The 57,671-nt window shown below is 62.3% G+C and carries 47 protein-coding genes and 3 pseudogenes (1 of these 50 running past the window's edge); 22 read left to right on the top strand and 28 right to left on the bottom strand.

Features of this window, described 5'->3' with window-relative positions; all coding sequences use genetic code 11:
* Positions 1-755, top strand: partial view of a beta-ketoacyl-ACP synthase III gene (locus IAE34_RS16950; RefSeq protein ID WP_200140116.1) — the 3' portion only. The gene continues 367 nt to the left of window position 1, outside the view; the window shows 755 of its 1,122 coding nt (coding positions 368-1,122); its start codon lies beyond the left edge, outside the window; it ends in the stop codon at positions 753-755.
* 89 nt (positions 756-844) lie between these two features.
* Here the strand turns inward: IAE34_RS16950 and IAE34_RS16945 are convergent, their stop codons facing one another.
* Positions 845-2,089, bottom strand: a complete 1,245-nt coding sequence (locus IAE34_RS16945) for a putative porin (protein ID WP_200140115.1) — start codon at positions 2,087-2,089, stop codon at positions 845-847.
* A gap of 262 nt (positions 2,090-2,351) precedes the next feature.
* On the opposite strand from IAE34_RS16945, the gene IAE34_RS16940 reads away from it, so the two are divergent.
* Entirely contained in the window at positions 2,352-3,479 is a 1,128-nt protein-coding gene (locus tag IAE34_RS16940; RefSeq protein WP_200140114.1) for a GNAT family N-acetyltransferase, read from the top strand.
* A 95-nt stretch (positions 3,480-3,574) separates the two neighbouring features.
* Here IAE34_RS16940 and IAE34_RS16935 read toward each other — a convergent pair whose 3' ends face one another.
* Genes IAE34_RS16935 through IAE34_RS16920 form a run of 4 tightly spaced genes read right to left on the bottom strand, consistent with a single transcriptional unit; the run spans position 3,575 to position 7,778 of the window.
* The gene (locus tag IAE34_RS16935) at positions 3,575-5,407 is read right to left on the bottom strand and encodes an ABC transporter ATP-binding protein (protein ID WP_200140113.1); all 1,833 of its coding nucleotides are present in this window, start codon (positions 5,405-5,407) and stop codon (positions 3,575-3,577) included.
* 55 nt (positions 5,408-5,462) lie between these two features.
* On the bottom strand, positions 5,463-6,020 hold the full coding sequence (locus IAE34_RS16930) for a peptidylprolyl isomerase (RefSeq protein WP_200140112.1): 558 nt from the start codon (positions 6,018-6,020) through the stop codon (positions 5,463-5,465).
* Entirely contained in the window at positions 6,014-6,841 is an 828-nt protein-coding gene (locus IAE34_RS16925; RefSeq protein ID WP_200140111.1) for an alpha/beta fold hydrolase, read from the bottom strand. Before IAE34_RS16925 ends, IAE34_RS16930 begins: the two co-directional genes overlap by 7 nt.
* A 13-nt stretch (positions 6,842-6,854) precedes the next feature.
* On the bottom strand, positions 6,855-7,778 hold the full coding sequence (locus IAE34_RS16920; protein ID WP_200140110.1) for a LysR family transcriptional regulator: 924 nt from the start codon (positions 7,776-7,778) through the stop codon (positions 6,855-6,857).
* A 48-nt stretch (positions 7,779-7,826) separates the two neighbouring features.
* On the opposite strand from IAE34_RS16920, the gene IAE34_RS16915 reads away from it, so the two are divergent.
* Complete coding sequence (locus tag IAE34_RS16915) at positions 7,827-8,141, top strand: 3-phosphoglycerate kinase (RefSeq protein ID WP_200140109.1); 315 nt, start codon at positions 7,827-7,829, stop codon at positions 8,139-8,141.
* 109 nt (positions 8,142-8,250) lie between these two features.
* Positions 8,251-8,850 carry an FMN-dependent NADH-azoreductase gene (locus IAE34_RS16910; RefSeq protein WP_200140108.1) on the top strand — a complete coding sequence of 200 codons (600 nt, stop codon included), beginning with the start codon at positions 8,251-8,253 and terminating at the stop codon, positions 8,848-8,850.
* Between the two features lie 110 nt (positions 8,851-8,960).
* On the opposite strand, the gene IAE34_RS16905 is transcribed toward IAE34_RS16910, so the two are convergent.
* The 12 genes from IAE34_RS16905 to IAE34_RS16850 form a co-directional block, all read right to left on the bottom strand.
* Positions 8,961-10,019: a glucuronyl hydrolase gene (locus IAE34_RS16905; RefSeq protein ID WP_200140107.1), complete on the bottom strand. Its 1,059-nt coding sequence runs from the start codon at positions 10,017-10,019 to the stop codon at positions 8,961-8,963.
* A complete protein-coding gene (locus IAE34_RS16900; protein ID WP_200140106.1) occupies positions 10,003-11,181 on the bottom strand; it encodes an MFS transporter in 1,179 nt (392 codons plus the stop codon). Before IAE34_RS16900 ends, IAE34_RS16905 begins: the two co-directional genes overlap by 17 nt.
* Entirely contained in the window at positions 11,178-12,386 is a 1,209-nt protein-coding gene (locus tag IAE34_RS16895) for an acyl-CoA dehydrogenase family protein (RefSeq protein ID WP_200140105.1), read from the bottom strand. Before IAE34_RS16895 ends, IAE34_RS16900 begins: the two co-directional genes overlap by 4 nt.
* A gap of 3 nt (positions 12,387-12,389) precedes the next feature.
* Complete coding sequence (locus tag IAE34_RS16890; RefSeq protein ID WP_200140104.1) at positions 12,390-14,039, bottom strand: class I adenylate-forming enzyme family protein; 1,650 nt, start codon at positions 14,037-14,039, stop codon at positions 12,390-12,392.
* Positions 14,036-15,841 (bottom strand): CoA transferase, encoded by a 1,806-nt coding sequence (locus IAE34_RS16885; RefSeq protein ID WP_200140103.1) that lies wholly within the window; start codon positions 15,839-15,841, stop codon positions 14,036-14,038. Before IAE34_RS16885 ends, IAE34_RS16890 begins: the two co-directional genes overlap by 4 nt.
* Before the next feature lie 70 nt (positions 15,842-15,911).
* Entirely contained in the window at positions 15,912-16,184 is a 273-nt protein-coding gene (locus IAE34_RS16880; RefSeq protein ID WP_200140102.1) for a MoaD/ThiS family protein, read from the bottom strand.
* Positions 16,185-16,228: 44 nt separating this feature from the next.
* Positions 16,229-16,639 carry a Mov34/MPN/PAD-1 family protein gene (locus IAE34_RS16875; RefSeq protein WP_200140101.1) on the bottom strand — a complete coding sequence of 137 codons (411 nt, stop codon included), beginning with the start codon at positions 16,637-16,639 and terminating at the stop codon, positions 16,229-16,231.
* Between the two features lie 10 nt (positions 16,640-16,649).
* Positions 16,650-17,822, bottom strand: a complete 1,173-nt coding sequence (gene moeB / locus IAE34_RS16870; protein ID WP_200140100.1) for a molybdopterin-synthase adenylyltransferase MoeB — start codon at positions 17,820-17,822, stop codon at positions 16,650-16,652.
* A 286-nt stretch (positions 17,823-18,108) separates the two neighbouring features.
* On the bottom strand, positions 18,109-20,628 hold the full coding sequence (locus IAE34_RS24520) for an aminotransferase class III-fold pyridoxal phosphate-dependent enzyme (RefSeq protein WP_200140099.1): 2,520 nt from the start codon (positions 20,626-20,628) through the stop codon (positions 18,109-18,111).
* Entirely contained in the window at positions 20,628-22,997 is a 2,370-nt protein-coding gene (locus IAE34_RS16860; protein WP_200140098.1) for a thiamine pyrophosphate-binding protein, read from the bottom strand. The genes IAE34_RS24520 and IAE34_RS16860 overlap by 1 nt, the downstream gene beginning before the upstream one ends.
* A complete protein-coding gene (locus tag IAE34_RS16855; protein WP_200140097.1) occupies positions 22,994-24,274 on the bottom strand; it encodes an MFS transporter in 1,281 nt (426 codons plus the stop codon). The genes IAE34_RS16860 and IAE34_RS16855 overlap by 4 nt, the downstream gene beginning before the upstream one ends.
* A 4-nt stretch (positions 24,275-24,278) precedes the next feature.
* Positions 24,279-25,343 carry a class I SAM-dependent methyltransferase gene (locus IAE34_RS16850; RefSeq protein WP_200140096.1) on the bottom strand — a complete coding sequence of 355 codons (1,065 nt, stop codon included), beginning with the start codon at positions 25,341-25,343 and terminating at the stop codon, positions 24,279-24,281.
* A gap of 182 nt (positions 25,344-25,525) precedes the next feature.
* Between IAE34_RS16850 and IAE34_RS16845 the strand changes: the two genes are divergently transcribed.
* Positions 25,526-26,488 (top strand): helix-turn-helix domain-containing protein, encoded by a 963-nt coding sequence (locus IAE34_RS16845; RefSeq protein ID WP_233631202.1) that lies wholly within the window; start codon positions 25,526-25,528, stop codon positions 26,486-26,488.
* A gap of 61 nt (positions 26,489-26,549) precedes the next feature.
* Here the strand turns inward: IAE34_RS16845 and IAE34_RS16840 are convergent, their stop codons facing one another.
* Positions 26,550-28,538, bottom strand: a complete 1,989-nt coding sequence (locus tag IAE34_RS16840; RefSeq protein WP_200140095.1) for a TonB-dependent receptor — start codon at positions 28,536-28,538, stop codon at positions 26,550-26,552.
* A 186-nt stretch (positions 28,539-28,724) separates the two neighbouring features.
* Here IAE34_RS16840 and IAE34_RS16835 point away from each other — a divergent pair, with 186 nt between their 5' ends.
* On the top strand, positions 28,725-29,600 hold the full coding sequence (locus IAE34_RS16835; protein ID WP_200140094.1) for a carboxylate/amino acid/amine transporter: 876 nt from the start codon (positions 28,725-28,727) through the stop codon (positions 29,598-29,600).
* Positions 29,601-29,609: 9 nt separating this feature from the next.
* Here IAE34_RS16835 and IAE34_RS16830 read toward each other — a convergent pair whose 3' ends face one another.
* Genes IAE34_RS16830 through IAE34_RS16820 form a run of 3 tightly spaced genes read right to left on the bottom strand, consistent with a single transcriptional unit; the run spans position 29,610 to position 34,267 of the window.
* Positions 29,610-32,666 (bottom strand): efflux RND transporter permease subunit, encoded by a 3,057-nt coding sequence (locus IAE34_RS16830; protein WP_200140093.1) that lies wholly within the window; start codon positions 32,664-32,666, stop codon positions 29,610-29,612.
* A complete protein-coding gene (locus IAE34_RS16825; RefSeq protein ID WP_200140092.1) occupies positions 32,653-33,774 on the bottom strand; it encodes an efflux RND transporter periplasmic adaptor subunit in 1,122 nt (373 codons plus the stop codon). Before IAE34_RS16825 ends, IAE34_RS16830 begins: the two co-directional genes overlap by 14 nt.
* A gap of 7 nt (positions 33,775-33,781) precedes the next feature.
* Positions 33,782-34,267 (bottom strand): DMT family transporter, encoded by a 486-nt coding sequence (locus IAE34_RS16820; protein ID WP_442793205.1) that lies wholly within the window; start codon positions 34,265-34,267, stop codon positions 33,782-33,784.
* A gap of 94 nt (positions 34,268-34,361) precedes the next feature.
* Here IAE34_RS16820 and IAE34_RS16815 point away from each other — a divergent pair, with 94 nt between their 5' ends.
* From IAE34_RS16815 to IAE34_RS16785, 7 genes are all read left to right on the top strand, one after another.
* Positions 34,362-35,270 (top strand): LysR family transcriptional regulator, encoded by a 909-nt coding sequence (locus IAE34_RS16815; protein ID WP_200140091.1) that lies wholly within the window; start codon positions 34,362-34,364, stop codon positions 35,268-35,270.
* Between the two features lie 332 nt (positions 35,271-35,602).
* On the top strand, positions 35,603-36,343 hold the full coding sequence (locus tag IAE34_RS16810; protein WP_200140090.1) for a class I SAM-dependent methyltransferase: 741 nt from the start codon (positions 35,603-35,605) through the stop codon (positions 36,341-36,343).
* 30 nt (positions 36,344-36,373) lie between these two features.
* A complete protein-coding gene (locus IAE34_RS16805; protein ID WP_200140089.1) occupies positions 36,374-37,381 on the top strand; it encodes a formylglycine-generating enzyme family protein in 1,008 nt (335 codons plus the stop codon).
* 42 nt (positions 37,382-37,423) lie between these two features.
* Positions 37,424-38,035 carry a GTP cyclohydrolase II gene (locus IAE34_RS16800; RefSeq protein ID WP_200140088.1) on the top strand — a complete coding sequence of 204 codons (612 nt, stop codon included), beginning with the start codon at positions 37,424-37,426 and terminating at the stop codon, positions 38,033-38,035.
* 12 nt (positions 38,036-38,047) lie between these two features.
* The gene (locus IAE34_RS16795; protein ID WP_200140087.1) at positions 38,048-39,733 is read left to right on the top strand and encodes a WD40 repeat domain-containing protein; all 1,686 of its coding nucleotides are present in this window, start codon (positions 38,048-38,050) and stop codon (positions 39,731-39,733) included.
* A gap of 57 nt (positions 39,734-39,790) precedes the next feature.
* The gene (gene ribD / locus IAE34_RS16790; protein WP_200140086.1) at positions 39,791-40,903 is read left to right on the top strand and encodes a bifunctional diaminohydroxyphosphoribosylaminopyrimidine deaminase/5-amino-6-(5-phosphoribosylamino)uracil reductase RibD; all 1,113 of its coding nucleotides are present in this window, start codon (positions 39,791-39,793) and stop codon (positions 40,901-40,903) included.
* A gap of 15 nt (positions 40,904-40,918) precedes the next feature.
* Positions 40,919-41,338: a VOC family protein gene (locus IAE34_RS16785; RefSeq protein ID WP_200140085.1), complete on the top strand. Its 420-nt coding sequence runs from the start codon at positions 40,919-40,921 to the stop codon at positions 41,336-41,338.
* Between the two features lie 20 nt (positions 41,339-41,358).
* Here IAE34_RS16785 and IAE34_RS16780 read toward each other — a convergent pair whose 3' ends face one another.
* The gene (locus IAE34_RS16780) at positions 41,359-42,204 is read right to left on the bottom strand and encodes a hypothetical protein (protein WP_200140084.1); all 846 of its coding nucleotides are present in this window, start codon (positions 42,202-42,204) and stop codon (positions 41,359-41,361) included.
* A 61-nt stretch (positions 42,205-42,265) separates the two neighbouring features.
* Positions 42,266-42,760, bottom strand: coding sequence for a hypothetical protein (locus IAE34_RS16775; RefSeq protein WP_200140083.1), 495 nt, complete (start codon positions 42,758-42,760; stop codon positions 42,266-42,268).
* A gap of 379 nt (positions 42,761-43,139) precedes the next feature.
* Here IAE34_RS16775 and IAE34_RS16770 point away from each other — a divergent pair, with 379 nt between their 5' ends.
* From IAE34_RS16770 to IAE34_RS16750, 5 genes and pseudogenes are all read left to right on the top strand, one after another.
* On the top strand, positions 43,140-43,622 hold the full coding sequence (locus tag IAE34_RS16770; protein ID WP_200140082.1) for a GNAT family N-acetyltransferase: 483 nt from the start codon (positions 43,140-43,142) through the stop codon (positions 43,620-43,622).
* Between the two features lie 337 nt (positions 43,623-43,959).
* Positions 43,960-44,328: a hypothetical protein gene (locus tag IAE34_RS16765; protein WP_200140081.1), complete on the top strand. Its 369-nt coding sequence runs from the start codon at positions 43,960-43,962 to the stop codon at positions 44,326-44,328.
* A 26-nt stretch (positions 44,329-44,354) separates the two neighbouring features.
* Positions 44,355-44,741, top strand: a complete 387-nt coding sequence (locus IAE34_RS16760) for a DUF3800 domain-containing protein (RefSeq protein ID WP_233631201.1) — start codon at positions 44,355-44,357, stop codon at positions 44,739-44,741.
* 56 nt (positions 44,742-44,797) lie between these two features.
* Positions 44,798-45,887 (top strand): annotated as a pseudogene (locus tag IAE34_RS16755) (IS3 family transposase).
* A 56-nt stretch (positions 45,888-45,943) separates the two neighbouring features.
* Positions 45,944-46,339 (top strand): hypothetical protein, encoded by a 396-nt coding sequence (locus tag IAE34_RS16750; protein WP_233631200.1) that lies wholly within the window; start codon positions 45,944-45,946, stop codon positions 46,337-46,339.
* A 332-nt stretch (positions 46,340-46,671) separates the two neighbouring features.
* Here the strand turns inward: IAE34_RS16750 and IAE34_RS16745 are convergent, their stop codons facing one another.
* Positions 46,672-46,989: a GrlR family regulatory protein gene (locus tag IAE34_RS16745; protein ID WP_442793204.1), complete on the bottom strand. Its 318-nt coding sequence runs from the start codon at positions 46,987-46,989 to the stop codon at positions 46,672-46,674.
* A gap of 489 nt (positions 46,990-47,478) precedes the next feature.
* On the opposite strand from IAE34_RS16745, the gene IAE34_RS16740 reads away from it, so the two are divergent.
* From IAE34_RS16740 to IAE34_RS16730, 3 genes and pseudogenes are all read left to right on the top strand, one after another.
* Positions 47,479-48,279 carry a hypothetical protein gene (locus IAE34_RS16740; protein ID WP_200140078.1) on the top strand — a complete coding sequence of 267 codons (801 nt, stop codon included), beginning with the start codon at positions 47,479-47,481 and terminating at the stop codon, positions 48,277-48,279.
* Between the two features lies 1 nt (position 48,280).
* Complete coding sequence (locus tag IAE34_RS16735) at positions 48,281-50,746, top strand: DEAD/DEAH box helicase (protein WP_200140077.1); 2,466 nt, start codon at positions 48,281-48,283, stop codon at positions 50,744-50,746.
* Between the two features lie 377 nt (positions 50,747-51,123).
* Positions 51,124-51,804 (top strand): annotated as a pseudogene (locus tag IAE34_RS16730) (DDE-type integrase/transposase/recombinase); the annotation flags it as partial.
* Positions 51,805-52,050: 246 nt separating this feature from the next.
* Here IAE34_RS16730 and IAE34_RS16720 read toward each other — a convergent pair.
* The 4 genes and pseudogenes from IAE34_RS16720 to IAE34_RS24380 form a co-directional block, all read right to left on the bottom strand.
* Entirely contained in the window at positions 52,051-53,235 is a 1,185-nt protein-coding gene (locus IAE34_RS16720) for an alpha/beta fold hydrolase (RefSeq protein WP_200140074.1), read from the bottom strand.
* Complete coding sequence (locus tag IAE34_RS16715) at positions 53,232-53,675, bottom strand: response regulator (protein WP_200140073.1); 444 nt, start codon at positions 53,673-53,675, stop codon at positions 53,232-53,234. Before IAE34_RS16715 ends, IAE34_RS16720 begins: the two co-directional genes overlap by 4 nt.
* Positions 53,650-56,952, bottom strand: coding sequence for a hypothetical protein (locus tag IAE34_RS16710; protein ID WP_200140072.1), 3,303 nt, complete (start codon positions 56,950-56,952; stop codon positions 53,650-53,652). Before IAE34_RS16710 ends, IAE34_RS16715 begins: the two co-directional genes overlap by 26 nt.
* A gap of 184 nt (positions 56,953-57,136) precedes the next feature.
* Positions 57,137-57,360, bottom strand: a pseudogene (locus tag IAE34_RS24380) (IS5/IS1182 family transposase); the annotation flags it as partial.
* A 75-nt stretch (positions 57,361-57,435) separates the two neighbouring features.
* Between IAE34_RS24380 and IAE34_RS16705 the strand changes: the two are divergent.
* Positions 57,436-57,671, top strand: a 236-nt coding sequence (locus IAE34_RS16705) for a helix-turn-helix domain-containing protein (protein ID WP_200140071.1), incomplete at its 3' end; no start/stop codon positions are given.

Raw genomic sequence — 57,671 nt, 5'->3', positions numbered from 1 at the left:
TCGCCTGCTCGAACCTGCAGCGCGCCTACCCGGCCATCGCCATCGAGGTGCAGCAGGCCTTGGGCATCCAGGGTTTCGGCTTCGACATGAACGTGGCCTGTTCCTCGGCCACCTTCGGCATCCAGAACGCTGCCAACGCCATCCAGCTGGGCCAGGCGCGGGCGATCCTGGTGGTCAGCCCGGAGATCTGCACCGGCCACCTGAACTTCCGTGACCGCGACAGCCACTTCATCTTCGGCGACGCGGCCACCGCCGTGCTGCTCGAACGCGCCGACCTGGCCACGTCGGTGCACGGCTTCGACGTGGTCAGCACCAAGCTGCTGACCACCTTCTCCAACAATATCCGCAACAACTTCGGCTTCCTCAACCGGGCGGCGGAGGAGGGCGAAGGCGCGGCCGACAAGCTGTTCGTGCAGGAAGGGCGCAAGGTGTTCAAGGAAGTGTGCCCGATGGTCGCCGAGCTGATCGGCCAGCACCTGGCCGAAAACGACCTGCAACCGACCGACGTCAAGCGTTTCTGGCTGCACCAGGCCAACCTCAGCATGAACCACCTGATCGTCAGGAAGCTGCTGGGGCGCGAGGTGAACGAGGACGAGGCGCCGGTGATCCTGGATCGCTACGCCAACACCAGTTCGGCTGGCTCGGTGATCGCGTTCCATTTGTATCAGGACGACCTGGCAGCCGGATCGGTGGGCGTGCTCAGCTCGTTCGGCGCGGGCTATTCGATCGGCAGCGTGATCTTACGCAAGCGCTGAGTGAGCGGGTGACCCGCCCATGAAAAAAACGGGAAGCGCCGGATGGGTAGCGGCGGTTCCCGTCAAGTGACGCAGAGGTGAATGAACGCTTAGAACTTGGCTTCCAGGTCCACCTGCAGGGTGTCCACGTCGGCGTCGGTGTTCGGCAACTGCGAACGGTCGGTCTTGGCCATCAGGTAGGCTGCACCGACGGCGAAGTTCTTGTCGATCTCGTAGCCGACCTTGAACTTGTGACCACGGGCACCGGTGAAGCCGTTGCCGAAGTCCGAATCGGTGAAGGCGCTGACCACCGCGTTGCGTTGCACGTCGCGGTAGTTGTAGTCCAGGCTCCAGGCGCCGATCTTGCTCTTCAGGCCTGCCAGCCAGCCCTTGTCTTCGCCGTCGGTGCTCTGGGTGTTCTTGACGAACTGGCCATAGGCCGCCAGCGGGATGGCGAAGCCGGTGAAGTCGATCTGGCCGAAGCCTTCGACCAGGTTGAACTCGTTGGTGGTGTTGCCGAACTGGCGAAGGGCTGCCGATTCCTTGTCGTTGTCGTAGCCGTAGACACTGCCGCCGACGGTCAGCTTGAGGGTGTCGGCCGGTGCGAAGCGCGCACCCAACTGGCCGTGGTACAGCTGGGCGTCATGCTTGAACTGCACGCCGTCGCCGTCGACGTTGTCCTTGAGCGTGTAGTGACCGGCGCTGCCGAACAGCTCGGTGCCACCCAGGTTGGTCTTGTAGGTGACTGCTACACCCTCGGGGTTCAGGTCGCTGTCCCAGATGATGTCGCCCATGCTCACCCACGGCTGCTGCATCTTGCCGCCGATCAGGTGCAGGTTGGGGATGGCGGTGGGGTGCCAGTCGAGGTAGGCCAGGTCGACCCACAGGGATTTCTTCTCGAAGTAGTTGTCCAGGCTCTGGTTGGTCGAGCGACCGTCGGCGCTGCTGCCGGTGGCGATGCGCACGCCAGCGTCGACCTGCGGGTTGATTTCGCTGTAGAAGCCGACGCGGGCACGCACCCGCTCGCGGTCCTGGTTGCCACTGCCACTGCGCGGATTGTCCACGTTGACGTCTTCGTAGCGCAGGCGCACGTCGCCCTTGACCTGGGTCTTGGCGGCCCAGGCGACTTTCTGTTCGAACGAGCTCATGCGGTCGGCCTGGGCTTTCTGGTCAACCTTTTCCTTGGTTTCCTTCGCCAGGTCGGCCTGCAGTTCGCTGTACTGCGCCTGGTTGATCGAGCCGTTGGCGCGGAGCATTTCGAGCAGCTTGGCGTCGACTGCAGCACTGGCCGGGGCGCTCAGTGCCAGCATCATGCCGGTGAGGCTAACTCCGGTAAGTGTAGAAACAAGACGCATAAGGTTCTCCCTGTTGGAAAATGTGGGGAGGCCTTCAGGCGCCTGCCCCCAAGTTGGCATGTCCCCGGAAACGGCCTGAATAGACAGGTTCTCGGCTTCCGAAAAACAGGCGCAAGTATTGCGAGGGGGCATGACAGAATGATGTCTTTTTGATGGCGCTGCGGTTAACTGATACTTCGTTTGGCTATAAGGCTTTTCAGCGAAATTTGAGCGAGTGGTCGGCTTTGGAGATACTGGTGGCTCGTGCCCAGGAGTCGACACCGTGACCAGCCTCTACAGCCTCGCCCATTTGCGCGAGTTGCCCGCCTCGCAGTGGGACGCACTGGTGCCGGACGGCCAGCCCTTCCTGCGCCATGCCTTTCTGAGCGCCCTGGAGGACAGCGGCAGTGTCAGCCAGAAGACCGGCTGGGCCGCCGAGCATCTGCTGCTCGAGCACCAGGGGCAGTTGCGGGCGGCACTGCCGGCGTACCGCAAGTGGCACTCGTTCGGCGAATATGTGTTCGATCATGGCTGGGCCGATGCCTGTGAGCGTGCCGGCATCGCCTATTACCCCAAGTTGCTAGGTGCAGTGCCCTTCAGCCCGGTCAGCGGACCACGGCTGCTCAGCGCGGCAGCCGATGATGGCCTGCTGCTGCTCAAGGCGTTGCCCGAGTACCTGGCCAAGGCCGAACTGTCCGGGGCGCACATCAACTTCACCGACAGCGCGCTGGACCAGCAGATGCTCACCCAGCCGCACTGGCTGGAGCGCCTGGGTTGCCAGTTTCACTGGCGCAACCGCGGCTACCGGGATTTTCAGGATTTCCTCGACACCCTGGCCTCGCGCAAGCGCAAGCAGATGCGCAAGGAGCGTGAGCAGGTGGCCGGGCAGGGCATCGACTTCCAGTGGCTGCGCGGCGAGGAACTGGACCAGGCGCGCTGGGACTTCGTCTACCGCTGCTACGCCAACACCTATGCCGTGCGCGGACGTGCGCCCTACCTGACCCGGGAGTGCTTCAGCCTGTGGGCCGAGCGCATGCCCGAGGCGCTGCGGGTGGTGATCGCGCGCCAGGGCGGGCGCGATGTGGCCATGGCCATGAGCCTGATAGGCGGTGACAGCCTGTACGGTCGCTACTGGGGTTGCCTGGACGAATTCGATCGGCTGCACTTCGAGACCTGTTTCTACCAGGGTATGGACCATGCCATCGCCGAGGGCCTGCAGCGTTTCGATGCCGGCGCCCAGGGCGAACACAAGCTGATTCGCGGTTTCGAACCGGTGCTGACCCATTCCTGGCATTACCTGCGCCATCCTGGGCTACACCGTGCGGTGGACGAGTTTCTGCTGCAGGAGCGCGAAGGGGTGAAGGCTTATGCGCAGCAGGCGCGGGCGATGCTGCCGTATCGCTGCGAATGACACAGGGCATCGGGCCGCCTTGCGCGGCCCCGCGCGGGTGAATCGCAGCGTCACGGCCATGGTGGCCATCGCGCTGGACCCGCCCGCAATCGCACTCAGTCCACGCCGACGAAGCCGCCGGTCTGATGCTGCCATAGCCGCGCGTACAGACCCCGTTGCGCCAGCAGCTCGGCATGGCTGCCGCTTTCGACGATATGGCCGTGTTCCAGCACCACCAGCCGGTCCATGCGCGCGATGGTCGACAGGCGGTGGGCGATGGCGATCACCGTCTTGCCTTGCATCAGCGTCTCCAGGCTTTCCTGGATCGCTGCTTCGACCTCCGAGTCCAGCGCCGAGGTGGCCTCGTCCATGATCAGGATCGGCGCGTTCTTGAGCAGTACCCGGGCGATGGCGATGCGCTGGCGCTGGCCTCCGGAGAGCTTCACCCCGCGCTCGCCCACATGGGCGTCGAAGCCGGTGCGGCCCTGGGCATCGGACAAGTGCGGAATGAACTCGTCGGCGCGAGCCCGGCGCACGGCTTCCCAGACCTCGTCGTCACTGGCTTCGGGGCGCCCGTACAGCAGGTTCTCGCGGATCGAGCGATGCAGCAGCGAGGTGTCCTGGGTGATCATGCCGATCTGCGCACGCAGGCTCGCCTGGTCGACGCGGGCGATGTCCTGACCGTCGATGAGGATCCGCCCGCCTTGCACGTCGTACAGGCGCAGCAGCAGGTTGACCAGCGTCGACTTGCCTGCGCCCGACGGACCGATCAGGCCGATCTTCTCGCCCGGGCGGATGTCCAGGGTTAACGTGTCGATGACCTTGCTGCCCTTGCCATAGTGAAAGTCCACGTGCTCGAAACGCACGCCGCCCCGGTCGACCTTCAGCGCCGGGGCGCCGGGCGTGTCGGTCACCGTCACCGGTTGGGCGATGGTCTGCAGGCCGTCCTGGACCATGCCGATGTTCTCGAAAATGCCGTTGACCACCCACATGATCCAACCGGACATGTTGACGATACGGATCACCAGGCCGGTGGCCAGGGCGATGGCGCCGACGCTGATCAGCGACTGGCTCCACAACCACAGCGCCAGGCCCGTGGTGGCGACCACCAGCAGGCCGTTGAGGGTGGTGATGACCACGTCCATGCTGGTGATGACCCGCGACGCCAGTTGGGTCTTCTCGGTCTGCTCGGCGATGGCCTCGCGGGCGTACTGCTGTTCATGGTCGGTGTGGGCGAACAGCTTGAGGGTGGCGATGTTGGTGTAGCCATCGACGATGCGGCCCATGAGCTTGGAGCGCGCGTCGGAGGACACCACCGAGCGTTCCTTCACCCGTGGCACGAAGTACCAGAGCGCGCCGATGTAGCCGAGGATCCACACCAGCAGCGGCACCATCAGCCGCCAGTCGGCCTCGGCGAACAGCACCAGCGAGCTCACCGCGTAGATCAGCACGTGCCACAGGGCGTCGACCGCCTGCACCGCCGAGTCGCGCAGCGAGTTACCGGTCTGCATGATGCGCTGGGCGATGCGCCCGGCGAAGTCGCTCTGGAAGAAGTTCAGGCTCTGCTTGAGCACATGGCTGTGGTTCTGCCAGCGGATCAGGCTGGTCATGCCGGGGTTGATGGTCTGGTGCACCAGCAGGTCATGCAGGCCGAAGAACAGCGGCCGCAGCACCAGCACCACCACCAGCATCCAGATCAGCTCGCCGCTGTGCTCGCTGAAGAAGTTCACGTTGGGCGCGCCCTGGGCCAGGTCGATGATCCGGCTCAGGTAGCTGAACAGCGCCACTTCGATGAGCGAGGCCACCAGCCCGACCACCAGCAGGGCGAGAAAACTCGGCCAGACCTGGCGCAGGTAGTACAGGTAGAACGGCCAGACGGTGCTCGGCGGCGCCGCACTGGGCGCTTCGCGGAAGATGTCGATCAGTTGCTCGAAACGGCGGTACAGCATGGGGGCTCCTGTCGGTCGCGCGCGCCAGCGGCGTCACAGCCTGTGAGACCTGCGATCAGTCGATACGTTTGGCCGACTTGATGAACACCGGGTCGGCGGGCACGTCGCGCATGCCTTTCTTGACGGTGGTGGGCGAGTTGACGATCTGGTCGACCACCTGCATGCCCTTGGTGACCTTGCCGAACACCGCGTAGCCGGCATCGCGGCCAGGGTTGAGGAAATCGTTGTCGGCCACGTTGATGAAGAACTGGCTGGTGGCCGAGTTGGGGTTGGAGGTGCGCGCCATCGACAGCGTGCCACGGGTGTTCATCAGCCCGTTGCTGGCCTCGTTGCGGATGGGATCCTTGGTGTCCTTCTGCACCATCTGTTCGGTGAAGCCACCGCCCTGGACCATGAAGCCTGGAATGACCCGGTGGAAAATGGTGTTGTTGTAGAAGCCGCTGTCCACGTAGGCCAGGAAGTTCTTGGTGCTGATCGGCGCCTTCTCGGCGTTGAGTTCGATCTCGACCGGGCCGAAGCTGGTGTCCAGCAGCACGTGGGGCGTTTTGTCCGATGCCACGACACTGGTGGCGAGGGCGAGCGAGCAGGCGGTGAGCAGCAGTTTCTTCAGCATGGGTTCGATGATCCTTGAGCGCGTGCGTGGGCTGCGAGAAACCGCAGCAGGGTCTGGTTGAAGACCTCGGGTTGATCCAACGGCGTAGCGTGCCGCGAATCCTCGATGATCGCCAGTGTCGCGTTGGGCATCAGCGCGACATAGTGTTGCTTGGTCTGTATCGGGGTGTAATCGTGGTCGGCGGCCACCACCAGGGTCGGACACTGGATCTGGCCGATGCGTTCCTGCACGCCCCAGCCGACGATGGCATCGAAACTGCGCAGGTAAGCGCGCTTGTCGTTGCGTGCCCAGCGTTCGGCCATGGTGCGGCGCAGTACCGCCTGGCCGGGCTTGGGAAACAGTCGCGTGGCCAGCGCCTGGCCGACCGTTTCCACACTGAGCAGGCGTGCCAGGCTCCAGCGCTGGGCCCACCACAGCCAGTGACGCAGGGTGTGGCGCTTGACTTCGGGGGCGCTGTTGACGATGCACAGGCTGCGCAGCCGCTGTGGGTGGTCCACGGCGAACTGGAAGCCCACCATGCCGCCCATGGACAGGCCGACCAAGTGCACTGGCCCGGTGCCCAGGTGGTCGAGCAGGGCGAGCAGGTCGTCGCTGAAGGTGTCGATGCGGTAGCCGTCGCGGGGCCTGTCCGACTGACCGTGGCCGCGGATGTCCATTAGGATCACCGGGTAATGGCGGCTGAGCGCTGGCACCTGAAGCTCCCAATCCTGGCTGCTGGAGCCCAGGCCGTGCAGCAGCACCAGCGGCTCGCCCTGGCCATGGACTTGCTGGCCGTGGACTTCATAGTGCAGGCGGCATCCGTGACGTTCGAAACTGGCCATGGGCGAGGTCCTCTCAGGCTTGCGGTGGCGCGGCGAAAGGCACGTCCAGCGGCGCGGTGTCGAAGTTGCGCAGCAGCTCGATGAGGATCTGCGTGGCCGGGCCCAGGGCTTTTTCCTTGCTGGCGTAAAGATAGAACAAGGGGTGGCGGCTGCCGCCCTGATCCAGCGGCAGGGGCTTGAGCAGCCCTTCGCCCAGTTCGCGCTCAATCATGTGCCGGGGCAGCCAGGCGAAGCCCAGGCCGCTGCCGACGAAGGTCGCCGCCGTGCCCAGGCTGCCTACCGTCCAGCGCTGTTCGGCGCCCAGCCAGCCGACGTCGCGGGGCTGGCTGCGGCCCGAATCGCGGATCACCACCTGCAGTTGGCTTTCCAGGTCCTGGAAGGTGAGGGCACGACCGAGCCGGTGCAGGGGGTGTTCGGGATGGGCCACGGCGACGAACTCCACCGCGCTGAGCTCGGCGCCCAGGTAGCCGGGAATGTTGAAGCTGCTGATGGCCAGGTCGGCGACGCCATCGTTGAGCACTTCCTCGACCCCGGAAAGTACCTCTTCGCGCAGGCGCACCCGGCAGCCGCGGCTCTGGGGCATGAAGGCGCTCAAGGCGCGCACCAGGCGCGCACTGGGGTAGGCGGCATCGACCACCAGCCGCACCTCGGCCTCCCAGCCCTGCTCCATGTGATGGGCCAGGTCCTCGAGCTGGCTGGCCTGCTTGACCAGCTGCCGCGAGCGGCGCAGCAGCACGCTGCCGGCCTCGGTGAGCACCGCCTTGCGCCCGTCGATGCGCAGCAGCGGCACGCCAAGCTGCTCTTGCATGCGCGCCACGGTGTAGCTCACCGACGACTGCGAGCGGTGCAGGGCTTCGGCGGCCTGGGCGAAGCCGCCGTGGTCGACCACCGCCTGCAGCGTTCGCCACTGATCCAGGGTCACGCGTGGCGCTTTCATGTTCGGCTCCTGTTGTCCTAAGCTGCGCACTTCCAAGGAGCGCGCGCGATGAAGAAATGCCTGGCCATGCTGTTGTCGTTGCTGCCGGTGGCGGCGATGGCGTACCCGATCGAGGTGCAGAAGCAGATCGAGGGGGTGAAGCTCGACTTCACCTCGTACGACACGGCGCCGGATATCGGCAGTGTCACCCTGAACAACTATGGACAGCTGCCTGCTGCCTGCAAGGTGATCTTTCGCAACGGTCCGGAGGCGCCTCGGGTACGACGGGTGAACGTGCCGGCCGGTAGAAGCGTCGACGTGACGGCCAAGTTCCATCGTCAGATCATCAAGCTGCGCATCGACATGAATTGTCAGCCTAAATGAAACGGATTTCTCGATAGATTGAAGCGATTTTTTACGCTTTTTTATCGATAGGTCAAGCTTTAGTCTCACCTCCATCGAACCGCATTTACGTTTGCCGATGGAGGCAGCCATGTCCCGCGTACTGATCATCGAAAGCAGCGCCCGCCAGCAGGACTCGGTGTCGCGCCAGCTCACCCGCGCATTCGTCCAGCAATGGCAGGCGGCGCACCCTGGCGACGAGGTCACCCTGCGCGACCTGGCGCTGAACCCGCTGCCGCACCTGGATGCCGACCTGCTCGGCGGCTGGACGAAACCCGAAGCCCAGCGCAGCGCCGCCGAGGCCCAGGCCTTGGCACGCTCCAACGAGCTCACCGACGAACTGCTGGCCGCCGATGTGCTGGTACTGGCGGCGCCGATGTACAACTTCACCATCCCCAGCACGCTCAAGGCCTGGCTCGACCACGTTTTGCGCGCCGGCATCACCTTCAAGTACACCCCCACCGGCCCCCAGGGCCTGCTGACCGGCAAGCGTGCCGTGGTGCTGACTGCCCGAGGTGGCATCCACGCCGGCGCCAGCAGCGATCACCAGGAGCCCTACCTGCGCCAGGTACTGGCGTTCATCGGCATCCACGAGGTGGAATTCATCCACGCCGAAGGCCTGAACATGAGTGGTGATTTCCACGAAAAAGGCCTGAACCAGGCCAAGGCCAGGCTGGCCGCAGTGGCCTGAAGCCTGTGGGCGAACCTATTCCCAACCCCTGACACCTGTCGCTCCTTTGGGTGTATCGGCCCGGTCATGATCGTGACCGGGCTTTTTTTACACCCGTCGACCCGCGCCGCTCACCACCCCGCCACACCGCCGTCGCCGGCCAGCACCTGGCCCTGGGCGCGGAGCGCCTCGACCAGGAAGAAGGTTGCGCAGGGCGTTTCCACCAAGCGGGTGCGCTGCGCATCGAGGCGATAGCGGTGGCCGATGAAGCAGCCGCGCCGTACGGCCGCAGTCAGCAGTCCGGCGATCTGTCGGCAGGCCAGCTCGCACCAGGCATTGCGCCCTGGCAGGCACTGCCACAGGCGCAGCAGGGCCAGCGAGGCGATGGCGATGGCGCAGGGGTCCGCCTCGTCGGCGCCTGGGCGGCCGCTGGCCGCCGCAGCGCCCCAGCGCTGGGTCCAGTACTCGCAGGCCCGGCTGGCGGCTTCGGCGTATTCACCGCCGTAACGGCCCACGGCCTCGGCCAGGCCCAGCATGGCCCAGGCCTGACCACGCGCCCAGTTGCCCGGCGCGTGTCGCTGCCAGCGACCGTCCGGCAGCCACAGGGCCTGGTTGGCCCAGGCGCCCGAGGGCTCGGACAGGCTGTGCAGGCAGCGTTGCAGGTGCTGGCGCGCCATCCCCGCGTGGTCGGCGTCCGGGCTGGCATGCAGTAGCGCCAGGGTCGGGGCCAGGGCGTCGATGTCCAGGCGCCTGGCGCCAGACTCGCCGGCCCCCAGGCCGGTGCCCAGCCACCAACCGCCTAACTGCGGATCGTAATCGGCGGCCACTGCAGCGGCGGCCTGGGTCGCCAGCTCACCGGCCTGCTCGCCCTCTGGATGACGGGCGGCAAGGCCGGCACCGTACCAGAACACGAAACTGCGGTTGATGCTCGGCTCGCCCAGCTGTGCAGCCAGCCGTGCGCTCCAGGTCCGGGCCTGGGCCACGTCCGCCGCGTCGCCGGTGGCCTGGGCGCGCCGCCACCACAATGCGGCCCAGAAGCCGCCCAGCCAGGAACCGCGACGCGACAGTTTCCAGGGCGTGTTCCGATCAGGTCGGTACAGCGGGAACTGCCCATCGCACTGCTGCGATATTCGCGGCAGGGGCGCCAGCAGGGCGTGGACGATCGCCTCGCGTTTACGCTGTTCCGGCATCGGCGCAGCCCCCCGACACCCGCCGCGCCCGGTACAGGCTGCGACACAGCCCGGCGCCCAGGCACAGGGCGATCATCAACAGTGTCCAGCCCGCTGCGAAGCCACCGGGCTGGCGCAGCAGCACCGCGAACAGCGGTGGACCCAGCGCGATACCGCCGAAGAACCCCAGCGACAGTAGCCCGGCGCTGCTGGCCACGCCACCGAAGCGCGGCTCGCGCAGCAGCATGCTCATGGCCACCGCGTTGCTGGCCACCAGGCTCAGGCCCATGCCGACCACCGCCGCCCACAGCGGCCAGTGGCGCGCGGGCGTGGCCTGCTGCATCAGCGCCATCGTCGCCAGGGCGAACAGGAACAGGCCGCCCAGCAGCACGGTCTCGTCCTTGAAGGCCGCGCCCAGTGGCGTGAGCAACAGCCGCGACAGCATGCCGGTGACGCCGAATGCGCCGATCATCAGGCCGATGCTCGCGGGCGTCACGCCGAGGCTGCTGGCATGCACCCCGAAAAAGGTGATGAAAGCCGACAGACACAGCCCGGCGCAACCCTGGATGGCCATCAGCCGCAGCAGCCAGCCGTTGGGGCGCTGTACGCGCAGCGGTGCTCGATTCGCCTGGGGCGCCGGGGCGATCTGCCGAGCGACCAGCAGCGCCAGCAGCAGCGCCAACGGCGCCCAGCAGGCCAGCGCCAGGCGCCAGCCCAGGGCCTGGCTGAGGGTCGGCAGGGCCAGGCCGGCGAGCAGCGCCGAGGCCTGCACCCCGGCCTGCTTGATGCCCACCAGGCTGGCGCGGGGGGCGTCTGCGGTCTGGGCGATGGCCTGGTTGGTGGCGGGGTTGGCCAGGGCCTGCGCCACGCCGCAGAAGCCCAGGGCGATCACCAGCCCGGCGAAGCCTGGCAGCACCAGCACCAGGGCGAAGGACAGCGCCACCAGCACGAACAGCGCCTGCAAGCCACGGCGCGAGCCGATGCGCTGCACCAGCGCCCCGGCCCAGGGCGAGAGCAGTGCCGCCAGGCCGAAGGCGCTGGTGGTCAGCCAGCCCAGTTGCTGGCGGTCCAGACCCAGTTCTTCGATCAACTGCGGGCCGAGTACACCCAGGGCATAGAACACCATCATCGGCAGGCCCATGGCGCAGGTGAGCAGAGCGGCCAGGGGAATATGACGCTTCATGGGACCTCCTGGGCCGTCGAAGGCGCGTACGGTGCAAGCACATCGAAGGCGCGACCGCGACGGGTGGCCTGGAGCAGGTCGCGCCCCAGGGTGCTGATCAGCGCGTCGTCGGTGCCGTCGAGGATGTGTGTGGTGCGGGCGCCGCGGTAGATGCCCGAGAGCGGCGACAGCTCGCTCAGGCCTTCGGCGCCCATCACCTGGATCGCCGAATCCACGGCCAGCGACAGGGCATCGGAGGCCGCCAGCTTGGCCAGGTTGACCTCGATGGCACTGGCCTGGCCGCGATCGAAGGAGGCCGCCGCGTCGCGCAGCAGGCCCCGGGCGGCGGCGATCTCGCGGTAGCAGCGGTACACCCGGGCACGCACCAGCTGCTTGTCGGCGAGCCGTGCCTGGGCGCCTCGGGTGGAGTGCACCCGCGCGCAGAGGTCGTCGAAGCAGCGTCGGGCCAGGCCCAGCCAATGGGCGGCGCGCAGCAGGCGGCCCAGGCCCAGGCGCTGCTGCATCAGCATCAGGCCCTGGCCGGGCGTGCCCAGCACCTGGTCTGGCTCGACCCGCACCGATTCGAGGTGCAATTCGCCCTGGCCCTGCTGACGCCCTAGCAGCGCCAGGGGCCGCACGAAGCGAAAGCCCGGGCTGTCGCTGGGCACCACCAGCATCGACAGCCCGGTTTGCAACGGGCCGTCGTCGCTGCGGGCGATGACGGTGGCGAAGTCCGCCCGCTCGGCACGGCAGATGAACCACTTGCGCGCTGTCAGCCGCCAGTGGTCGCCTTGCCAGTGGGCGCGGCTGTTGAGGGTGGCCGGGATCGAGCCGATGCTGTCGGGCTCGGACATCGCATAGCAGGGCACCTGCTCGCCACGCACCAGCGGCAGGTAGACGCGCTCGCGCAGGCTCGGGTTGGCGTGGCGTGCCAGCATGTGGCAGTCCAGGGTCGCGTCGCAGCCCAGGATCGCCGGCGCGAACTCGCTGCGGCCTTCTTCGGCGGCCACTTCCAGATAGTCCGTCAGGTGCGTCAGGCGACCGCCGTCGGCCACCGGATAGAAATTGCCGAAGACCCCGGCGGCCTTGGCCTGCGCTTGCAGTTCGGTGCTCAACCGCGCTGCCGCCGCGTCGCAGCGGCCCAGCTCGGCCTCACGGGGCAGGATGTGCTGGTCGACGAAGTGGCGCACCCGCTGCGCCAACTCGGTGATGGGCTCCTCGTCCATGGCTCAACCCACCTGCCGCACGGGTTCGCCCAGCCCGGCCGCGTCGGCGGCCAGGGCACGCTTGTCGACCTTGCCGGCCGGTGTCAGCGGCAGGTGGCGATAGAAGCGCAGGTATTCCGGCAGCTTGTTCACTTCCAGGCCCTGTTCGCGCAGGAACCCGGTGATGTCCTGCAAGGCGAAGCGCGGCGCGCCGTCGCGCAGGGTCACGCACAGGCACACGCGCTGGCCCAGGTCCGCGTCGGGCACCGGCACGCAGGCCACGCTCACCACGTCCGGGTGGGCCATGGCCAGGCCTTCGATCTGCACCGGGCTGATGTTGGCGCCGCCACGGATGATGATGTCCTTCTTGCGCCCGGCCAGCTTGAGGTAGCCGGCCGCGTCGATGAAACCCAGGTCGCCCGTGCGCACCCAGCCCTCGGCGTCGCGATAGCGCTCGTCCAGCTCGGGCGCGTTGACGTACTGCATCGGGCTCAACGGCCCCCGTGCGGTGATTTCACCCACGCTGCCGTGGGGCACTTCGCGGCCCAGGTCGTCGACGATGCGGATCTCGCAGACCGCCGGGTTGGGCTTGCCCACGCTGCCCAGCACCACCTCCAGCGGATCGTCCAGGGTGTTGTGGCAGTTCACCCCGTCGGCCGAGCCGTACAGGCTGATGAAGCCGCAACCGAACGCTTCGGTGCAGCGCAGCACGGTGGCTTCGTCGATCAGCGAACCGCCGCAGATCAGCCCGCGCAGGCTGGAGGTGTCGATCTGCGCCAGGGCCGGGTCGGCGGCGATGCGCTGGAGCATGGTCGGCACGCCGAGGATGAAGCTCGGGCGCAGGCGGGCGATGGCCTTGATCGCCTCGCCGACCTCGAAGCGCGGCAGCACCACCAGCGAGCCGCCCAGCCAACTGAGCACACCGAAGGTGGCGGTGGAGCCGAACGAGGAGCCCAGCGGCACCAGGTACAGGCCGCGGAATTCGGCGCCGTCGTCGCTGATGCGTTGCAGGAAGCGTCCTCGGCCACCGATCAGCGCATTGTGCGAATACGCCACCAGCTTGGGCTCGGACTCGGTGCCCGAGGACACCAGCAGGCGCACCGGCGAGTCCGGGCACACCCTTGGCAGGCTGGTGCTGTCGATCGGTGCGTGCTCCAGCAGGCTGTCGAGGGTCGACCAGCCCGCCCGTGGCGCGCCGTCGACGATCAGCACGCGCAGCGAAAGCAGGGTCGGGCGCAGCGATTCGATGACCTCGCACAGGTCGATGTCGGCGTAGGTGGCCGGCACGATGACCGCACGGGCATCGCAGCGACGCACCAGCGACTGGATATCGAGCTTGCCGCGCCCCGGCGGGAAGGGCGCGACGATGGCGCCCAGGGCTGCCACCGCCAGGTCGATGGCGCAGCAGCGCCAGCTGTTGCTCAGTTGATAGGCCACCACGTCGCCAGCGACGATGCCCGACTGACGCAAGCTGCCGGCCAGGCGCAGGGCTGCACCGAGCAGTTCGGCGTAGCTGACGTCGCCTTCGGGAGACAGCACCGCGGGCTTGTCCGGGGTTTCCCGGGCGCGCTCGCGGAACAGGTCGAACACGTCGCGATTGGGGTAGCTGCCGTCCTCGCGCCAGCGGCGACGGGCAGTCTGGGGTACCAGGTCGATGATGCCGGCAGTGTTCATGTGAAACTCCAGGGTGATTGAACGGATCGGTAGGCGCGTCGACCGAAGCAGTCGGCCAGGCGCGGGTCGTTGGCCAGGCCCGCCAGGTCCTGATGCACCTGGCTGGCGGCGATACCGGCTTCCTGGCAACGTGTCTGCCAGTGCCGGGCGTCGGCGCTGGCCAGGCGCCGGGGCAGGTCTTCGGGCGCGCAGGTGCTGCCCAGCAGTCGGCCCAGCGCCTGCCACTGTTGGCGGGTCTGGCAATCCAGCGCGAGCAGGCCGTCGCCGGTCTCGAACACCCCTTGCAGCAGGCTGGGCGGGGCGGCGCTGTCGTGGTCGGCCGCCAGCAGCAGGTCGGCGGCGCTCAGCAGCGAGCTGTGCACCTGGTTGCCGCGCCCGTGCAGGCTGCGGTCGAGCAGCGCGGCGCAGATGCCCTGGGCGCTGATCACGCCGCCCAGCACGTCGAGCGCGGTGAACAGCGTGCCGCCGCGGGTACCGCTGGCGCGGGCGATGCGCTCGGCGACCCCGGACCAGGCCTGCACGGTGAAGTCGGTACCGGGCGCCGACACCGACGCGTCGCCCCAGCCACCGGCGTAGGCATGCACCAGGCTCGGCTGGGTGCGCTGCAGGTCGGCGGCGTCCAGGCGCAGCTCGGCGGCCTTGCCGGGCGCCCAGTTGTGCAGGAACACATCGGCGTCGGCGCACAGGGCATGGATCTCGGCGCGACCGGCGGCGGACTTGATATCCACCTCGCGCACCGTCTTCAGGTGATTGAGCGCATCGAAGCGCACCGAGCAACCCTCGGCACAGGGCGGCATGTGCCGCAGGGGATCGCCACCCGGCGGTTCCAGGCGGATCACTTCGGCGCCGAGCAGGGCCAGCAGGTGCCCAGCCAGCGGACCCTGGATGCGCCGGCAGGATTCCAGCACGCGTATACCCTGCAACGGCAGCGCCCCAGGGCGGGGGGCTGGACGCAGCGGCGCCTGCGGGCCGGGTGTCAGGCGCCAGGGGCCGCCCAGGCTGGCGGGGTAGTCGGCATCGGCCTGGCGCTGCGCCGGGCTACGCAGGACCACCAGCGCCACGCCGCTGGCCCGTGCCTGTGCCTGGATCTGCGCCAGCGGCAGGCGCGCCAGCGCATCCAGGCACTCGGCCGGCATCGCTGCCACGGCCTTGGCATAGCGCAGCAGAAAGTGCTGCCAGGCCTTGCCTGAAAGGCTGTCGGGCACCCCCAGGGCGTGCCAGAAGTGGCGCCAGGGCTGGCTGTCGAGGGTCTCCAGTTCGAAGGCCGTGCCTTCGATCGACACGAAAGGTGGACGGGCGAACGCGTCGTACTCGCCGGGCAGCAGCCGCTCGGCATCCTCCGGTGCGGTCGCGCCAGCCAGGTACTGGCCGATGCTCAACAGGCCGCCGCGCAGCGGATCCAGGCTCACCTCGGTGAACTGCCCGCCGCGCAACTGGCCGACGGCAGCGGCGAGGCTGGCCTGCCAGGCGAGGGCGGCGTTGAGGGCGGCCAGGTAATCCACGCCCAAGGCTTGCGGCCGGCCACTGGCGCGGCCGTGCACCGACATCAGGCCGCAGGCCGCTTGCTGGGTGAACTCGCTGGTGCTTTCCAGGGGCAGGCCGGGCGGTGCGACCAGCCGGGTGTACACAGGGTGCAGATCGGGGTGGATCAACTGCAGCGCTGAACCCTCGGCCAGGCCGTCGAGCGCTTGCAGGCCAAGGCACTGGCCGTGGTGTTGCAGGGCGCGGCTCAGGCCCTGCCAACCGGGCAGGGAAGGGCCGCTGCGCCAGCCGAGGCTGGCGTCATCGAGCATACGGGACATGGCGGATCTCGCGGACAGGGGACGGGCGAGCAGGCTTCGCGGGCGGCCCCGCGAAGCGCTGGACGACGGATCAGCCGCCGGCGACGGCGGGCAGCACGGTGAGCTGGTCACCCGGACGGATCGCCGTGGCCAGGCCGTCGGCGAAGCGGATGTCGTCGTCGTTGACGTAGATGTTGACGAAGCGGTGCACCTGGTCGTCATTCACCAGGCGCGCCTTGATGCCGGGGAAGCGGCTGTCCAGGTGCTCGATGATGTGGCGCACCGTGTCGCCCTGGGCCTGGACCTGTTTCTGGCCGTCGGTGAGCGGGCGCAGCAGGGTAGGGACCATCACTGAAACCGACATGCGTGTCTCCTTGTGTTGCGGGTTGGGCCGCCGTGGCGGCAGGGTCAGGGCTGGACGGACAAGGGTTCTTCGAACACCTGTCCGTCGATGATGCGAAAGCTGCGTGCCGTATGCCGCGCCTGGCTCCAGGTCGAGACGATCAGGTAGTGCACCTGGGCGTCGCCGGCATGGGCGATGTCCTCGCGGCTCGGCCAAGCTTCGCTGGCGGTGTGCGAGTGATAGATCACCCGGCAGTCTTCGTCGCGCTGATCCAGCTCGCGCCAGACCTGCAGCTGTTCGCGGGGGTCGAAGCTGAACCAGGTGGGGCTGGCGGCCTGGTTGCGCATCGGCACGACCCTGTGCGCGAGTGCCTCGCCGCTGGCGGCGGCGATCAGCCCGCAGGCTTCGATCGGATGCGCGGCCTGGGCCAGGTGCCGTACCTGCTCCAAGGCCTGGGCACTGATGCGCAGAACCATGTGGGCGTCCTCAGTAGCTCGGCAGGGCCGGTTCGACTTCGCGCACCCAGGCCAGCACGCCGCCTTGCAGGTCGCGCACCTTGTCGTGGCCGAGCCGTTGCAGATCGCCGGCCACGGCCCTGGAGCGCATGCCCGACTTGCAGGTGATCACCAGGTCGGTGTCGTGGCCGTAGCGCTCGACGATCTGCGTCGCCACCTGCGCGGACTTGGGCATGAGCACCGCGCCGTCGATGTGCACGATGTCCCACTCGGTCGGCTCGCGCACGTCGATGATCACCGGCGCGCGTCCGGCATCCTGGAGCGACTTGAGTTGCACCGCGCTGATCTGCGGCACCGGCGCGGCATCGCTGGCGGCCGGTCGGTCCAGCCCGCACAGCGCCTGGTAGTCGCCCAGGGCGGTGACCGGCTGACGCTGCGGCAGACGGCGCAAGGGCAGCTCGCGATAGCTCATCTGCAGGGCGTCGTAGACCATCAGCCGACCGAGCAGCGGTTCGCCGATGCCGGTCAGCAGCTTGATCGCTTCGGTGGCCATGATCGAAGCGATGGCCGCGCACAGCACCCCCAGCACCCCACCCTCGGCGCAGGAGGGCGCCAACTCCGGTGGTGGCGGTTCCGGGTAGAGGTCGCGGTAGTTGAGGCCGCGCCCGTGCGGGGCGTTTTCCCAGAACACCGAGGCCTGGCCTTCGAAGCGGAAGATCGAGCCCCACACGTAGGGCTTGTCGGCCAGGATGCAGGCGTCGTTGACCAGGTAACGCGTGGCGAAGTTGTCGGTGCCGTCGAGGATCAGGTCGTAGCCGCTGAACAGCTCCACGGCCATGTCCGCTTCCAGGCGTTCGGTGTGGGTGCGTACCTTCACCAGCGGGTTGAGACGGGCGATGGCCTGGCGCGCGCTTTCGGCCTTGAGCTCGCCGAGGGTGTCGACGCTGTGGATCACCTGGCGTTGCAGGTTGGATTCATCGACCCGGTCGAAATCGATCACTCCCAGAGTGCCGATGCCGGCGGCGGCGAGGTAGAGCAGGGTCGGCGAGCCCAGCCCGCCGGCGCCGATGACCAGCACCCTGGCGTTCTTCAGGCGGCGCTGGCCGAGCACACCGATGTCGGGAATCAGCAGGTGACGGCTGTAGCGGTTCACTTCTTCGCGGCTGAGCTCGGCTGCGGGCTCGACCAGAGGCGGTAAGGTCATATCGCTTTCTTCCATTCAGTAGATACGAACTGGAACCATTTTCAATTGCGCTGACCGTTGATTCAATCCTTCGAGCGGGCCGATTCGTATGGCAAAGCGCGGTAAAACTATGGGTTTCGTCGAATGGGGTCGGTCGGGCGGCAAAGGGCTGCTGGGCAGCCTTCCCGGGCTCCACGACTGAAAAGGCGCTACTGAGCAGCCGCCCGGGCTCCACGACTGAAAAGGGGCTGCCAGGCAGCCCCAAGGGTGTCACGTCCGCACAGCGGCTGCTCGGTAGCCCGGCGCCTCAGGACTGGAAGGTAGCCAGGTCCTCGCACACACTGGCGAAGGCGCCCAGAAAACGATCGGCGTCTTCACGCGTGAGCACCAGCGGCGGCTGGATGCGCATCACCCGGTTGTTGTTGGCGGTGACGAAGGTGAGCACGCCATGTTCCTCGGACAGCTTGGTCATGAAGCGCAGCACGAACATGTCTTCCAGGTTCTGTTCCAGCGCCTGGGCGGCAGCCTCCAGGTGCGCGCGCGCAGCGCCGGAGAGCATGCGGTAGGTGGCCATGGCCTGGCCCGGGATACGCCCGGCCAGTTCCTTGACCAGCGCCTGCACGCCGCCGCTCATGTCCTGGCGAAACTCGATCGCCAGCATCAGCCCGCGACCGCGCACCGCCACCAGGAACGGATAGCGCTCCACCAGTCGCTGCAAGCCGTCCTGCAAGTGGGCACCGACCTCGGCGGCATTGGCGCACAGGCCGTCCTGCTCCAGCACGTCCAGCGCCGCCAGGGCGGCAGCCGCGGCGAAGTTGCCGCCGCCGAAGGTGGAGGTGTGCAGGGCGAAGCTGTCGATATCGCCATAGGCGCGCTGCCACACGGCGTCGCGCGACAGCGTGGCACCGATCGGCACCAGGCCGCCGGACAGCGACTTGGACAGCACCATGATGTCCGGGGCAGTGTCGTCCCATTGGCAGGCGAACAGCTTGCCGGTGCGGCCCAGGCCGGTCTGGATCTCGTCGAGGATCCACAGGCAGTCGAACTCGTCGCACAGTGCACGAACCCCGGCCAGATACCCCGGCGGTGGCAGGATCACGCCGCCTTCGCCCTGGATCGGCTCGACGATGAAGGCCGCCACGTCGCCCTGCTCCAGGCGGCTGCGCAGGGCGTGCAGGTCGCCGAAAGGCAGGCTTTCGCAGCGTGGCAGCAGGGGCTCGAACGGCGTGCGGTGCTTGGCCCGGCCGGTCACCGACAGCGCGCCGAGGGTCTTGCCGTGGTAGCCGTTGTCGCAATACAGCACGCGGCGTTTGTCGCTGGCGGCCAGGGCCAGCTTCAGCGCCGCCTCCACCGCCTCGGTCCCGGAATTGCTGAAGAACACCCGGTTCAGTCCCCCGGGGGCCAGGGCCGCCAGGCGCTGGGCCAGCAGGCTGGCGTGCAGCGGCGCCGAGAGGTACTGGATGAAGGTGGGGAACTGCGCCTGCAGGTAGCCTTGCAGGGCCTGGCTGATGGCCGGGTGATTGTGGCCAGTGTTGAGGCAGCCGTAGCCGGCGACGAAGTCCAGGAAGCGCCGACCGTCCAGGTCGGTGAGCCAGCAGCCCTGGCCATGGGCGAACACCCGTTCGATGTGGTTGAACCGGTAGAACTCGCGCAGCACCGGGTTGATGTGCTCGGCGAAGCTGTTGAGCACCTCGCGGCGCAAGGCCAGGGGTTCGTGGCGGGCGTCGCTGGCGCGCAGCGCACGACGCGGATGGTGGTGGCGGTGCAGGCGGTCGAAGGCCTCGCCAGCGAGCACTTCACCGTCGTGGGTCATGGGCGAGGGGCTGAAGCCATGACGCTCGGCGATGCGGCCGATCTCCAGCACCTTGTCCACCGGCAGCTCGCGGCCCAGGGAGAAGGGCTCGGCGCGGCCCTCCAGGGCCAGGATCATGGTTTCGGCCAGGCAGCCGTTCAGGCTGCGCTTGGGCTCCAGGCCCAGGCTGCGCAGTCCCAGGTGCACGGCGGGGCTGGCCGAGACCAGGCCGGCGTCCACCAGGAGGATATCGCGGCGCTGGTGAGGGACGTCCATCACGTCCTTGGGCAAGGCGGCGTCCAGCACCACCGAGCCCGGCAGCAGCCGACGCGGGTCGATCAGGCCGCCGCTGGAGGTGGCGGCCACGTAGAAGCGCACCTGGGCATAGCAGGCTTCGAGATTGTCGTGCAGGCTGACCTGGGCGTGGTACTGGCTGGGCAGGTATTCCAGGTGCGCCTGGGCCTGCTGGGCGTTGCCCCGGTGTATCAGGCGCAGCCGGCAGCCCTGTTCGACCAGCAAGCGCGCCACGGCCAAGGCGATCGAGCCGGGGTAGCCAAGCACCGCCACTTCGGCATCCTGCGCGGCGATCCCCAGCAGGCGCAGGCTGTCCATCAGGTTGGCGTAGGCGGCGAAGGCGGTCAGCGAGTTGCCGGTGGTGACCGCCACCTCGGCCTGCTCCATGGTCGCCACGCCGCGGTTGCCGACGATCGCGGTGAAACCGCCCAGGCCTACCAGTTCGGCGCCTTCGGCCTTGAGCGCGGCCACGCCCTGGAGCACCCGTTCGGCGATGGCGCGCGGCTGGCGCAGCATCTGCTCGGCGGTCAGCGGCATGAACTGCAGCATCCCCGAGCACTCGGCGCCACAGGCGCTGACGATGCGGCCGAAATCGATGAACGGCACCAGGTTGCGCTGCTGCCAGCGTTCGGCCTGATAACCCCAGGCCTGTTCTTCCAGCGTGCGCTCGAGCATGTCCACCAGCTTGACCTGGTGCAGCAGGCCAGTGGAGGTGGGGTGGGCAATGAATCCGAATTTCATCAGCAGTTTTCCATGTTCAGGCGGCTCCAGGCGGTTTCCGAGACCAGGCTCAAGCCATCGCCCTCGGAGTTGTGGCCCAGCCAGACGTCGAAGAAGTTCAGTCGCCCCGGCGCGGTCAGCGCCTGGCGCAGGGTGTCGGGACAGAAGTGCAGCAGGCGGGCGCGGCAGACCTGGATCGGGCCGAAGGCGCGTTCCTCCCACAGCGGCCCCTCGGCCAGGGGCACGTTGACCTGGCTGGCGCCGTGGCAGGCATAGCGTTTGTCCAGGTAGGTCTGGATCATCGACAGCACGCCGTTGGCCAGGTACATCACCGTGACGTTGCGCTGGCCGGCATCGGCGGCGCTGGCCAGGCTCATCGCCAGGCGTTGCTCGATGTCCGGTACCAGGGCGCGGGCGCCGTCGCCGATGAACGCCAGTACATGGCGTTCGTCGTTCAGGGCGATGTAGGGCAGCGACACCAGCGCATCGCCCATCAGCGCCCGTCCGTACCAGCCGGAGAAGCCGGCATCGGTACGCGGCAGGTTGCGCAGCGCCGACAGGCTGCAGCGGCCGACGTCGTAGACGCCGGTGTAGCGGTAGCCGTCGCGCTCGATCAGCTCGCCGAGCAACTGGCCGAGGCGGTGGAAGAAGAAGTTCGGCGTCATCGGCAGGGTTTCGATCTGGTCGCTCGGCAGCACCTCGCGGGTGCGCTGCAAGCGTTGCAGGCGTTCGCGGCGGGTCTGCAGCAGCGCCGCTGGCACGGCCAGGCGCGGCTCCAGGTAATCGAGCACCCGGTCCAGGCTGAGCGGCACCGGCAGTTCGCAGAACGGCGCGATATGGCCGGGCTGGCGGTTGATCTGGGCGATGTGGAACAGCCTGGGCAGGCGGCCCTCGGAGTAGGGTGTGGCGGACTGGTCGATCTTGCTCTTGAGGAACATCAGCCAAGGTTTGTCCGGCTCGCCCTCGGTGCCTTCGAGAAAGGCGTGCACACGGCGGCTGAAGCCGTACATCGACAGTGGGCCAAGGTAATTGGGCACTGGTTCCTGGTCCTGGTAGGCGCACACGCTGCCGGGCGCGACGATGCTGTCGGCCAGGGCGATGCCCGCGCGGCGCGCCAGTCCGACCACGCGCTGGCGCTCGTCGGCCGCGAGCCGTCCGCACTGCCAGAGCAGCCGCGAAGGGCTGTGGTTGATCACCTCCAGCAATTGCTCCAGGGCGGCCTGCTGCGGCGCCGTGAGCGCCTGCTCGGTGGCCGGGGCGGGCACGGGTGCGGGCTGGCTCGGCGATTGTGCGCGGGATTCGAGCACGGCCTGGGTGGCGAACAGGAAGGTCGGCGCCGGGTGCTGGTCCAAGGCGGCGAAGGCCTGTTCGACACAGCCCGGCGCTTCGTCCGGACGGCGCATGAAGCGCTGCCACAGGCCGCGGGCGGCGATCACCTGGTGACCGTCATTATCCGCGTCCAGGCTGCCCTGGAAGGCGAACCAGACCGACTCCGGCGAGTCGGCGCAGATCACCAGGCCCGGCGCACCAGCGCGCTTGAGGTTGGCCAGGGTGCCGCGCATCTCGTCGAGCATGCCCGAGGTCATGACGATCACGTAGGCCCGTCGATACAGCTGCCAGCCGGCCAGGGCGCTGACCGCCAGGGCGTGCTCGTTGCAGGCGCTGTGGAAGCCGCAGGCGGTGGGCCGCAGCAGTTCGCCCAGCGAGTCGAGAAAACCCGCGACCATGGAACCGGTGAAGAAATGGCAATCCCAGGCCTGGCCCCAGCGCTGGGTCATGCGCTGCTGAATGTCGCGGGCCAGGCTCACCGGCTCGGCGGATTGCTGGGTGGTGCGCGCCAGCAGGCGATTGCAGTAGGCGTGCTCGAGGTGGTCGACGAACAGGCGCAGCAGGTCGGCACGGCGCAGTGCGCGGTCTTCATGGGGCACGCGCAGCAAGCGGTTGCCGCCCAGGCGTGTCAGCCAGTGCTGCAGGTGCTGCCCATGGCACAGCAGCACGGCGCTGCTGGGCGAACGGCGCGCCTCGGGCTGGGCCTCGAGCAAGGCGCTCAGGGGATCGTGCTCGGGTTGCTGGTCCAGGTGGCGCGTGTCCAGCAGCACGTGATCGCAGGGGCAGGCCTGAGCCAGCGCGGCCTGGGCCTGGGCGAGGTCGTCGAAGGCCAGCAGCTCCAGGGCCAGCGCGCCCGGCTCGGCCTGCTGGCGCAGGTAGGTTTCGGCCTGCCCGGCGACCTGGTGGTACAGGCTCTGCAACTGGGCGTCGGGCCAGTGCTGGCTGGCGTGTGGGGTCTCATGGCCCAACCAGTGGTTGAGCCGGTCGAGCACGGCGCTGACGTCGGCGCGCAGTGCGCCATCGCGACTGATCAGGCAGATGCCGTAGCGGTGTGGCTTCATGGTTTGCCCTCCAGAGGGATGGAAGCGGTGCCTGGGACGGCGTCGCCGGGAGTGTCCAGCAGTGCGTCGGTGCTGCGTGCGATGCTGTGGCGCACGCGCCAGGCCAGCAGCAGGGCCAGGGTCAGGCCCGCGCCCAGGCAGGCCAGCAGGCCGCCATAGCCCAGTCGGTCGAGCAACAGGCCGGCGAAGACCGGCGCGGCCAGTCGGGTGAGCACGAACAGGCTCGATTGCAGGCCGTAGTCACTGGCGCTGCGCTGCTGGCGGCTGAAGAACAGGGTCAGGCCGAACATCAGTGCCGACACCGCGCCCATGGCCACGGCCAGCAGCAGCGCGCCGGCGATCAACCAGCCCTGGCCGAGCCGCAGCCCCACCGCCAGGCCCAGTACCAGCAGGGCCAGCAGGGCCGCCAGCAGATACAGGACGATCGCCCGCGCCGTGCCCAGCAGAGGAATCAGTCGCCCGCCCACCAGGCTGGCGATGGCGCCCAGCGTGCCCCCGGCGATGCCCACCAGCCAGGCCACCTGCTCCAGGGCCATGCCCTGGTCGAGCAGCAGCGGCTTCAGGTACAGCCAGGCCGCCCCGATGAACGGGAAGGCGCTGAGCAGCAGCCAGGTCCATTGCCGCGCCGCCGGCTGGCCGAAGAAGCCGGCCCAATCGGCTACCAGGCCGGGTGCCGTGGCCGCAGGCGTCGGCAGGCTCGGCAGGCGCCTGGCGGCCATCAGCAGCGCCAGCACCCCCAGCGCCAGCGCCGCGCCCATGATCACGAACGGCGCCTGCCAGCCCAGGCGCGACTGCACCAGCAGCATCGCGCCGCCGCCCACGATCGCGCCGACGAACAGGGCGGCCGCGCGGATGCTGCCGGCGCGCACCTGTTCGTGGCGCGGCAGCCACTGCACCGCCAGGGCATTGAGCGGAATGTCCATCCAGGTGGCGACGATGCTGATGGCGAAGGTCATGGCGAACAGTGCCAGACGCTGCTCGATGAGGTTGTCGCGGGCGATCAGCGCGTACAGCACGATCAGCACGCCACCGAGCAGCGCCAGCCAGTGCGCCAGCGGCGAGCGCCCCAGGCGCAGCCGCTGCACCGGCACGGCCATGAGGAACTTGAACACGGCCGGCAGCCCGGCCAACTGGAACAGGCCGATCTCGGTCCCGCTCCAGCCGTATTGGCGCATGACCAGCGGCAGGCCGAACATCAGGTAGATGCTCGGCACGGCCAGGGCCAGGTTGAGCCAGCCGAACAGCAGTTGCAGGCCGACGAGACGGGTGCGGGTCATGGCGTCACTCCTTGGCCTTGCGGGCGATCACCGCCGTGACCGGTGTCAATGGATAGCGCACCCCGTCGATCTGCTCGACGCCCCGCCAGCCGCTGTCGCGCAGCAGCGCCGCCAGCTCGCCCTCGGCCAGCACGTGGCGGCCCTGCAGGCGCATGTGCAGGTAGTACGGCAGCACCTGGGCGGCCATGTGGCGGGCCTGAGGCACTTCGGCCTGGCAGCACACCAGCACCCCGCCGGGCGCGAGTGCGGCGTGCAGGCGCTGCAAGGTGGCAGGCAGGTCGTGGACGAAGTGCAGCACCGAGGAGCACCAGATCAGGTCGTAGCCGCTGCCGATGTCGTCGCTGTCCAGATCCGCGCCGCGCGCGCTCAGGCGGGTGCCCAGGCCAGCGGCGTCGATGTTGGCGGCCGCCACTCGGGCCGTCTCGGGGTATTCGAAGACCACGCCGCCGAGCGCCGGCAGTTGCCGGGCCAGGGCGATGGCCACCAGGCCCGGTCCGCCGCCGAGGTCGAGCAGGCGGTGCAGACGCGGGTACTCCGGCAGGCTGGCCAGCAAGGCGCAGGCACTGTCGCAGGTGACCGCACGCTGTTCCTGGGCGATCTGCAACCGCGCGGCATTGGCCCACCCCTGGTCGAGCTGGGCGGTGGTCGGCGAGCGGCGCGGCATGCCATTGCGCAGGTAGTCGTCCAGCTGTGCGCCGGTTTCGCGCAGCACCCGGTGACGGAACATCAGGGCATCGCCGCAGTACTGGGCCGCGCTGCTGCGCAGATGGCGGTCGGCCAGGGGGCGGTTGCGATAGCGCGCTGGGCGCTGTGCATCACGCTCGAGCAGGTCCAGGCTCCACAGCAGTTCCAGGAAGTAGTCGGCGCTCTCGACGTGCCAGTCCAGGGCCTGCGCCAGCTGTGCAGCGGCTTTGAACTGCTGCAGGTGGTCGAACAGGCCGTGGGCCAGGGCCAGGTGCAGGGCGTCGGCACCCAGCCCGCCCAGTTGCAGGTCCCAGCAGGCCTGCAAGGGGTGGGCGGTGGTCAGGTGCAGGTCGTGGGGCTGTGGTCGGGTTGCAGGTCGGGTCACGTTAACTTCCTGTTGTTGACTCGTCCGTGGCCGTCGGCGGCTCACGGATAGGGAACGAAACGGGGCATGGCCGAATCAGCTCAAAGGGTGGTATATATTAAATGAGAATCATTCACGTAAAATATGCGAGCCGGAGCCGTTTCTATGCGGTGCGATGGCCGCCGATCCTCAGGGATGTCGCCATGAACACGAGCAACGCCACCTGCCGCCTGGGCCTGGACCAGCCCCGGCACCGTTCACTGAGCGCCGACGGGCGCCTGCGCCTGCAACTGGACGAAGCCTACGGGCAGTGCCATACCGACCTGTTGCAACTGGAGCAGGGCTTGTCGCTGGGCCGCCTTCACTACCACCCCACGCGCACCCTGGTGGAAGAGACCTGCGGGCCGCACGACGGCCACGTGATGGTGGTGACGGTCGGGTTGCAGGGAAAATCCGGTTTCATCGGTCAGGACGGCAGCACCCTGGCCTTCGAGGCCGGACACACCACCATCACCGCCTTTCGCGCCACCCCCGGCGAGCGCCGCTACCAGGCCAACGAGACCGCCTCGCAACTGCGGGTGGTGATCGACCAGGCGACGCTGTGCAAGTACGTGGGCGAGGCGCGTGCCACCGAGGTGCTGGGCAGCGGCCGCCTGCACCGCCTGGATTTTCGGCCCAGCTCCCAGGCCGCGCAGGCCCACGCCGCCGCGCTGGTGCGCTACCTGCAACCGGGCGGCCTGGATCCGGCCCATCGACTGGATCTGCATATCCATACCCTCAGCCTGCTGGCCGAGCAGTTCAACCTGCTGGCGCCGCCGCCGAGTAGCGCTGCGGCCTTGAGCACCAGCGACGTGCAGCGCATCGAGCGGGCGCGCAACCTGTTGTGCGAGCAACTGGACAAGCCGTTGACCGTGGATTATCTGGCCACGGCGGTGGGCATGAACGAGCACAAGCTCAAGGAGGGGTTTCGTTATCTGTTCGACACCACCCCGGCACGCATGCTGCTGGAGCTGCGCATGCGCAAGGCCATGACCTTGCTGGAGGCCGGGCAGCAGGTGGCGCAGGCGGCGTGGCAGGTGGGGTACAAGTATCCGAACAACTTCACCGTGGCGTTCACCCGCTATTTCGGCCGGTCGCCCAAGTCGATCTTCGGGCGCAAGCGCTGAGAGGATTTGGGGCTGCCTCGCTTCTCCCTTGTGTGCCAGTCGCAACGGCGAACCGCCGCGGCTACAGCTCGAAGCTGACCCTCACCCCCACTTCGCGCGGCGGGCTGTACACGGTCACCGCGCCATTGAGCAGCCCCTGCGCGTCGTAGCGCTTGTCCAGCAGGTTGTCGACGTAGGTACTGACCGTGTACTGCCCGAAGCGGTAGCCCGCGCCCAGGTCCACCAGGCCGTAGCCGGGTCGGCGATAGGTATTGGCCGCGTCCAGGTAGACCTTGCCCACCGCGCTCAGGGCGCCCTGCACGTACCAGCCGGCATCGGCGTCGTAGCGCAGGCCCAGGTGGCCGGTGAAGTCCGGGGCGAAGGGGTTGCGGTTGTCCTGGTAGTCGTTGGTACCTTCGCGGAAGCGCTCGAAGCGGGTGCGGTTCAGTCCCAGCGCCGCCGTGAGGGTCCAGCGCTCGCCCAGCAGGTATTCCAGGTCCAGGTCCAGGCCGGTGGAGGTCGCCGCCGCCGCGTTGGTGATGTACACCAGGCCCTGCTGCACCAGTTGCTGCACCTGCATGTCACGCACCTGCATGCGATACAGCGCTGCCGAATAGCGCAGTCGCTGATCCGCCGTCAGGCCCTTCAGGCCGACTTCGTAGCTGCGCACCTGCTCCGGGTCGTAGGCCGGGTTGCCGGCGCTGCTGGCGAAGGCATTGAAGCCGCCCGCGCGCATGCCCTCGGTGTAGCTGACGTAGGCCTGGGCGTCTTCGCTCAACGCATACTGCAGCGCCACCTTGGGGGTGAAGTGCTGCCAGCTGTCGGACTGGCTGCGGTTGCTCGCCGGGTCGATCCAGGCACGTGCGTATTCATAGCGTCCTCCCAGGGTCAGCGACCAGTCCTGGGACAGCGGCTGCAGCCATTGGCCGAATACCGCAGCGGTGTTGCCGCCCAGGCCCGCCTGGGTGCGGCTCAGCCCCAGGGGTAGTTTCTGCTGGTAATCCAGGTCGTGGTCCTCGCGGTCGGCATAGGCGCCCAGCAGCCAGCGACCTTGCCCGTGGCGACCACTCAGGCGCAGCTCCTGGCTCAGGGTCTCGAAATGGTAGTCGCGGGCCAGATGCATGAGCTCACGTGGCTGGAAATCGGTGTCCTGGCGAAGACGGTCGTCGAACACGCTGCGTGCGGTGATCGAGCGCAGTTCCAAATCGTCGTCCAGTTGTCGGCGCAGGTCCAGCGACCAGGTGTCGCCGCTGGAGTGATTGCGTCCGGCCAGTCCGGAATTCACCGCGCGGTCGGGGCCGGTGCGGCTGCCCCACTGCGAGGCCTGGTCGCGGTATTTCAGGGTGCTGTAGCGCAGCGTCGCATCGGTGAGCGCGTCCGGTGTCCAGCGCAGGGTCAGGCGGCCGCTCTGGCGCTCGCGGTCATCGGCCTTGCCGCCGGCGAGGTCGTCGTCCAGGTAGCCGTCCTGGCGCGTCCATTGTCCGGCGACCCCCGCATACAGCGTGCCTTCCACCAGCGCGGTGCTCAAGTCGGCACTGATCCGGCGCTGGTCACGGCTGCCCAGGCCCGTCTCCACCCGTGCATAGTCGGCGTCGCCCGGCTGGCGGGTGAACACGCTGAGCACGCCCGCCTCGGCGTTGCGCCCGTAGAGTGCCGACTGCGGGCCGCGCAGGATCTCCACGCGCTCGACGCCGACCAGGTCATTGTCGAAACCTTGCCCGCGCAACACCGGCACGCCGTCGACCAGCATCAGCAGCGAGTTGGAGAAGGCCGTGGCATTGGAGGTCAGGCCGCGCACCACCGGCAGTTGCGTGCCGGACTGGCCGAAGGGCTGGAAGGTGAAGCCCGGGGTGCGCCGCACCAGCTGTTCCAGGGAATCTACAGGGGGGCTCTGCAGGGTTCTGGCGTCGATCACCGAGAGGCTGGCCGGCAATTGGTCGCGGGCCTGTTCGAGCTTGTCGCTGACCACTACCGTGTCCTCCAGCACCAGCCGCTCGACCGCGCTGGTCGGCGTGACACCGCCTGCGACCACCAGTCCCGTGAAAACCCCCACCAGCGATGTCCTTGCCATGCCCGCTCCCCGATGCCTGCAATGCGCACCCCGGACGGGTACGCGACGGCCGGCATTGTAGCGCCTGATCGAGAATCATTTGCATCGACAGCCCTATGCATGAGCGAGGATTTTCTATGCGGACTCGAGGTTGCCCGAACCGAGGCTAACGGCTAAGGTCGCCGCCTTGTCTGATGAGGAGCCACCATGGGCTATCTGATTATCGTCGCCTTGATCCAGGCGTTTTCCTTCAGCCTGATCGGCGAATACCTGGCCGGACACGTCGACAGCTACTTCGCCGTGCTGGCACGCGTGCTGCTGGCCGGGTTGGTGTTCCTGCCGCTGACGCGCTGGCGTCAGGTCGAGCCACGCTTCCTGCGGGCCATGCTGCTGATCGGCGCGCTGCAATACGGCATCACCTACGTGTGCCTGTACCTGAGCTTCCGGGTACTGAGCGTGCCCGAAGTGTTGCTGTTCACCATCCTCACCCCGCTGCACGTGACGCTCATCGAAGACGCCCTGAACCGCCGCTTCAACGCCTGGGCCCTCTTGGCAGCGCTGGTGGCGGTGGCCGGTGCGGCGGTGATCCGCTTCGATCGCATCAGCGGCGAGTTCTTCATGGGCTTTTTACTGCTGCAACTGGCCAACTTCACCTACGCCGCCGGCCAGGTACTCTATCGCCACCTGATCGCCCGCCACCCCAGCGACCTGCCGCATTACCGGCGTTTCGGCTATTTCTACCTGGGGGCGCTGATCATCGTGCTGCCCGCCTTCGCGCTGTTCGGCAACCCCCAGCGCCTGCCCAGTACCGATGTGCAGTGGCTGGTGCTGCTGTTCCTCGGCCTGTGTCCCACCGCCCTGGGGCTGTACTGGTGGAACAAGGGCGCTTGCCTGGTCTCCGGTGCCACCCTGGCCGTGATGAACAACCTGCACGTGCCGGTGGGCCTGCTGCTCAACCTGCTGATCTGGAACCAGCACGAACCGCTGGGGCGGCTGTTCATCGGCGGCGCGGTGATTCTGGCGTCGGTGTGGCTGAGCCGGTTGGGCGAGCGGGGCGGGCCTGCTCGCCTGCGCCGGGCGTGACCGGCAGGCTCAACGTGTCACCGGCTCGCCTGGCCGATCCGTCGCCTGGCGGCGCTCGGGCAGCAGCGCGTAGATCGCCGGCAGCACGAACAGCGTGAACAGGGTGCCCACCAGCATCCCCCAGACCATCACCATTCCCAGTGAATGCCGGCTGTTGGCCCCGGCGCCGCTCGCCAGCAGCAGCGGCAGCGAGCCGAAGACCATGGCCGCAGTGGTCATGATGATCGGGCGCAGGCGGATCTTCGCCGCCGTCTCGATCGCCGCGATCCGGCTCAGGTGCTCACGGGCCTGCAACTCGTTGGCGAACTCGATCATCAGGATGCCGTGCTTGCTGATCAGGCCGATGAGGGTGACCAGGCCGATCTGCGTGTAGATGTTGACGGTGGCCAGCCCCAGCGCCAGGGGCAACAGCGCCCCGAGCAGCGACAGTGGCACGGTCACCAGGATGATCAGCGGGTCCAGCACGCTTTCGAACTGCGCCGCGAGCAGCAGGTAGATCACCACGATCGCCATCACGAAGGCCATCGCCAGCGAGCTGCCCTCCTGCACGTACTGCCGGCTCTCGCCGGCCCAGTCCAGGCTGTAGCCGTCGGGCAGGCCCTGGGCTTCGCGCTGCAGGAAAGCGACGCACGCGCCCAGGCTCACCCCCGCCGCCGGCACCCCCTGGAAGGTGATCGCGTTCTGCTGGTTGAACTGTTTCAGGGCATTGGGTCGAGTGGCGGGTTCGGCGCTCAGCAGCGCCGACAGCGGCACCAGTTCGCCGCTGCGGCTGCGCACGTACTGCTGCCCCAGGTGCTCGATCTTCGAGCGTGCCATCGGCGTGCTCTGCGCGATCACGTCGTAGGAGCGGCCCTGCAACTGGAAGCGGTTGGTGTAGTTTTCGGCGAGGTAGGTTTCCAGCGAGTCGCCGATGTCCTTCATCGACACGCCCAGGGCATTGGCACGGTCGCGGTCGACGTGCAGGTCGACCCCAGGGCTGTCGAACTGGATGTCGCTGTCGATGGTGGAGAACAGCCCGCTGTCCCTGGCCTTGCGCTTGAGCCCGTCCATGGCCTCGTAGAGGCTGGCGAAATCTTCGCTGGCGCGCAGGATCATCTGGATCGGCAGGCCTCCCGTGGAGCCGGGCAGGGGCGGCAGCTGGAAGGCGAAGATGCTGGTGCCCTGGATCTCGCCGACCCGCTGTTGCAGGTCCGCCTGGATGCCAGCCGCATCGCGTGAGCGCTGGTCCCAGGCGCTCAGGTTGACGCCGGCGAAGCTGTTGGCCGGCCCATCGGTGCCGTTGATGATCCAGCGGCTGGTCACCTCTGGAATCTGCTTGAAGGCGTCATCGAGTTCGGCCGCGTAGCGCTCGGTGTAGTCGAGGTTGGCGTACTGTGGCGCCTTGATTGCGGTGAGGATCGACGCCTGGTCCTCCGAGGGCGCCAGTTCGTGCTGGGCGTGCAGGTACAGGAAGGGAATCGCCAGCAGGATCAGCACGCTGCTGCCCGCCACCAGCGCGCGATGTTTCTGCACCCGCACGAGTACCGGCTCGTAACCCTGCAGGGCCTTGGCGAACAGGGTCTCGGAGAAGCGCGCGGCGCGGCTGTCGGTGTGCGGCTTGATCAGCTTGGCAGCCAGCACCGGCGACAGTGTCAGCGCCACCACCCCGGAGATGATCACCGCCCCGGCCAGGCTCAGGGCGAACTCCTTGAACAGTGCGCCGGTGAGCCCGCCGATGAAGGCGATGGGCGAGTACACCGCCGCCAGCGTCAAGGTCATCGTCACCACCGGGACGGCGATCTCGCGAGCACCGATCAGCGCCGCCTGCCAAGGGGCGGTGCCCTCGTTGACGTGCCGATGAACGTTCTCGACGATGACGATGGCATCGTCCACCACCAGGCCGATCGCCAGGACCATCGCCAGCAGCGTGAGCAGGTTGATGCTGAAACCGAAGGCGAGCATCAGCGCCGTTGCACCGAGCAGTGAAAGGGGAATGGTGACCAGCGGAATGAGCACCGTGCGCAACGAACCCAGGCACAGGAAGATCACCACCGCGACGATCAGCGAGGCCTCGATCAGCGTGTGCGACACCTCGTCGATCGAGGCCTGGATGAACTTCGCCGTTTCGAAGGCGATTTGCGCCTCGACGCCGGGCGGCAGGGTTTTCTCGATCGCCGGCAGCGCCTGCTTGATCCCTTCGACGATGGTCAGGGGGTTGCCCGCGGGCGCGGCGAACAGCCCCAGGTGCACGGCCGGCTTGCCGTCCATCAGCGCGCTGGTTTCGCGGGCGGCCGCCGCCAGCTCGACGGTGCCGATGTCGCGAACCTTGATCAGCTCGTCGCCCGCGCTGCGCAGGGTCATGTCCTGAAATTGCTCGATGCTCTCGAGGTCGGTATCGACCTGGATGTTGGTGACGGTCAGGGCATCCTTGAGATTGCCCGGCGCAGTCTGGAAGTTCTGGCTGCGAATCGCCTCGGCCACCTGCGCGGCGGTGATGTTGCGCGCGGCGAGCCGCGCCGGGTCCAGCCACAGGCGCATGGCCAGCTGCTGACCGCCGAAGGTCTGCACCTTGGCCACGCCGGTGACGCCGGAAAGGCTCGGGATCACCTCGCGGGCCAGGTAGTCGGTGAGCTGCGCCAGCGACAGGGTGGTGGTGGAAAAGCCGACGTAGGCCACCGCCGTGGAGTCGCCGGCCGACTGCTCGATGACGGGATCGTAGGCTTTTTCCGGTAGTTTGTACTTGACCTGGCTGACCTTGGCGATGACGTCCGCCAGCGCCCGGGTGCTGTCGGTACCCAGCTTCAAGCGCACCTGCACCGTGCTCAGGCCCTGGACGGTGGAGGAACTAACGTAGTCGGCCCCTTCGACGCTGGCCACCGCCTGGGCGATGGGCTGGGTGACGAAGCCTTGCATCAGCTCGGCCGAGGCGCCGGGGTACTCGGTGGTGACGCTCACCGTGGCGCTGTCGAGCAGGGGATACTGGCGCACCGGCAGGTTGCTCAATGCCAGCAATCCCGCCAGCACCAGGAAGGCGTTCACCACCAGGGCGAGGATCGGGCGGCGCAGGAACAGGTCAGTGAAATGCATGGCGTGCTCCCTGGGCCTCGGCCTGCGCGCGGCCATGCGCCTGGGCCGCGGCGGCGCTCGGCTGGACCGCCTGTCCGTCGCTCAGGCGATTTTGTCCCACCGCCACCACTTCGTCGCCTTCCTCCAGCCCTTCGCTGACCACTCGCCAGCCGTCGGCCCGCGTGCCGGCCTTCACCGCGACCCGGTGTACCTGCGCGCCTGCCTCGGTTCGCTCGATGCGGTAGACGACATCACCGTAGGCGCTGCTGACGATGGCCGTGGCCGGGACCACCAGCGTCGCTGCCTGGGTGGCCTGCACCACCCTCACATCGGCTGACATCCCCGGCCTGAGGGTGTCGCCGGGGGTACTCAGCACGGCCTGTATTCGGCTCATGCGGGTGTTGTCCAGCAGCGGATCGAGGGTGAGGATGCGCGCCTTGTAGTCTTCGCCCGGCAGCGCCCTGAAGTTCAACAGCACCTCCTGCCCCTTGACCACCTGCGCGCTGGCCTGTTCGTCCAGCGAGAAATTCACCCGCAGTTCGCGCCGGTTGATCAGGCTCGCCACCGGGTCTCCCGCGTTGACGTACTGGCCCACATGGACCTTCCTGATGCCCAGCTCGCCGCTGAACGGCGCCCTGATGGTCTTCTGCGCGATCACCGCTTCGGTCTTGGCCAGCAGCGCCTTGGCAGCGTCCAGGTCCATCTGCGCGTTGTCCAGGTCTTCCTTGGCGACTGCGCCGGCAGGCATCAGCTCGCGGATACGCTTCAGGCGTTTCTGCGCATTGGCCAGCAGGGCCCGTTGGTGGTCCGCTTCGGCGCGCTCCGGTGCGCTGTTGAGCGACACCAGGACCTGCCCTCGGGTGACGGACTGGCCGGAATCGAAGTCGAGTCGCTCCACCTTGCCGCCCACTTCGGCGCTCACCAGCACCTGCTCGCCCGCTTCCAGCGTGCCCAGGCTGTCCAGGTAGCGCGGCAGGTGCTGGCTCACGGCCTTGGCCACCTGCACCTGGGTGGGCGCAGGGGCTGGTGCGCTCGTCCGTTCGCCGAAGGGTCTGCTCGACCACGCCCACGCGCCTAGCGCGATGAGCATCAGCAGGGTGATCGATAGCACAGCCGTCCTGGTGCGCATGGGCGGATCATTCCTTGATCACAGGTTGGCTGGAGAACTGCACCAGCAGGACCCCGGCGAAGATCAACGCCACGCCGAGTACCCTGAACAGCGTGACCTGTCGAGTCGGCATGCCCATCAGGCCGAAATGATCGATGATGATCGAGGTCAACAGCTGACCGCCGATCACGCAGGCCATGAAACTGGTGGTGCCCATGCGCGGGGACAACAGCAGGGCGGCGGTGATGTAGATGACCCCGGCGATGCCGCCGATCCAGGCCCACACCGGCAGGCTGCTGACGGCGCTCAGTTGCGGAGCCGGGGTACGCATCGCCAGCAGCACCGGCGCGATGGCGATCAGGCTGATGATCAGCGACGCCACGGTGGCCCAGAGCGGGTGGCCGATGGCGCGGCCCAGCGAGGCGTTGGCTGCCGCCTGGAAGGGAACTACCGCACCGGCCGCGAGTGCGGCACCGACGAGCATTGCAGTGGACATCGAAAGGGGGTTGGTCATGGCCGTCGCTTCACCCAGAGTTGTGTTGCACTTGATTTTGAAATATGAATAAAGGGAATGGAAATTCGTATAACCAAGCGATGGTATTCAACGGATGAATAATCTCAGAAGCGTCGACCTCAATCTTCTCGTGACTCTTCAGGCGCTACTGGTCGAAAAGCACATCACCCGCGCGGCGTCTCGCTTGCACAAGAGCCAGCCGGCGGTCAGTCATGCGCTGGCACACCTTCGCCGTCTGTTCGACGATCCCTTGCTAATCAGGCGAGGCGGGCAACTGGAGCTCACCGCGCGAGCGTCCGAGTTGCTGCACCCGCTCAACGATGCCCTCGGACAGATCGGCACGCTGTTCGAACCGCCGCAATTCGACCCCACCAAGGCACGGCGAGTGTTTCGCCTGGCAATGTCCGACTACGGCTCGCGCGTACTCCTGCCGGGCCTGATCCGCGCCTTCAGGGCCATGGCGCCCGGCGTCGAACTGCTGGTTAGCCAGGCCAGTCGCGAGTCGATGCTGGCAGACGTTCGAGAGGGCGAGGTCGATCTGGCCTTGGGCGTATTTCCCGGCAAACAGCTGGATGAACTCAAGCGCCACACCCTGTTCTCGGAGCGATTCGTCTGCGTGGCCGACGCCTCCAGCATTCCCGAGAAGGGCATCGCCGACCTCGAAGGCTGGCTCAAGCGCCCCCACGTGCTGGTCGCGATGCGCGCCGGTGCGGACAACGAAGTCGATCGCGCCCTGGGCAAGCTGGGGGTGCAGCGCCAGATCAGCGTCTCGCTGCCCCACTGGAGCGTGGCCAGTGACCTGATCGCCGGCACCGACCTGATCCTCACCGTCGCCCGACGCAGCCTCGATGCGGTCGACAGCGACGAGCGCCTGCGCCTGTTCGAACCGCCCTTCGAGATCCCTCGGTTCGACTTCAACATGATCTGGCATCCGCGACGTGAATCGGACCCGGCACATGCCTGGTTGCGACAGATGATCATGCGCGTGGCGAATGAACAATGAGCACCAAATGAATTCTGTCATCGTACATCCTACGGCCTGATACCAAGGTGTTATAGGTCGAGAGCAGCGTCTGAAATGCACTCCAAAAGTTAAGTGCCATTAAAGCGCCTCCCCTCTGGGAGGCGTTTTTTCGTTATGTGAAAAAGTTCACTTTTTGTAACTTTCTAATAGAGTTATTCGCTGCGTGAATACTCTGAATGCGAACAAAGAATTGGATTTCGCCAAACGCCCGCCTAACCATATTCGTGTCGTTGATGATGTTTATCGAATTGCCGATCGGTCTGAAGGACGAGACGCTGTCGAATACTTTTTCTTGAACTAAGGAGAGTCGGATGAGTGTGCAAAGCGCCGAATACAATGTCATTGGAGATCGATTCGAAAGTTTCACCGACACGGCCGCCCAACGTGAGGTGGAAGTGCGGACGATTCTGCACATGGTGGGCGATGTCAGCGGCAAGTCGGTGCTCGACGTGGCGTGCGGCTTCGGCTATTTCGGTCGGCAGCTGCGCGAGCGCGGCGCCAGCAAGGTGGTCGGTGTCGATATATCGGAAAAGATGATCGCCCTCGCCAGGGACGAGTCCGCACGCGTTGGGGACGATCTCGAGTTCCATGTCCGCGATGCCTCCAGGATGGAGAAACTGGGCAACTTCGACATGGTCGTCGCCGCCTGGCTGTTCAACTATGCGTCCTCCCTCGAAGACCTGGAGAACATGTTCGCCTGCGTCGCCCGGAACTTGAAGCCCGGCGGCACCTTGGTGGCCTACACCGTGGAGCCGGACTTCGAACTGGGCCTGGGCAACTTCGACGTGTATGGCGTCAATGTGCTCACCGAAGAAGCCTGGGGCGCCGGCTACCGCCATCAGGCCGAATTCGTCACCCAGCCACCGAGCCCCTTCACGTTCTACCGCTGGGGCCGTGCCGATTACGAGCGCGCGCTGAAGAAGGCCGGCTTCACTTCTTTCACCTGGCAGAAGCCGTTGCTGCTCGACAGCGACGAACGCAAATACACCCCCGGTTTCTGGGAAGTGTTCAAGAACAACTGCCTGCAAACAGGCCTGGTGTGCACGCTGTAAGGCGCTGCCCAGAGAAAATGGAGTTGGTCCATGGGACTCATGAGCTTTCATTCTCCAGAGCGGATGCGTCGAGCCTGTCCTGAACAGAGCGATCGCGAATTGCTCGGTCTGCCCCGATCCTACACCCCGGCCAGGCCCCTGAGCCTGACGCCGGACACCTTCTGCGCGCTGGTCGCAGGCGGTGTGGCGCACTGGGTGGATTCGCTGGAGAGCAAGGAGTGCGACCTCAGCTACCGCTTCAATGCCGGGCAGATCCTGGCCTGCGTCGGCGATCCGCGGTTGAACGCGCTGACCCCGAACATGATCGATGTGCCGGCCGCCACCCCGCACATCGGCTTGCCGAGCGAACATCTGCCGGCCGTACTGCATGACCTGGCGGACCTGAACCTCGACCCGGACTGGATCGCCAAGGAGACGCCTCGTCATCCGGTGACCCTGGCCGCGTACCGGATCGGCCGTTATCCGGTGACCAATCTCGAATACCGCACCTTCCTGGTCGACTCGGGCGAGCCGCGCATTCCCACCGACTGGTTTCTCGGGCGCTATCCGCTGGAGCGCGCCAACCATCCGGTCTCGGGGATCACCGCCGAAGATGCGCAGTGCTACACGCAATGGCTGTCGGCCAGGACCGGGCGCAGCTTCCGCCTGCCCACCGAAGCGCAGTGGGAGTACGCCGCGGCAGGTCCCCAGGGCCTGCAGTACCCCTGGGGTGACGAGTTCCTGCCCGATCACGCCAACACGGCGGAACTGGGCGTGTTCCAGACCACCCCGGTCGGCCTGTTCGCCAATGGCGCGTCGCCTTTCGGCTGCCTGGACATGGCCGGCAACGTCGAAGAATTCGTCGCCGACGACTACCACGCCTATCCCGGCGGCACGGCGATCAAAGATGACCTGGTGTCGGCCGTCGGCAGCCACCGCGTCGCCAGAGGCGGAAGTTTCTCGCGGTTTCGCGACCTGGCAAGAACCACCCGGCGTCATGGGAAGTTTCCAAGAGACATCTACGTAATGGGTTTTCGTCTCGCTGAAGACTTGCAATGACAAGGATGCGTCATGAAGTGTGATCAGAAGAGGGTTGCTCATATGCAAGCGTACAAAGTTAAAAACACCGTGGAAATTCCCATCCTCAGTGGCGGGCATGTCGGAAGTTTCGTGTCCTTCGAAGGGTTTTCCCCCAGCGAAGAACACATCGCCATCGTCGTTGGCGATGTGCAACAGCACTCGCCGCTGGTGCGCATTCATTCCGAATGCCTGACCGGGGACATCTTCGGTTCGCACCGCTGCGACTGCGGCGCGCAATTGAACGAAGCCCTGCAGCGCATGACCGATGAAGGCGGCGTGCTGCTCTATTTGCGGCAGGAAGGTCGGGGTATTGGCCTGTACGCCAAGTTGGCGGCCTATCGCCTGCAAGACACCGGTCTGGATACGTTCGAGGCCAACCGCCAACTCGACTTGCCCGAAGACGGACGCGACTTCGCCATCGCCGCCGGCATGTTGCGCGGCCTCGGCATTTCGCGCTGCCGGTTGATGACCAACAACCCCGACAAGGTCGCCACCCTCAGGCAGCACGGTATCCAGGTGGATGAAGTCATCGCCACCGGCGTGTTCCTCACCGAGCACAACCGTCATTACCTCACGGCGAAAATCGCCAAGAAACAGCACGCGATCGATCTGGACCTGGATTACTCAGCATAAGGAAGCGTTGAGATGAAACACTTTGCCCCCATCAGCGGTATCGCCAGTTTTGCCGAACAGTACGTCGCCACCGCCGGCTACGACAACCAGGTCATCCTCTGGGACGCGCAGACCCGCCAGGCCGTGCACCGGGTGTTCCACGACCACCTGGCCAACCAATGCGCGTTCAACGCCGCCGGCACCCGCCTGGTGTCGGCCAGCAGCGACTACACCGCACGGGTCTGGGACGTGCCGTCGATGCGCCTGAGAACGGCGCTGGTCGGGCACCGCGACGACGTCGAGATGGCCGCCTTCGACCCATCCGGCGAACGCGTCGCCACCTGCTCGCGTGACCACACCTTGCGCGTGTTCGACGCCGAAAACGGCACCTGCCTGCAGATCCTCGAAGGCCATGACGCCGACGTCATCTCCCTGAGCTGGAGCGCCGACGGCCACACGCTGGTGTCGAGCAGCGACGACGGCAGCATCCGCCGCTGGAACGTGCACACCGGCGCTGAAGTGGAGCGCATCGACCTCGGCGGCGTGGAGACCGACACCATCGCTCTGGCCAGCGACGGCACCATTTTCGCCGGCGACGATGACGGCCGCCTGACGGTCATCGACGCGCAAGGCAAGACCAGCATCCAGGCCCACGCTGCCGGCGTCAAACGGGTGGTCTGGGACGAGCGCAAGCGCTGGCTGATCAGCCTGAGCTACGACCGTTCCGTGGTGCTGTGGCGCTATGAAGGCGGCACCCTGGTGCGCCTGGCGCACAGCTCGCTGCCCAGTGTCATCTGGCCGCGCAGCTGCGCGTTCCTGGGCGACCGGCGCATCGCCTTCGTGACCTTCGGCTCCACCTACGCCATCTGGGACCACGTCGCCGACGCCTGGAACCTGGACGGTATCGACCACGCCATCAGCCTGAACGCGGTGTCGATCCATGACGGCCACACCTACGCCATCGGCGACGCCGGCAAGCTGCTGATCGACGGCACGCCCAGCACCCTGATCGGCAGCCTGTGCAACTTCCTCCTGCCGTTCGGCGAGGAAGTGCTCACCGGCGGGCAGATGGGGCAGGTCTACGATGCCGTCAGCGGCCGGCTGATCCACCAGCATCGCTCGCCGCTGAACTGCGCCACCTGTTTCACCCGTGACGGCGTGCCCCATGCAGCCGTGGGCACCTACACCGGAGAGGCGCTGATCTTCAGGCGCGATGCCCAGGGCCAGGCCGAGTTCGTCCGCGAAGTGGCCATGCACGACAATGCGATCAAGGGCATTTCCGCCGACGAGGACTACCTGTTCAGCGTCTGCGCCACGGCGGCGGCGGCCTTCCACCGCATCAGCGACTTCTCCCTGGCTCGCCACGTCGAGCAGGCCCACGACCGCATCTCCAATGGCTGCGCCACGGTCCACGGCGGCTTCGCCAGCGTCGGGCGCGACCTGAAGCTGCGGATCTGGGCGGGTGAACAGTCGCAGGTGTACGAGACGCCGCACCTGCATTCGGTCAAGTGCATCGCCGCCTCAGCCGATCGCCAGGTGATCGCCACCGGCAGCTATGGCGGCACCGTCGCGCTGTTCGACCTCAAGCAGCGCTGCTGGACCCGTCGCGTCAAGCCCACCACCAGCGGCATCTCCTGCATCACCTGGAGTGCGCAGCAAGGGGCGTTCCTGGCCAGTTCCTACGACGGCCAGCTGTACCCAATCAGCGTCAGTGCCTGAAACCAACCGACCCGCGTGCGCCCCTCGGGCGACGCGGGCACTTGCCGAGGGACAGCCATGCACACCGACGCTGATCATCGTCACATGACTCGCGCGCTGGAACTGGCCGCGCGCGGCCGCTTCACCACCCGGCCGAACCCCCAGGTCGGCTGCGTCATCGTCAACCAGGGCCATGTGGTGGGGGAGGGCTGGCATGAGCGGGCGGGCGAGCCCCATGCCGAAGTTCACGCGCTGAAACGGGCCGCTGCGGCAGCCCGAGGCGCCACCGCCTATGTCACCCTCGAACCGTGCGCGCACCACGGGCGTACGCCTCCGTGCTACCAGGCGCTACTCCAGGCCGGGATCGAACGGGTGGTGGTGGCCTGCGAAGATCCGTTCCACAAGGTGGCGGGCCGCGGCATCGCATTCTTGCGCGAGGCCGGAATCGCTGTAGACGTGGGCGTCATGCGCCGCGAGGCGCAGGAATTGAACAAGGGTTTTCTGAGCAGTGCCCGTCGTGGCCGACCCTGGGTGACCCTGAAAATGGCCATGAGCCTGGACGGGCGCACGGCGTTGGCCGACGGCCGCTCGAAATGGATCACCGGCGCCGCCGCGCGCACCGACGTGCACCGCCTGCGCCGCGAGCACTGCGCCATTCTCACCGGCAGCGCCACGGTGCTGGCAGACGATCCGTCGCTGACCGTGCGCCTGGATGAGGACCGAGCCTTCGTCACGCCCTGGCGCGTGGTGCTGGACAGCGACCTGCGCTTGCCGCACACCGCCCAGGTGTTCGACGAGCAGGCCCCGACGCTGCTCGTGCACCGCGTCGCGGGCGGCCACGATCAGCTCCCCGACGGCGTTCAGGCAATCCAGGTCGAACCCAGCCACGGCCATGTGTCCCTGCACAGTTGTCTGCAAGCGTTGAGCGAGCGGGGCCTGCACAGGGTGCTGGTCGAGGCCGGCGCCACCCTGGCTGGGGCCTTGGTGCGCGAAGGGCTGGTCGACGACCTGGTGACCTATGTGTCGCCTAAACTGCTGGGCAGCGACGCGCGGCCCTTGCTGCTGGGCGCCTTCCCAACGGCGCTCGACGCCCCTGCGGCCTTCGAGCTGACCGGTGTGCAGGCGCTGGGGGACGACGTCAGGATCTGCCTGCGCAATACCCAGTCTGCGCCGGCGTGTTTCATACCGTGAGATTCAGGAGGTTGCATGCCCGTCGCGATCAATCACCTACGCATCGCCCGCCCCGTATCCGACCTGGAGCGCTCGAAGGCCCTGTACTGCCAGGGCCTGGGACTGCAAGTGCTCGGCGGATTCAAGAACCACGCAGGTTTCGACGGCGTGATGCTCGGCGACCCGGCGCTGGACTGGCACCTGGAGTTCACCCATTGCCATCGGCATGAAATCGAGCCGCACCATTCGGTAGAAGACCTGCTGGTGCTCTACGTGGCGGACCCTGCGGATTTCCAGGCGCTGTGCGAACGCCTGGCCGACAGCGGGTTCGCGCGGGTGGCGGCGTTCAACCCGTACTGGCAGGAGAACGGCGTCAGCTTCGTCGATCATGATGGGTATCGGGTGGTAGTGGCGCGGGTGTCGTGGCCGGAGCTGGAACCCACGGATTCGATCTGAGGACCGGGCGCTGTCCGAGCCTAGGCGACTGGCTCGCGAGCCTGCGCGGACACCGCTGCAGCGCGTGTCTCATGGATCGGCAAGGGCGCGCGTTCGAGCAGCGCCTGAACGAACACATTCAAGCTGTTCCTCGAACACTTGCCTTTGCGCCGCTCCAGGTAAAGGTCGCGCAGCAGCCGCCAGCCTAGGGCAAACAATCCCACCAGCATCGACAGGCCGACCATCACCACGAGCGCGGCAAGTCCGTAGCCTGGGAGATCGTTCAGATGCAGCTTGACCTGCGTTTTCAGCGATTCATTGACTTCCATGAGCTTGTACAACAGGTTCAAAGCGATGCCCAGGAATGGCAAGGTGAACAGGCTTCGATATGGCCTCATGCTGAAGAGGTCATCGATGATTTTTTCGCCCTTCGAAATCGAGTCATTCTGAAAGCGTCTACTGATGCTGATCACTTTGTCGAGGTTCTCGACGATTTCCAGGTAAGACGCCTGGTCGACCTTGAAGTGCTTTTTCAGCCACAGGGTCTTGTAAAGGTTGAGTTTACTAGGCTCGTAACGCCCTTCATGGCTCAGGACGCCTGATCTTCTGAGCATGTAATCCCGGTACTGCCGCTCGTATCTGCCCGCATACAGGTAGATCCCGATGCATTCGAACGCGGCGGCCGTGAAATTCGAAGCGAGCACGAAAGCAGACGACGCCGCAGGCGTCAGAATGGCGACAAGCATCAATATCAGAGTGAGCGCAAAAGCCGTCAGTGACAGCTTGTAGGTGGTCGTCTTGGGGCCGGAGACGATCGTCGAAGTGCCAAACACGCGATTGAAGCTGATGGCGATCTTCTTGACTTCCTCCAATGTGAAGCTGTTCATTGCAGTTGCAGTCTCGCCTGTACCACGGCTTGTGTTGAGGTCTTCATTCGTCGGGCGCTACTCAAGCGCTGGCGTCCGCGTGGTCTTTGTGCCCAGTGCAGTCCAACTTATCGGGATAGATCTCGACATTGAACAGCAGGCGCCCGTCGGCTTCATAGTGGTGCAGCTGGTGGATCTTGAACCGTCGCATCGCCTCCAGCAGTGGCTTTTCCTTGCACATCATCTGCTCCAGCCCAGCGCGCACCCGATCTTCCATCTGCGCCTTCTGCTGAGTCCGCAGATTCTTGATGTCGAGATCAACGCTGTAGCGATAGTAAATGGTGTTGGCGTTGGACAGTTCAATCGAATCGAAGGTGGTGATGGCGTCGACCTGCCGGGGTAGCGTGCTGTTGATCTGCGCGAGACTGTCGGTGAGTTTCCCCATCTGCAGCTCCTTTTCCCGCTCGGCGGAGAGGGAAAAATAGCGTCCGATGCAGGCGAGCACGATCGTCGCGGCGATACTGATATAGAAATTGCGCGGGTTGCGCCGCTTTTTCGGCGCGAGTTTCATCAACATCTGAACTTCTTCCTGAATCTGGGCTGCTCTGGCGAGCATTGTCCGTTAGATCGAGGGGTGGAAGTGTGCCAGAGGGTTCGGATTCCCGACAGAGCAATGACACGCATTGGATGGATGACGATTGCCATGACGGCAGGGCAAGCCCCTGGCCCTGATCTTCGATGCGCTCGTCGCGCCTACGGTGTGGCCTGCGCCTTCCTGATCGGGCATGCTCTGGCCTGCGTGGTGCTGTGCTGGGCAGTGGGCGTCTGGGGCGCCTGCTTCTGGTCTCGTTCGCTTCGGTAGACGCTCGCTCGAACTGCGCTAACCCAACTCACTATGCCTTGTCAGCTCAGTGCACCAAACTAATTGATAGACGTTATTCCCTAGAAGGATCTTTATGAGTTTATACATTCGACCGGCGACCGCCAGCGATTCGACACTGATCCTCCGCTTCATCACCGAGCTTGCCCGATACGAAAAAGCTGAGCACGAGGTGAAAGCCGACGTCGCTGATATCGAGCGTGATCTGAGCGATGAGGCGTCCCCAGCAAAAGCCTTGATTTGCATGCACGGTGATGAGCCGGTGGGATTTGCACTGTACTTTCTCAGCTATTCCACTTGGATCGGACGCCAATGCATGTATTTGGAGGATCTGTATGTCTCCAACCAGCACAGGGGCCTGGGGGCAGGTAAAGCGCTGCTGAAGCATCTCGCCAGCTTGGCCGTGGAAAAAGGATGTGGGCGTCTGGAGTGGAGCGTCCTGGATTGGAATACGCCCGCAATAGAATTTTACGAGTCAATCGGTGCAAAAGCGCAACCGGAATGGATTCGTTTCCGGTTGGCCGGAGAGAGCTTGGAACAGTTGGCGGGCAGCGTTTGAGAAAATGCCGATGTGACGGGGCATGAATTACTCGCACCCCAGTACTGAGCACAGTTGCCTCTTGTGATGGTGCTCAGTGCTGCTTGGAGATTTTTTGAAGGCGTGTTCTCGGAATGCTTACACTCCAGGCGCAGTTCACTGCTGCAAGGCTGCTACCTCATGCAGCGGTACAACTGGATAAGGCCGCACCAGCACAACGGCCTCAAGCCACCGGCGGTACGGAAGAAAAACTCAATTCTATGTCCGGGGATTGTTGACCACTACAAACGATATTCGTAATGATGGCGTTTAGCCTCTTTGCGGGATAAGCTTAGCGCTTTCAGATCAAGGAAGAGAGATGAAAAGACTCATGGCTGTTGTGGGTATCTGCTTCGTACTCGGGGGTTGTGCGACCTCCCACTACACTGCAGGGCGCGACTTCCCATCGGCAAGTGTAACGAGCATCATCAAAGGGAAGACAACGACGACTGAGCTAAAAGCGCTTTTTGGAGAGCCTTACACGAAAAGCGCCGTGAGCGAGACCGATGAGAAATGGGTGTACACGTACACAAACGGCTCTGCCCATGCTCAGAGCTATGTGGTGACCATGAAGGTCACCACCACAGGCACGCAGAAGACCTTGGATGTCCTGATCCGCGATGATGTGGTAATCAATTACACCTTCAGTGAAGGCCCCGCACCAGGTAGCAGTACAGCCACCTACTGATGAGGGAGAACTCCTGATTGGACAGAATGTATGCCTATGTTGATGAGTCGGGTAATTCTGACCTAGACACATCCAAGACTGGGAGCTCTGGCTTCTTCGTGGTTTGCTCCATCCTTGTGGCAGAGAAAGATCTGCAGGACGCTTACCAGCGTGCCGAGGAACTCCGTCGGCAGCACTTTCAGACAGGTGAAATTAAGTCTAGTAAAGTGCGTTCGAAGGATGCTGACCGACGTGCTCGCATTCTAAACGACTTGGCGAAACTTCCGATCAAGCTCTATTTCGTGGTCGTGGAAAAGGAGCGCATCTACAAGGATGGAGGGCTGCAATTCAAGACCTCGTTCGTAAAGCACATCAATGGATTGCTCTATAGCCGGCTCTTCAGGAACTGCCGCAATCTGCAGGTGACTGAATAGCCCCTAGTTTCGCAGACATCTCCAAGCCTCATAATGAGGCCCAGATAGGAGGTGCGATGAGTCGTCGGCGTTACCCCGGACTCTTCAAGATAGAAGCGGTCAAGCAAGTGATCGAGAAGGGCAAACCTGTTGCCGATGTTGCCCAGCGCCTAGGGATGTCCGTGCACAGCCTTTTCGTCTGGATTAAGGTCTACAGCGAGCCCCAAGAGCAGCGTCAGCAAGACGATGACCAGCAGGCCGAACTGCGCAAGCTACGCGCTGAACTCAAGCGGGTGACGCGAGAGCGAGACATCTTAAAGAAGGCCGCCGCGTGTGCGCCACCTCTGCCAAACCCTCAAGGTGCATCCCAGCGGCTATTACGCTTGGCTGGCCAAGGCTCAATGTGCCCGAGCCAAAGAAGATCAGCGCCTGCTTGGCTTGATCAAGCATGCCTGGTTGGAAAGCGGAGGAGTATACGGCTATCGCAAGATTCACGATGACCTGCGTGAGCTAGGCGAGACCTGCGGTAGAAATCGAGTCGGGCGCTTGATGCAGGTAGAGGCACTGCGTACCCAGGCGGCCTATCGGCGGCGTCCCGGATTTTATGGCGGAAAACCAACTGCCGCCTCGCCGAACCACCTTGCCCGGCAGTCCAAGGTCAGCGAGCCGAATATGGTCTGGGTGACCGATATCACCTACATCCGCACCTATGAAGGATGGCTGTACTTGGTGGTACTGCTGGACTTATTTTCTCGCCAAGTGTTTGGTTGGTCAATGAAGCCCAAGATGTGCAGCGACTTGGCCATCGACGCCATGCTGATGGCCGTGTGGCGCCGCGAGCCACAGCATCAAGTAATGATTCATTCAGGCCAAGGCAGTCAGTTCAGTAGCCCAGATTGCCAAAGTTTCCTGAAGGCCAACAGTGTGATCAGCAACATGAGCCGGCGGGGAATCTGTCATGACAACGCCGTAGCCGAGAATTTCTTCCAGCTTTTGAAGCAGGAGCGGATTTGACGAAAAATCTACGCGACACGTGACGAAGCCCGGAGTGATATATTCGATTACATCGATATTTTCTATAATCCTAAATGCCGACACAGCAGTGTTATGCAGCTGTCTCCATTAGAGTATGAGAAACGCTATTTTTTGAGCTTGGCGAGTGTCTAGGAAACCAGGGGTAATTGATACTTTAAAAAGTTATCACCTGCAAGGTGGTGGTGATCTTGATTCACTTTACAGTAATGTCCGCTGTGAGTATCGGTAGGGTAACTTTTCATTTCAAGCAAATAGTTGTGCTGAGCTATTTGAAGAGATATGGTGCGATTGTGACTGATGCTTCGCGCACTTGGTGCTATAAGCACCTTTCTATAAATTCAATTGTTCTCGTTGCATCTGAGACCGGGGCAGGCAAGGTTGAATATGATTTGGATCACATGCGGCTCGTCGCCAGGTCTAGTATGATCAAAGGTGTTATTGCAGCGCTCGCAGCTGTTCCGGCGAAGGTTGTTGCTGTGAGAGTTACTTTTGGTGTCGGATTATTAGTTATTCCGCTGGGCCTGTTTTACGCTCACATAGCCATACTCAAGATCAAAAATGCTGGGGCGCAACAAACTAGTTAGCGAGTTATCTGAATACGGTGTGGTCGTTCGATCGCTGTGACGGAGGCTGTTGGTTTTGGGTAAGACTACTTTCCAACCGTCATCTTTGAGGTTGTATGGTCGAGCTTGGGGCAGCAGGTGGTTGTCCCTCTACGACCTCGGGCTGCTGCCCTGGTCGATCCTGTCGCCACAAGATTGAGCCAAGTGTTTCGACCCTCGAACGGAGCCTCGCGAGGGGCATGGGAAGATTTGCGGTACGACGCTGATCAGTCGTATGCGTCACTGGGGGAGTAGGGCTCTGTTCCGGTTCAAGATGGGCGCGGCACTGGGAAGTGCTTGCCGCGCCCAATAGATCACGCGACGTCGGCCAGGCGCGTACCCTTGGCGGTGAGCTTCAAGCCGGGTTCATCCTGCTTGTGGCCGTAAAGAATGAACTCGCCACGCTCATAGTCGATGGTGCCGTTAGCTTCCAGAATGTACGAGCCCGTGCCGCCGAACACGTGGGTGTTCCCAGCACGCCATTGCTGCACCGTGATCTGCGACTTGAATGGCCCTGATTCACGCGGGATGACACCCTGGTACAGGAAATGTGGGTCACACCCGTTCACGCTGCCGTCCTTGATGAACACCAGGCCATCGCCGAAGTCCGGGATGTTGGAATCGAATTTCACAGTGAAAACGCCTTGAGACATCTGCCGTGCTCCAATCGATAGACAAGTAAATGACGGTAGAAGGTGATGATTGATGTCACAAGGCCATTCTGTAACAAAAGGTGGTACCCGGTACCATGGCCATAGCCTTGTGTCATGCGCTGGTTGGTCGATTCTCCCCGCATCTCCCATCGGGAATGGCTCAACTGATTAGCGAAAGGCCCTGAGCCGGTCAATAGCATAATTTTCATGAGTTTCTGTATATTTATCCAGTAATAACGCTACTTTCGACGAATTAACTAACAATTTTCATCGGCGTTGTTTACCACTCCCCACGATCAGGCTAATTTTCTACTTTGCTGGCACAGTGCCGCTATTGGGCATTCCCGAATGCCCCACACATGTGCGCACCGCTGCCCAGCTGGTGCCCTCCCTTAATCGGGGCGGGATCATTGATCGTGCTTAGCATCCGCATGAGGATTCTGCGGTGTGGCTCTTGTGGGAAGTGTTATGGATGGCGTCAGCTTCAACCAAGTCGACCAGTATGCCCTGTGCTGTGTCGAAAATTTTTCTGATGAGCTCAAGCAGGCGCTGAGGGAGAACCTCTCAAGGATCTGCCATGGTGCTGAACAAGCCAGCAAAGACAGGGCGATATACAGATACCCGGCGACGATCAAGCATTTCTGGAAAGAGCGCTACTCCACAAAACCTTGGGAAACCAGGATTGGTATGCTGGGCGAGCTCCTCAGCCATATCATAATCCTGAAGCTTTTCCCGGATTTCGACGTCGTTTCTCCGTTCTTCAACATGGAAGAAAAGAGCATCCGTAAAGGGTTCGATCTTCTGCTCTATGAGGCGTCGAATAACAGCGTCTGGATCACCGAGGTGAAGTCGGGCGGCAGAGGGAGCGGCAAGACCTCATGTACCGCCACCAGTGCGCTGTTGCGCCTTGCGAGGGACGACCTCAAGAAGCGCTTGGCGGAGCCTGAGCTCAATCACTGGCTGAATGCGATCAACGCTGCCCGAAATGCCATCCATAACAAGGCCAAATACCGAGACGCTGTCATCGAGCTTCTGGAGCTGGAAGGCGACTTGGCTGAAGGGGACGACGCTACCGCCTCGGACAACAATGTGTTCCTCGTTGCAGCGCTGTTCAGCGATGTATCAGAGCCCATTGCCGAGAAGACGGTGTCCACTTTCACCAATGAGCTGGTAAAGGATTCGGTGTTCAAGACGGTGTGGGTGCTCTCCATGCATAAGGGAACCATGGAAAAGTTGGAAGCGTTTTTGAAGACGGAAGCGGGGCACTGACATGGAAGAGTTGACTATCAGGAAGCTGGCCAATACGAAATTCAAAAGCTTGTATTTCCAATTCCTCAAGGGTGATAAGCTGGCAGATTCGGAGATCGTCAAGCTTCTGGCCATAGCCGTGGTATTCTTGAATCACACGAGGCCCGAGATCCGGCGTCTGGGTTACCGCATCATCCTGTTTTACGGCAACGCGACTGGACAGTATCAGGCACTGTATGACGTCGCGCTCAACAGCGGCTTGCACCCTGTCTCGGCAGTGATCAGCAGCCAATTCTCCCAAGATGATCCACGCAGCGAATCATTCATCCGAAACATCGTGAGCAGCTACGTCGACACCTTCCGCGACCAGGGCATTGTGCTGACTGAACAGCAGGATGCTTTGCGTACGTTTATTCAATCGGAATACCGGAAATCCTCCGTTGTGGTCGCGCCGACTTCCTACGGGAAGTCCGAGCTCATCATTCAGTCAGTGAGGGACAACCCGGACAAGCGGGTACTGATCCTTGTGCCGTCGAAAGCACTCTTGGCGCAGACCAAGAAGCGTTTGATCTACGCAGACATCGAAGGCCTGGGAAAGGTGGTTACTCACCCTGAAATGTATTCAGTTGAGCGGAACAATAGAGCCTTTGTGCTGACCCAGGAGCGACTCAATAGGCTTCTCAATGAGAACGCCGGTTTGACGTTCGACATGGTCTTTGTGGACGAGGCGCATAACCTGCTCCAGGGCGACCGCAGGAGCGAGTTGCTCGCGGCTATGCTCTGCATCCTCGGCGCTCGCAATGCCAATACGTCCTTCAAATTCCTAACCCCGTTCCTGTGCGATGAACTCAGTATCAAGGTGCGATTCTTGGACATGACCCCCACCGGATTCAAAATCGACGAGTACATCAAGTCTGAGCGTTTTTACATCCGGGATTTCAGAGCAGGGAGGGGTGAGTCCAAGCTCACGCTCTACGATCATTTCCTCAATGATTCGATGGAGCTTGATCGCAGGTATGCCAACTGCTTCGAGCTCATCAAGGGTGAGGCACTGTCCAAAAATATCGTCTACGGGAATAAGAAGAAAAGCATTGAGTCATTCGCGGTCGAGCTGGCCGCAGTACTGCCGCCTGTGAAGTGCCCACTTATTCAGACAGCGTGCGAGGAGTTAGAGGAGATCTTTGACCGGCGCTACAAGCTGATCGATTGCCTGCGTAAGGGGGTTATGTACCACCACGGTTCAATTCCTGACACCATTCGCCTTTACCTGGAAAACCTCTTCAGCAGCTCCAAGAAAATGAAGTTCCTTGTCTGCAATTCGACCCTTCTTGAAGGGGTAAACTTGCCGATTGAGCGGCTGTTCGTCTTCGACTTTACCAAGGGGCGAAGCTACCTGACGTCTTCCCAGTTCAAGAACCTGGTGGGACGAGTCAACCGTTTCAGTGAGGTGTTTGCGCCTGGTGCAAAGGCTGCGCTGAAGAAGCTGGAATCCAGCATTTATCTCTTGGGCGTGGATGGCTACACCAGCAAGCGTGCGGATCTGAATTCCTACTACCAGAAGGCTGTCAACGTCTCCAAGAAAGACAAGGACACTGTCAGTAACGTCCTGCTTGAGGCCACCAACATCGTTGAGGGTAAGGTGTCTGAGCTGTACGACGATGCAGTTGCCCGTCTGGAAAACCTGCACCCTGGCGTGGTGCGTGATCACGACTGCAGGTACGTTCAGACAACGGTGGGTAAACTACTCATTGCGAACAGCGTCAGTGAAATTGACGTGTTCTCGGAGGAAGCGGCCATCGATGCAAAGATCCAGCGAGGCATTGAGGCCAAGGGGCAGATCAACACAGTTGAGCGGCTGATGCTTGCGATCGCGAGATCCTTTATTGACCACTTCGATGAGAGTCGGGAGTACAGCGACCTCCTTCGTTTGAAGGAAAAAGCTGCACGTAATTTCTACGCCATGCTGCTGGACTGGAAGCTGAACAAGTACAGCGTGAAGCAGACCATTCGTTTGACGCTGAGGTATTGGAAGAAACTGGTGGAAAACAACGGCAATGACTTCGTCTTCGTGGGCCGCTGGGGGGACACGACCTACCTTGAGAGCAAGCATGAAAGCTGGGTCAGGATCTCCAAGAAGGATGATGCCGAGCGGATCAACCTGGCAATTGTCCGCCTCAAAGACGAGGACGATTTCTTCGACAACAAGATCTTCAGATTCGTAGAAGTGCTGAATGGCGTGGGCGCACTCGATCCTGGGTTCTACAAACTCATCAAATACGGCACTGCGGATGACAACAAAATCAAGCTGATTCGGGATGGCTACAGCCATGGCCTGGCGGATCTGATGCTGGAAAAATACCCAGAAACGATACGTAAGTCACTCAGCGGGGAGATCGAAGTGAGTCCACGTTTGGTCAACAAGATGGTCGAGAATAATGAGAGCGATCTGCTGATCTTTGAGGCAAAAATGAACCTCAAGCCCGTTTAAACAGCGGTCTTGCTCATTTGCTAGTAGGTTGTTCAAAATGAGATACTAGGCAGTTTACGAAGTGTCGATGACCTGTCCTCTCGCGTGAAAAGATGAGGGGCGGTTTGCGCTTAGGCTCAAAGCCATGCGCATGCTACGGGGACAGGAAATTCACTGCGCATTCCAGCCCGGGGCGATTTTCATCACTGTGACGGTAAAAGAAAGGCCTCCTCTGCTTTACGCTCGGGCGGCCTTTTTACATCACATCACTGGGCGGGCGCTTAGACCGCATCGCGGTGGTCACGCATGAACCCCACACAGTTGATAAAAGCCGGCAGAGCGCCCATACGTGGCTCAGAATATTCAGCATACGCCTCATAACCATTCTTGATTACTTTCCCCAACTGACCCGCAGCGCCTTCCATCGCTGCCTGGTGCGTCATGGGATCAGCCAAGCACCCAAGAGCGCAGCCGCAGTCAAACGCGGTAAATTCGACAAGACAGAGATGGGCTATCTGCACATCGATAGCTCGGAATTATGCCTTGAGAGCGGCAAGCAGCACATGTTCGTGGCGATTGATCGCGTAACGAAGTTCACCCACGTCGCGTTCTTCGAGTCCGCCACCAAGTGCAACGGCGCAGAGTTTCTACGTCAGGTTGTGCAGGCGTTTCCATACAAGATCCACACCATCCTGACTGACAACGGCGTGGCCTTCACCGAGCAGCCACGGTATCGCAACGGCGCGACGAACAGGTTTGGTGGGCACATTTTTAATCGCGTCTGCCACGAGCACGGCATCAAACATCGTCTGACCAAGGCCTACCATCAGTGGACCAACGGCCAGGTCTAGCGCATGAACCGGACGATCAAAGACGCCACGATCAAAGCCTTCCACTATCCCGACTTCGGTGCCCTAAAAGCGCACATGCTGACCTTCGTAATGGCTTACAACTTCGCCAGGCACCTCAAGGCCTTGAGATGGCGCACTCCCTTCAAAGTGATCTGTGAGGCCTGAACGAAAAATCCAGAGCGATTCACTATCAATCCGCACTATCTCATTCCGGGACCGTACACCTAAGCATTGGCATAAACGTAATGCAATTGATCACAAGCGCTCCACCCGAGCCCGTCTGCTGCATAAACAAGGTTGTGCTGTGCGCATCGCAGCATGGCACTGCGAGTGCGCTCACTATCGGTACCGCTTGCGATACTCCTTCTCTGCGGTATCTCCGATCTCCATTCAACGACCCAGGTCTCAAATATCCCTCTCTACTCAACGTGAGCTGGCTACCAAGACATCCTCCACATGTTAAAGTCGCTTGACTTACACAAAAAACGTAGTGAATGACTTGAAAATCGCAAAACCCGCACCGGTTACGTAGGCATACGGCTTAATCTTATCAAAAGCCTTAACAACTATATCCAAAAGATCTTCACCAATATAGTTTTTCCGGCAATCATATTGCTGTGGCGCGGCATCACTTACGATCATTGGAAGCCAGAATTTTTCGAAAAAAGGCTCATTCTCATATGAGTTAAAATACATTGAGTGCCCACCTTTGAAAAAACGATTAATAAAAAATTCGTCTTGTACGCGATAAAAACCCGTGCGCCCTGAGTCTCCCAAACCAAGAACTAGCATTTTAGCTAGGACCAAAATACCATCTCTGACTCCACAGTCGTTAACTACCGACTCACTGCATTGGAGGAGAGAATCAATATCCGTGTCAGACCGCAATGGACTACCGCACAAAATTATGCGCTTAATCTTCTTCTTCAGTGAGGCGTCTTTTAAAGCAGAAGCTACTACTAAAGTACCAAAACTATGCGCAACAATGTATACATCTTTATCGCCGGCTTGATCTAAAATTCGCACAACGTCACTTGATATATTTCTGATTTTTCTTTTTCGCAGAATTGGAACGCAGAAAGAAAATATATCGAAATAGCCATACTTTACGTCACGACCTTTGAAGTCACTGGAGTATTCGTTAACCCGCTGTTGCAGGCCAGACTGCCAGTGCCCATACGTTCTAATCCCATGAATTGTAACTAGAAGTTTTCCCTCTTCTCTTTTTGAAAGTTTAATACGAGCACCTACCAGAGCATCCACCTGCTTGAGCAGGCTATCTAGCCAATCTCGCTTACTCAGGCTGCCATCAAGTACAACCGAGGCACTACTGAGAAATTCTTCTTTGTAAACACTTAACTCAGCTACGTCGGCCGTAAGGCCGATTATCAGCCCTGGGCGGACGTATTTTTCGTCTACTGAACAAATTTCAGATAGCAGCCGAATGCTATGTAATGCCTGAGGTACACCACCCAGTTTCTTAGGTATTAACACATCTAAAATCAACAGATCATAATACTCACGGAGTTTTCCCCGAGCCTGGTCAGCTGAAGTGCACCAGTCCAAAGTCATGAGGGACGAATGCGGAGATTCACTCAACGCTTTCTTGACGATCGAAGCCCGCTCCTCCGAGTCATCCACAATCAAAATTTTAATCATTTTAGCTTCACTACCACCTCAAGCAGTTGATCTTTCCACACCGAGTTCGACGAATCAAACTTTACGTACCCTTTATACATATCGCCAACCGCCGAAAGAAGATCATCAATTTGTTCAATACTCAAACTTTTGGAGTCCACGCTAAAATCTGAGTATCCTGTAACCACAACAAAAGGCACCAGTTTGTTCAACCGTTTGAGCTTTAGAGCAATCTCCTTTCCAGCAACAGTCCTGAAACGGCCACCTTGAGCTGTATCACTTCGATCAAAAGTGGGCATACTCATATCCAGGACAATAAATTCATATCCTCCTTTCATAGCAAGGCTCAATCCCGAATTATAAGAGGCCGCCGCCTCAACTTCAAAATCAAAATGCTCGTCTAAAAAATTAATAATTTTTTCACGCTTAAATATATTATCTTCTATTATTAAAATCTTCATGACGCATCCCTATGGTCGCTTTAAATTCTTTTTCAACCGTTATATCAAAAGCAAAGCCTCTAGAAGAGTTAGTCAAAAAATTGTTGACTTTAAATAAGCCGCTCCCGCCTTCCTCTCGACTAAGCTTAAGGCTGGCATCATACCACTTGCTCTTTTGAATGCGAACAAACTCAGCAGGATCACCTAACATGCAGCGATCATATTTATTGCTTACCGATATATAATCCATTAGATCATCGCTATTATGCCTTAAAAGCACAACCTCTTCTTCAGCCCCATATCTGAATGCGTTCTCCAAAAGCGTAAAAAGACTAATAAAAAGAGCCCTAGACTCCCTGTACGTCAGAACCAAGTCACTTCTTACTTGATTATACGAAATTTCTTTATTTTTATGGCCATAGATTGAGTTAAAAGAAGCAATGGAAGCCTCTACAACTACTCCCAGTTTCTCAACGCTGTCCAGATCGTTTGCACCTACGAATCTGAACCAGTTAAGCACTACTTCGACTTCTTTATTAAAACTTGATGTGGCATTTTTTATCTCCTGCATCAAATCAAGCATTGCGACGTCTCCTTTCGCCTTTATGATGTCGCTTTCTAATTGCCTGATAGCTATCTCGATCTGAAACTTCATACGGCCACCAACTAAATTTTGAGCATCCTGCGCCCCCTCGGCAGCAATATGCCACATCAAATCTATCAATCCCCTGAAGAACTGTTCAAACTTATCACTCTCGCTAATTATATCAGAGACCTGAACAAGGCGAACTGAATAACTCTTAAAGTCAAAGATATACCCATCATGCTTTGAGCTAACTGCAACCCTGAACTGGTTATTAACGGATTTCAATATTAAATCAACTACCTCTGAAAACTTTCGAAGATAACCATCAATTTCATCCAAGATGCTTGGATTTACGTAGTTATAAACTCCATGCCAGTAAACATTTGATTCATAACCCTCATCTTTTTGTACTGTTACTAGTTTCGAGCGCTCAAAGCACGACCTCAACTGCGTAACAAATACCGTATGTCTAACCTCAGCACTGAGGTACTTATCGAGCCCATAATTATCATTAAGTGCGAAATCATTTACCGCTTGCAAAAATATTTTATGCAACACACCTGTTCTTTTATCTGAAGCAACTGCCCCCGTAGACAGCTCATAATAGTCGAGAGCACTATTACCATCAGATGCACTGCCACCGTCTAGTAATCCGATAGAGGATCCCTTGACGCTCTTAGCCTGTTCAAACAGCGCCTGATACACATGGCTTTTGTGGGACTCTAACGCTTGAACGTCTACGAAAAGCTTACCTGACTCGATCTTCGCTCTTAGCTTATCCGCAAAAATTGTCTCGACTACTTTATCCTTTTCTTTACTTAAGTCGTCATCAGAACGCAAAGCAATAAGTCGATCCAGTATAACCACCCGCTCATGAATGACCTCATCATGACTTTCATAGTCAATCAAATTATCAAGCATGGCCGGCAAGCATATATATCGAAGAAAATAAAACTCGTTATCACTTATGTCGTTTTCGCCAAACAACTCTGATGGTCGATGAGTATGATGAGCCAATAAGAACTCTTCAAACAGCTCAACCTTTACCTCGTCGTATGCACCACCTATTTCTCTACCATAAATATCGAGCATTATGAGCATCAGAACCCAGCACTCTATATTACGATTTTGGATTTTGAGAACAGCCTCAACTAGCCTTCGTATAGGCAAGTGGATAACCGACATTCGGTTCGAATAATATTCGGACACTGAAAACCTGACTGCTTCGATTACTTCACCATGTTCTAGGTGGTTCTTGGCCTGAAACTTAAGATAATCTGACAAAATCGGAAATATTTCTCTATCGGAAACAGGGCCCACCAACCCCGGCGTGTACCTAACGAGCCGCTGCGTTGGAATACCTCCCACCTCACCATTTTTAACTGGCCTCAGTGAAAAATCTTTCCATTTGGCTTTGGGCGTATTAAGGGCTCCTAAACATTTTGTTTGAGCCCTTGCCAGCTCTACCGCGTCAGTACTTGTTTGCTCATCAATAATTGACAGCAAGTGGAACATCAAGGATTTAGCCCACATTTCGCTTGAGAACTTCACGACAATCTTCTTAAGATATTCGATTCTAACGCGACTGTCGGATGAAACAAGCAAAACCTCTTTAAACTCCATGGCTAGCTTATTGAAAAAGGTCCCACCACAATTCATGGCACCACAATAAATTGAGGCCCGAGCATAAACCTCTATCAACCCGAACACTTGGGTGGCATCACTCTGCAGCTTTTCGTCAATCGCACTTACCACTCTATTGTAGTGCCCGTAAGTATAGTCAGATACTACTGACTGAACGAAATCGCTGACATTTTCATCATTCTCATTCCACAGAAGGTTGTACAACTCAGCATCATCAATAAGCAAAGCTAGCTCTTTCAGCAAGCTCGTTACCCCTGAGTTTAGCGGCCTTGACTGCGAGACAATATCAGAGACAACCGCCTTTAACAGAACATACTGATCAAGCAGAGACTCGTTTCTATACGCCATCAAATCTTCAAAAATTAGACGGCGCTCCGGATCTTCGGATAGTGGCAAACTCAAAGTCGACAAACACGCACCGATAGAGATCGCATGCTTTAGATCGGATCCGCGATATTCTTTCAGCTTACTTTTAATAGAATCTATAAAAAACTGAACAGATGTACTTTCAGACAAAACCAGAAGGTCAATTATACGCGAATCAACACCGTCTCTACTGAATTTCTTGAGCAACTCATTGATTTGCTCCTTGGTATCATTACCTATGAGCTCTTTCTCAAGATTTACTCGACTTTCAATGCTCCACCAACTAAAACTAATTCTATCTATTTCATCAAGCGAAGCGATCGCTGCATCTGTATCTCCTCTCAACAGCGACTTATTAAACTGAAGTCTGCAACAATTAAAGTTCTTAATACGTCTATGATTAGCTTTAAGCAATCCAATCAGCCAGTATGTGTAACCTTCCTCCGAAATCCAGCCCTGTACGCCATATATCTTATAGGGTGTATCACAGGAATATATCGGAACAAGCATTTTAGGCAAAAAGGGATTAGCTGATATTTCCATCAACTTACCCCAGTTTCTTTTTTTATCAAGAGCACGAACCATACGAAGCGTTCTCTTGACTACGTCACGCTCACTCTCTCCGTAAGCACGCTTAAACATTTCCGTAATAGACCTTGGCCCATCATTTTTTTTAAGGCTTGTTTTTTTTCTCTTACTCATCGTGGAACTCTAAATTCGGGCTATCGCGGAGGGAGGGCTTAACGCTCCCGGATCATGGCATTATGATATCTTTTTTTTTGAAAAGTCTACACATTCACCATAGCTACGAAGGTAAGAAGCCAAATCCGATAGAAATGCCCAGATACCGTAAAAAGTCGCTCCTCTCGCGAAGACTGACGGCCTATGGCTGATCAAACAGACGAGGCAGATCGGGCTTGGGCTTGCGGTTCATTGAGCGCAGCGGAATGACACGCTGCATTCGACGTTGCTCGCAGTTGAGGCTAAGCGCAACTGCGTCATAGCTCTTGTCGGCAAGCAACCATTTGCAGCGTTTACGCGAGAGACCGCGTTGGCTCAATGGAATGCTGAGTTCGTCCACCAGTGTTGGGCGTAGCCAATGTCACTGGCTAGTGTGGTGTTTCGCAAGTAATACTCATATTTTGGTCTAGGCTTTCAGCATCAGAAATGCTCTGGAGCAACGATATGAAAACCGGCCGACCTGCTGCCCCGATTGAACTGAGCGACGAAGAAAACCCCGAATTGCTTCGTCGCTCCCGACAGCGTAAAGGCCCTGCTGAATCCCGCATTCGCGCCGAAATCATCTTGGCGTGCGCAGATGGAGAGTCAGGTACGTCGATCGCCCACAGGCTCGGCATTGGCGTGCACGAGGTCTCGCGTTGGCGAGTGCGATTCAGTCGGCTGCGACTCGATGGTTTAAA

This window comes from Pseudomonas sp. S30, assembly GCF_016518545.1.
Taxonomy (GTDB): domain Bacteria; phylum Pseudomonadota; class Gammaproteobacteria; order Pseudomonadales; family Pseudomonadaceae; genus Aquipseudomonas.
Note: the sequence above shows the minus strand (reverse complement) of the source record. Positions and strands in the feature narration are given on the sequence as shown.

Coding starts and splice junctions, on each gene's coding strand:
- IAE34_RS16945 (WP_200140115.1), bottom strand. CDS start 2,089: ATGCGTCTTGTTTCTACACTTACCGGAGTTAGCCTCACCGGCATGATG.
- IAE34_RS16935 (WP_200140113.1), bottom strand. CDS start 5,407: ATGCTGTACCGCCGTTTCGAGCAACTGATCGACATCTTCCGCGAAGCG.
- IAE34_RS16930 (WP_200140112.1), bottom strand. CDS start 6,020: ATGCTGAAGAAACTGCTGCTCACCGCCTGCTCGCTCGCCCTCGCCACC.
- IAE34_RS16925 (WP_200140111.1), bottom strand. CDS start 6,841: ATGGCCAGTTTCGAACGTCACGGATGCCGCCTGCACTATGAAGTCCAC.
- IAE34_RS16920 (WP_200140110.1), bottom strand. CDS start 7,778: ATGAAAGCGCCACGCGTGACCCTGGATCAGTGGCGAACGCTGCAGGCG.
- IAE34_RS16915 (WP_200140109.1), top strand. CDS start 7,827: ATGAAGAAATGCCTGGCCATGCTGTTGTCGTTGCTGCCGGTGGCGGCG.
- IAE34_RS16910 (WP_200140108.1), top strand. CDS start 8,251: ATGTCCCGCGTACTGATCATCGAAAGCAGCGCCCGCCAGCAGGACTCG.
- IAE34_RS16905 (WP_200140107.1), bottom strand. CDS start 10,019: ATGCCGGAACAGCGTAAACGCGAGGCGATCGTCCACGCCCTGCTGGCG.
- IAE34_RS16900 (WP_200140106.1), bottom strand. CDS start 11,181: ATGAAGCGTCATATTCCCCTGGCCGCTCTGCTCACCTGCGCCATGGGC.
- IAE34_RS16895 (WP_200140105.1), bottom strand. CDS start 12,386: ATGGACGAGGAGCCCATCACCGAGTTGGCGCAGCGGGTGCGCCACTTC.
- IAE34_RS16890 (WP_200140104.1), bottom strand. CDS start 14,039: ATGAACACTGCCGGCATCATCGACCTGGTACCCCAGACTGCCCGTCGC.
- IAE34_RS16885 (WP_200140103.1), bottom strand. CDS start 15,841: ATGTCCCGTATGCTCGATGACGCCAGCCTCGGCTGGCGCAGCGGCCCT.
- IAE34_RS16880 (WP_200140102.1), bottom strand. CDS start 16,184: ATGTCGGTTTCAGTGATGGTCCCTACCCTGCTGCGCCCGCTCACCGAC.
- IAE34_RS16875 (WP_200140101.1), bottom strand. CDS start 16,639: ATGGTTCTGCGCATCAGTGCCCAGGCCTTGGAGCAGGTACGGCACCTG.
- moeB (WP_200140100.1), bottom strand. CDS start 17,822: ATGACCTTACCGCCTCTGGTCGAGCCCGCAGCCGAGCTCAGCCGCGAA.
- IAE34_RS24520 (WP_200140099.1), bottom strand. CDS start 20,628: ATGAAATTCGGATTCATTGCCCACCCCACCTCCACTGGCCTGCTGCAC.
- IAE34_RS16860 (WP_200140098.1), bottom strand. CDS start 22,997: ATGAAGCCACACCGCTACGGCATCTGCCTGATCAGTCGCGATGGCGCA.
- IAE34_RS16855 (WP_200140097.1), bottom strand. CDS start 24,274: ATGACCCGCACCCGTCTCGTCGGCCTGCAACTGCTGTTCGGCTGGCTC.
- IAE34_RS16845 (WP_233631202.1), top strand. CDS start 25,526: ATGAACACGAGCAACGCCACCTGCCGCCTGGGCCTGGACCAGCCCCGG.
- IAE34_RS16840 (WP_200140095.1), bottom strand. CDS start 28,538: ATGGCAAGGACATCGCTGGTGGGGGTTTTCACGGGACTGGTGGTCGCA.
- IAE34_RS16835 (WP_200140094.1), top strand. CDS start 28,725: ATGGGCTATCTGATTATCGTCGCCTTGATCCAGGCGTTTTCCTTCAGC.
- IAE34_RS16830 (WP_200140093.1), bottom strand. CDS start 32,666: ATGCATTTCACTGACCTGTTCCTGCGCCGCCCGATCCTCGCCCTGGTG.
- IAE34_RS16825 (WP_200140092.1), bottom strand. CDS start 33,774: ATGCGCACCAGGACGGCTGTGCTATCGATCACCCTGCTGATGCTCATC.
- IAE34_RS16820 (WP_442793205.1), bottom strand. CDS start 34,267: ATGACCAACCCCCTTTCGATGTCCACTGCAATGCTCGTCGGTGCCGCA.
- IAE34_RS16815 (WP_200140091.1), top strand. CDS start 34,362: ATGAATAATCTCAGAAGCGTCGACCTCAATCTTCTCGTGACTCTTCAG.
- IAE34_RS16810 (WP_200140090.1), top strand. CDS start 35,603: ATGAGTGTGCAAAGCGCCGAATACAATGTCATTGGAGATCGATTCGAA.
- IAE34_RS16805 (WP_200140089.1), top strand. CDS start 36,374: ATGGGACTCATGAGCTTTCATTCTCCAGAGCGGATGCGTCGAGCCTGT.
- IAE34_RS16800 (WP_200140088.1), top strand. CDS start 37,424: ATGCAAGCGTACAAAGTTAAAAACACCGTGGAAATTCCCATCCTCAGT.
- IAE34_RS16795 (WP_200140087.1), top strand. CDS start 38,048: ATGAAACACTTTGCCCCCATCAGCGGTATCGCCAGTTTTGCCGAACAG.
- ribD (WP_200140086.1), top strand. CDS start 39,791: ATGCACACCGACGCTGATCATCGTCACATGACTCGCGCGCTGGAACTG.
- IAE34_RS16785 (WP_200140085.1), top strand. CDS start 40,919: ATGCCCGTCGCGATCAATCACCTACGCATCGCCCGCCCCGTATCCGAC.
- IAE34_RS16780 (WP_200140084.1), bottom strand. CDS start 42,204: ATGAACAGCTTCACATTGGAGGAAGTCAAGAAGATCGCCATCAGCTTC.
- IAE34_RS16775 (WP_200140083.1), bottom strand. CDS start 42,760: ATGTTGATGAAACTCGCGCCGAAAAAGCGGCGCAACCCGCGCAATTTC.
- IAE34_RS16770 (WP_200140082.1), top strand. CDS start 43,140: ATGAGTTTATACATTCGACCGGCGACCGCCAGCGATTCGACACTGATC.
- IAE34_RS16765 (WP_200140081.1), top strand. CDS start 43,960: ATGAAAAGACTCATGGCTGTTGTGGGTATCTGCTTCGTACTCGGGGGT.
- IAE34_RS16760 (WP_233631201.1), top strand. CDS start 44,355: ATGTATGCCTATGTTGATGAGTCGGGTAATTCTGACCTAGACACATCC.
- IAE34_RS16740 (WP_200140078.1), top strand. CDS start 47,479: ATGGATGGCGTCAGCTTCAACCAAGTCGACCAGTATGCCCTGTGCTGT.
- IAE34_RS16735 (WP_200140077.1), top strand. CDS start 48,281: ATGGAAGAGTTGACTATCAGGAAGCTGGCCAATACGAAATTCAAAAGC.
- IAE34_RS16720 (WP_200140074.1), bottom strand. CDS start 53,235: ATGATTAAAATTTTGATTGTGGATGACTCGGAGGAGCGGGCTTCGATC.
- IAE34_RS16715 (WP_200140073.1), bottom strand. CDS start 53,675: ATGAAGATTTTAATAATAGAAGATAATATATTTAAGCGTGAAAAAATT.
- IAE34_RS16710 (WP_200140072.1), bottom strand. CDS start 56,952: ATGAGTAAGAGAAAAAAAACAAGCCTTAAAAAAAATGATGGGCCAAGG.